Source organism: Vibrio sp. Makdt, from assembly GCF_027587015.1.
Lineage (GTDB): Bacteria > Pseudomonadota > Gammaproteobacteria > Enterobacterales > Vibrionaceae > Vibrio > Vibrio chagasii_B.
The window spans coordinates 1-57269 of the sequence record NZ_JAPPTH010000020.1 but is presented as its reverse complement, the minus strand read 5'-3'; the positions used below and the strand labels follow the sequence as shown (position 1 = coordinate 57269).

The 57269-nt window shown below is 43.6% G+C and carries 59 protein-coding genes (1 of these 59 running past the window's edge); 26 read left to right on the top strand and 33 right to left on the bottom strand.

The genetic code is table 11. The features are described 5' to 3' along the window. Together OH460_RS20660 and OH460_RS20655 are read right to left on the bottom strand one after the other, a co-directional pair. Positions 1 to 335, bottom strand: the start of a protein-coding gene (locus OH460_RS20660; protein WP_269999356.1) for a metallophosphoesterase family protein. It extends 388 nt beyond the left edge of the window; the window shows 335 of its 723 coding nt (coding positions 1-335); it begins with the start codon at positions 333 to 335; its stop codon lies beyond the left edge, outside the window. Positions 336 to 474: 139 nt separating this feature from the next. Next, positions 475 to 969 (bottom strand): YcxB family protein, encoded by a 495-nt coding sequence (locus OH460_RS20655; RefSeq protein WP_269999355.1) that lies wholly within the window; start codon positions 967 to 969, stop codon positions 475 to 477. A gap of 378 nt (positions 970 to 1347) precedes the next feature. Here OH460_RS20655 and OH460_RS20650 point away from each other — a divergent pair, with 378 nt between their 5' ends. Continuing rightward, positions 1348 to 2328, top strand: a complete 981-nt coding sequence (locus tag OH460_RS20650; protein WP_269999353.1) for a hypothetical protein — start codon at positions 1348 to 1350, stop codon at positions 2326 to 2328. 121 nt (positions 2329 to 2449) lie between these two features. Here OH460_RS20650 and OH460_RS20645 read toward each other — a convergent pair whose 3' ends face one another. Both OH460_RS20645 and OH460_RS20640 read right to left on the bottom strand, forming a co-directional pair. Then, a complete protein-coding gene (locus tag OH460_RS20645; RefSeq protein ID WP_269999351.1) occupies positions 2450 to 3553 on the bottom strand; it encodes a nickel/cobalt transporter in 1104 nt (367 codons plus the stop codon). A 104-nt stretch (positions 3554 to 3657) separates the two neighbouring features. Next, the gene (locus tag OH460_RS20640; RefSeq protein ID WP_269999349.1) at positions 3658 to 4380 is read right to left on the bottom strand and encodes a DUF1007 family protein; all 723 of its coding nucleotides are present in this window, start codon (positions 4378 to 4380) and stop codon (positions 3658 to 3660) included. A 245-nt stretch (positions 4381 to 4625) separates the two neighbouring features. Here OH460_RS20640 and OH460_RS20635 point away from each other — a divergent pair, with 245 nt between their 5' ends. Next, entirely contained in the window at positions 4626 to 5918 is a 1293-nt protein-coding gene (locus OH460_RS20635) for a sphingomyelin phosphodiesterase (RefSeq protein ID WP_269999347.1), read from the top strand. A 39-nt stretch (positions 5919 to 5957) separates the two neighbouring features. Here OH460_RS20635 and OH460_RS20630 read toward each other — a convergent pair whose 3' ends face one another. Further along, complete coding sequence (locus tag OH460_RS20630) at positions 5958 to 6455, bottom strand: GlcG/HbpS family heme-binding protein (RefSeq protein ID WP_269999345.1); 498 nt, start codon at positions 6453 to 6455, stop codon at positions 5958 to 5960. 213 nt (positions 6456 to 6668) lie between these two features. Here OH460_RS20630 and OH460_RS20625 point away from each other — a divergent pair, with 213 nt between their 5' ends. Both OH460_RS20625 and OH460_RS20620 read left to right on the top strand, forming a co-directional pair. Further along, positions 6669 to 7343 carry a response regulator transcription factor gene (locus OH460_RS20625; RefSeq protein ID WP_269999344.1) on the top strand — a complete coding sequence of 225 codons (675 nt, stop codon included), beginning with the start codon at positions 6669 to 6671 and terminating at the stop codon, positions 7341 to 7343. After that, complete coding sequence (locus tag OH460_RS20620) at positions 7327 to 8727, top strand: sensor histidine kinase (protein ID WP_269999343.1); 1401 nt, start codon at positions 7327 to 7329, stop codon at positions 8725 to 8727. Before OH460_RS20625 ends, OH460_RS20620 begins: the two co-directional genes overlap by 17 nt. Positions 8728 to 8758: 31 nt before the next feature. On the opposite strand, the gene OH460_RS20615 is transcribed toward OH460_RS20620, so the two are convergent. Then, entirely contained in the window at positions 8759 to 9583 is an 825-nt protein-coding gene (locus OH460_RS20615) for a DMT family transporter (protein WP_269999388.1), read from the bottom strand. Positions 9584 to 9822: 239 nt separating this feature from the next. Between OH460_RS20615 and OH460_RS20610 the strand changes: the two genes are divergently transcribed. Next, positions 9823 to 10269 carry a NifB/NifX family molybdenum-iron cluster-binding protein gene (locus tag OH460_RS20610; protein ID WP_269999342.1) on the top strand — a complete coding sequence of 149 codons (447 nt, stop codon included), beginning with the start codon at positions 9823 to 9825 and terminating at the stop codon, positions 10267 to 10269. Continuing rightward, the gene (nqrM, locus tag OH460_RS20605; RefSeq protein ID WP_269999341.1) at positions 10266 to 10463 is read left to right on the top strand and encodes a (Na+)-NQR maturation NqrM; all 198 of its coding nucleotides are present in this window, start codon (positions 10266 to 10268) and stop codon (positions 10461 to 10463) included. The genes OH460_RS20610 and nqrM overlap by 4 nt, the downstream gene beginning before the upstream one ends. Before the next feature lie 43 nt (positions 10464 to 10506). Here the strand turns inward: nqrM and OH460_RS20600 are convergent, their stop codons facing one another. After that, on the bottom strand, positions 10507 to 10785 hold the full coding sequence (locus tag OH460_RS20600; RefSeq protein WP_017096978.1) for a DUF134 domain-containing protein: 279 nt from the start codon (positions 10783 to 10785) through the stop codon (positions 10507 to 10509). Positions 10786 to 10829: 44 nt separating this feature from the next. On the opposite strand from OH460_RS20600, the gene OH460_RS20595 reads away from it, so the two are divergent. Continuing rightward, the gene (locus OH460_RS20595) at positions 10830 to 11261 is read left to right on the top strand and encodes a PaaI family thioesterase (protein ID WP_269999338.1); all 432 of its coding nucleotides are present in this window, start codon (positions 10830 to 10832) and stop codon (positions 11259 to 11261) included. 183 nt (positions 11262 to 11444) lie between these two features. Then, positions 11445 to 12536, top strand: coding sequence for a transporter substrate-binding domain-containing protein (locus OH460_RS20590; protein WP_269999337.1), 1092 nt, complete (start codon positions 11445 to 11447; stop codon positions 12534 to 12536). A gap of 28 nt (positions 12537 to 12564) precedes the next feature. On the opposite strand, the gene OH460_RS20585 is transcribed toward OH460_RS20590, so the two are convergent. From OH460_RS20585 to OH460_RS20540, 10 genes are all read right to left on the bottom strand, one after another. Continuing rightward, on the bottom strand, positions 12565 to 12780 hold the full coding sequence (locus tag OH460_RS20585; RefSeq protein WP_269999336.1) for a hypothetical protein: 216 nt from the start codon (positions 12778 to 12780) through the stop codon (positions 12565 to 12567). 206 nt (positions 12781 to 12986) lie between these two features. Further along, complete coding sequence (locus OH460_RS20580; RefSeq protein ID WP_269999335.1) at positions 12987 to 14333, bottom strand: hypothetical protein; 1347 nt, start codon at positions 14331 to 14333, stop codon at positions 12987 to 12989. Then, positions 14330 to 15127 (bottom strand): JmjC domain-containing protein, encoded by a 798-nt coding sequence (locus tag OH460_RS20575; RefSeq protein ID WP_269999333.1) that lies wholly within the window; start codon positions 15125 to 15127, stop codon positions 14330 to 14332. The genes OH460_RS20580 and OH460_RS20575 overlap by 4 nt, the downstream gene beginning before the upstream one ends. Beyond that, on the bottom strand, positions 15124 to 15969 hold the full coding sequence (locus OH460_RS20570; protein ID WP_269999331.1) for an aKG-HExxH-type peptide beta-hydroxylase: 846 nt from the start codon (positions 15967 to 15969) through the stop codon (positions 15124 to 15126). The genes OH460_RS20575 and OH460_RS20570 overlap by 4 nt, the downstream gene beginning before the upstream one ends. Before the next feature lie 52 nt (positions 15970 to 16021). After that, entirely contained in the window at positions 16022 to 16159 is a 138-nt protein-coding gene (locus OH460_RS20565) for a hypothetical protein (RefSeq protein ID WP_155647292.1), read from the bottom strand. A gap of 375 nt (positions 16160 to 16534) precedes the next feature. Further along, positions 16535 to 17449 carry a VirK/YbjX family protein gene (locus OH460_RS20560; protein ID WP_269999328.1) on the bottom strand — a complete coding sequence of 305 codons (915 nt, stop codon included), beginning with the start codon at positions 17447 to 17449 and terminating at the stop codon, positions 16535 to 16537. A gap of 274 nt (positions 17450 to 17723) precedes the next feature. Then, positions 17724 to 17864: a hypothetical protein gene (locus OH460_RS20555; protein ID WP_162884293.1), complete on the bottom strand. Its 141-nt coding sequence runs from the start codon at positions 17862 to 17864 to the stop codon at positions 17724 to 17726. A 39-nt stretch (positions 17865 to 17903) separates the two neighbouring features. Beyond that, the gene (locus tag OH460_RS20550) at positions 17904 to 18179 is read right to left on the bottom strand and encodes an HU family DNA-binding protein (RefSeq protein ID WP_004741779.1); all 276 of its coding nucleotides are present in this window, start codon (positions 18177 to 18179) and stop codon (positions 17904 to 17906) included. 353 nt (positions 18180 to 18532) lie between these two features. Further along, a complete protein-coding gene (locus OH460_RS20545) occupies positions 18533 to 19231 on the bottom strand; it encodes a VC0807 family protein (protein WP_004741780.1) in 699 nt (232 codons plus the stop codon). A gap of 250 nt (positions 19232 to 19481) precedes the next feature. Beyond that, positions 19482 to 20054, bottom strand: a complete 573-nt coding sequence (locus OH460_RS20540) for a YceI family protein (RefSeq protein WP_269999327.1) — start codon at positions 20052 to 20054, stop codon at positions 19482 to 19484. 276 nt (positions 20055 to 20330) lie between these two features. Between OH460_RS20540 and OH460_RS20535 the strand changes: the two genes are divergently transcribed. Then, positions 20331 to 21047 carry a DUF1826 domain-containing protein gene (locus OH460_RS20535; RefSeq protein WP_239936773.1) on the top strand — a complete coding sequence of 239 codons (717 nt, stop codon included), beginning with the start codon at positions 20331 to 20333 and terminating at the stop codon, positions 21045 to 21047. 70 nt (positions 21048 to 21117) lie between these two features. Here the strand turns inward: OH460_RS20535 and OH460_RS20530 are convergent, their stop codons facing one another. Both OH460_RS20530 and OH460_RS20525 read right to left on the bottom strand, forming a co-directional pair. Beyond that, positions 21118 to 21465 (bottom strand): VOC family protein, encoded by a 348-nt coding sequence (locus OH460_RS20530; RefSeq protein WP_239939643.1) that lies wholly within the window; start codon positions 21463 to 21465, stop codon positions 21118 to 21120. Between the two features lie 78 nt (positions 21466 to 21543). Further along, positions 21544 to 22245 (bottom strand): helix-turn-helix transcriptional regulator, encoded by a 702-nt coding sequence (locus OH460_RS20525; RefSeq protein ID WP_269999326.1) that lies wholly within the window; start codon positions 22243 to 22245, stop codon positions 21544 to 21546. A 167-nt stretch (positions 22246 to 22412) separates the two neighbouring features. Between OH460_RS20525 and OH460_RS20520 the strand changes: the two genes are divergently transcribed. The 3 genes from OH460_RS20520 to OH460_RS20510 all read left to right on the top strand — a co-directional run bounded on the left by OH460_RS20520 (position 22413) and on the right by OH460_RS20510 (position 26042). Then, entirely contained in the window at positions 22413 to 22847 is a 435-nt protein-coding gene (locus OH460_RS20520) for a RidA family protein (RefSeq protein ID WP_008217422.1), read from the top strand. A gap of 66 nt (positions 22848 to 22913) precedes the next feature. Next, positions 22914 to 23783, top strand: coding sequence for a DMT family transporter (locus tag OH460_RS20515; protein ID WP_269999325.1), 870 nt, complete (start codon positions 22914 to 22916; stop codon positions 23781 to 23783). 372 nt (positions 23784 to 24155) lie between these two features. Continuing rightward, positions 24156 to 26042: a methyl-accepting chemotaxis protein gene (locus OH460_RS20510; protein ID WP_239962373.1), complete on the top strand. Its 1887-nt coding sequence runs from the start codon at positions 24156 to 24158 to the stop codon at positions 26040 to 26042. 136 nt (positions 26043 to 26178) lie between these two features. Here the strand turns inward: OH460_RS20510 and OH460_RS20505 are convergent, their stop codons facing one another. Continuing rightward, a complete protein-coding gene (locus OH460_RS20505; RefSeq protein ID WP_269999324.1) occupies positions 26179 to 27030 on the bottom strand; it encodes an alpha/beta fold hydrolase in 852 nt (283 codons plus the stop codon). Positions 27031 to 27131: 101 nt separating this feature from the next. On the opposite strand from OH460_RS20505, the gene OH460_RS20500 reads away from it, so the two are divergent. Further along, positions 27132 to 28025, top strand: coding sequence for a LysR family transcriptional regulator (locus tag OH460_RS20500; protein ID WP_269999323.1), 894 nt, complete (start codon positions 27132 to 27134; stop codon positions 28023 to 28025). Between the two features lie 27 nt (positions 28026 to 28052). Here the strand turns inward: OH460_RS20500 and OH460_RS20495 are convergent, their stop codons facing one another. After that, positions 28053 to 28454, bottom strand: coding sequence for an ACT domain-containing protein (locus OH460_RS20495; RefSeq protein WP_061031528.1), 402 nt, complete (start codon positions 28452 to 28454; stop codon positions 28053 to 28055). A gap of 475 nt (positions 28455 to 28929) precedes the next feature. Between OH460_RS20495 and OH460_RS20490 the strand changes: the two genes are divergently transcribed. From OH460_RS20490 to OH460_RS20470, 5 genes are all read left to right on the top strand, one after another. Beyond that, positions 28930 to 30522 (top strand): S8 family peptidase, encoded by a 1593-nt coding sequence (locus OH460_RS20490; RefSeq protein WP_239936781.1) that lies wholly within the window; start codon positions 28930 to 28932, stop codon positions 30520 to 30522. A 469-nt stretch (positions 30523 to 30991) separates the two neighbouring features. Further along, positions 30992 to 31807, top strand: coding sequence for a TauD/TfdA dioxygenase family protein (locus tag OH460_RS20485; protein WP_171730598.1), 816 nt, complete (start codon positions 30992 to 30994; stop codon positions 31805 to 31807). A gap of 311 nt (positions 31808 to 32118) precedes the next feature. Then, positions 32119 to 33897 carry an ABC-F family ATP-binding cassette domain-containing protein gene (locus tag OH460_RS20480; protein WP_269999322.1) on the top strand — a complete coding sequence of 593 codons (1779 nt, stop codon included), beginning with the start codon at positions 32119 to 32121 and terminating at the stop codon, positions 33895 to 33897. Between the two features lie 208 nt (positions 33898 to 34105). Beyond that, positions 34106 to 34969: an AraC family transcriptional regulator gene (locus tag OH460_RS20475; protein ID WP_061031524.1), complete on the top strand. Its 864-nt coding sequence runs from the start codon at positions 34106 to 34108 to the stop codon at positions 34967 to 34969. Positions 34970 to 35202: 233 nt separating this feature from the next. Then, complete coding sequence (locus OH460_RS20470) at positions 35203 to 37251, top strand: ATP-binding response regulator (RefSeq protein WP_171730600.1); 2049 nt, start codon at positions 35203 to 35205, stop codon at positions 37249 to 37251. Positions 37252 to 37403: 152 nt separating this feature from the next. On the opposite strand, the gene cqsA is transcribed toward OH460_RS20470, so the two are convergent. Further along, entirely contained in the window at positions 37404 to 38585 is a 1182-nt protein-coding gene (gene cqsA, locus OH460_RS20465; protein ID WP_269999321.1) for an alpha-hydroxyketone-type quorum-sensing autoinducer synthase, read from the bottom strand. A 242-nt stretch (positions 38586 to 38827) separates the two neighbouring features. After that, the gene (locus OH460_RS20460) at positions 38828 to 40216 is read right to left on the bottom strand and encodes an aminotransferase-like domain-containing protein (protein ID WP_269999320.1); all 1389 of its coding nucleotides are present in this window, start codon (positions 40214 to 40216) and stop codon (positions 38828 to 38830) included. 104 nt (positions 40217 to 40320) lie between these two features. Between OH460_RS20460 and OH460_RS20455 the strand changes: the two genes are divergently transcribed. Both OH460_RS20455 and OH460_RS20450 read left to right on the top strand, forming a co-directional pair. Continuing rightward, positions 40321 to 41235 carry an EamA family transporter gene (locus OH460_RS20455; protein WP_269999319.1) on the top strand — a complete coding sequence of 305 codons (915 nt, stop codon included), beginning with the start codon at positions 40321 to 40323 and terminating at the stop codon, positions 41233 to 41235. Positions 41236 to 41501: 266 nt separating this feature from the next. Beyond that, on the top strand, positions 41502 to 42374 hold the full coding sequence (locus tag OH460_RS20450; RefSeq protein WP_171730603.1) for an aspartoacylase: 873 nt from the start codon (positions 41502 to 41504) through the stop codon (positions 42372 to 42374). Between the two features lie 86 nt (positions 42375 to 42460). On the opposite strand, the gene OH460_RS20445 is transcribed toward OH460_RS20450, so the two are convergent. From OH460_RS20445 to OH460_RS20430, 4 genes are all read right to left on the bottom strand, one after another. Continuing rightward, positions 42461 to 43471, bottom strand: a complete 1011-nt coding sequence (locus tag OH460_RS20445; RefSeq protein WP_269999318.1) for a CobW family GTP-binding protein — start codon at positions 43469 to 43471, stop codon at positions 42461 to 42463. Then, complete coding sequence (locus OH460_RS20440; protein WP_186170746.1) at positions 43461 to 44021, bottom strand: carbonate dehydratase; 561 nt, start codon at positions 44019 to 44021, stop codon at positions 43461 to 43463. Before OH460_RS20440 ends, OH460_RS20445 begins: the two co-directional genes overlap by 11 nt. Before the next feature lie 36 nt (positions 44022 to 44057). Next, positions 44058 to 45440 carry a dihydroorotase gene (locus OH460_RS20435; RefSeq protein WP_269999317.1) on the bottom strand — a complete coding sequence of 461 codons (1383 nt, stop codon included), beginning with the start codon at positions 45438 to 45440 and terminating at the stop codon, positions 44058 to 44060. Between the two features lie 68 nt (positions 45441 to 45508). Beyond that, positions 45509 to 45982 carry a Fur family transcriptional regulator gene (locus OH460_RS20430; RefSeq protein WP_061031516.1) on the bottom strand — a complete coding sequence of 158 codons (474 nt, stop codon included), beginning with the start codon at positions 45980 to 45982 and terminating at the stop codon, positions 45509 to 45511. Between the two features lie 584 nt (positions 45983 to 46566). On the opposite strand from OH460_RS20430, the gene ihfA reads away from it, so the two are divergent. From ihfA to OH460_RS20405, 5 genes are all read left to right on the top strand, one after another. Beyond that, positions 46567 to 46863: an integration host factor subunit alpha gene (gene ihfA, locus OH460_RS20425; RefSeq protein WP_004734853.1), complete on the top strand. Its 297-nt coding sequence runs from the start codon at positions 46567 to 46569 to the stop codon at positions 46861 to 46863. 269 nt (positions 46864 to 47132) lie between these two features. Then, on the top strand, positions 47133 to 47438 hold the full coding sequence (locus OH460_RS20420; protein ID WP_105057835.1) for a c-type cytochrome: 306 nt from the start codon (positions 47133 to 47135) through the stop codon (positions 47436 to 47438). Further along, positions 47435 to 48661 (top strand): sulfite oxidase, encoded by a 1227-nt coding sequence (locus OH460_RS20415; protein ID WP_239936795.1) that lies wholly within the window; start codon positions 47435 to 47437, stop codon positions 48659 to 48661. The genes OH460_RS20420 and OH460_RS20415 overlap by 4 nt, the downstream gene beginning before the upstream one ends. 8 nt (positions 48662 to 48669) lie before the next feature. After that, a complete protein-coding gene (locus OH460_RS20410) occupies positions 48670 to 49101 on the top strand; it encodes a cytochrome C (protein ID WP_155647291.1) in 432 nt (143 codons plus the stop codon). Further along, positions 49101 to 49532 (top strand): c-type cytochrome, encoded by a 432-nt coding sequence (locus OH460_RS20405; RefSeq protein ID WP_269999316.1) that lies wholly within the window; start codon positions 49101 to 49103, stop codon positions 49530 to 49532. Before OH460_RS20410 ends, OH460_RS20405 begins: the two co-directional genes overlap by 1 nt. 98 nt (positions 49533 to 49630) lie before the next feature. Here OH460_RS20405 and OH460_RS20400 read toward each other — a convergent pair whose 3' ends face one another. After that, the gene (locus tag OH460_RS20400; protein WP_061031512.1) at positions 49631 to 50410 is read right to left on the bottom strand and encodes a RelA/SpoT domain-containing protein; all 780 of its coding nucleotides are present in this window, start codon (positions 50408 to 50410) and stop codon (positions 49631 to 49633) included. A 323-nt stretch (positions 50411 to 50733) separates the two neighbouring features. Between OH460_RS20400 and OH460_RS20395 the strand changes: the two genes are divergently transcribed. Further along, positions 50734 to 51387: a thiopurine S-methyltransferase gene (locus tag OH460_RS20395; protein ID WP_061031511.1), complete on the top strand. Its 654-nt coding sequence runs from the start codon at positions 50734 to 50736 to the stop codon at positions 51385 to 51387. 92 nt (positions 51388 to 51479) lie between these two features. Here OH460_RS20395 and purT read toward each other — a convergent pair whose 3' ends face one another. From purT to sbcB, 5 genes are all read right to left on the bottom strand, one after another. Continuing rightward, positions 51480 to 52655: a formate-dependent phosphoribosylglycinamide formyltransferase gene (gene purT, locus OH460_RS20390; protein ID WP_061031510.1), complete on the bottom strand. Its 1176-nt coding sequence runs from the start codon at positions 52653 to 52655 to the stop codon at positions 51480 to 51482. Between the two features lie 167 nt (positions 52656 to 52822). Next, positions 52823 to 53710 (bottom strand): cytidine deaminase, encoded by an 888-nt coding sequence (gene cdd, locus OH460_RS20385; RefSeq protein ID WP_061031509.1) that lies wholly within the window; start codon positions 53708 to 53710, stop codon positions 52823 to 52825. Between the two features lie 276 nt (positions 53711 to 53986). Further along, the gene (locus OH460_RS20380; RefSeq protein WP_008217479.1) at positions 53987 to 54664 is read right to left on the bottom strand and encodes an LrgB family protein; all 678 of its coding nucleotides are present in this window, start codon (positions 54662 to 54664) and stop codon (positions 53987 to 53989) included. Positions 54665 to 54666: 2 nt separating this feature from the next. Next, a complete protein-coding gene (locus tag OH460_RS20375) occupies positions 54667 to 55038 on the bottom strand; it encodes a CidA/LrgA family protein (protein ID WP_008217481.1) in 372 nt (123 codons plus the stop codon). A gap of 24 nt (positions 55039 to 55062) precedes the next feature. After that, positions 55063 to 56487, bottom strand: coding sequence for an exodeoxyribonuclease I (sbcB, locus tag OH460_RS20370; protein WP_116870435.1), 1425 nt, complete (start codon positions 56485 to 56487; stop codon positions 55063 to 55065). Between the last annotated feature and the right edge of the window lie 782 nt (positions 56488 to 57269).

Below are 57269 nucleotides of genomic sequence, written 5' to 3'. Positions count from 1 at the left end.
TTGGGTTTGAAACTCGAATCGAGGAACACAAACTCTCGCCCACAAACGTTGGCTCTATCGGTCACACAGATCGTCGAACCTTTAAGTTCTGCACGCATTAAGCGAGAGTCATCATGGTTGCCTGCAATCGCATAAATAGATTTGTTGGTAAGGTGTCGAACGAACGTTTCTAAGTGAGTATAGTCACCGGGTTTGGGGTTACAGCAAATGTCACCTGTCAGGAAAATAGCTTCGCATTCTTGATCGTTATTGACGTATTCAAGCGCTCGACGTAGGTTTTCATAACTGGATTCATCTGAGAGGTGGCAATCACTGATTTGGTAAATGGTGTTCATTATTGGCGTCCGGTCATTTCAAGATAATAAAGAGTGGTCTGATCTAGGTTAACGCGTAAAGTGCAGTACGATGTGAATTATCTTTTCAAAGCCAGATATTATAAAGACCTCAACTCTGAGAGGTCTTTATAAACTTACGTTAGTTAGCTTTTGATGCTTTATGTTGTTCAACCATGAAAGTAATCGCATCGTCACTTAAGCACGACTTACTCACGTATTGGCGCTGCTTCCCAATATGAATGATAAAGCCGAGGTCAGTTTCCTCAAGCTCGTCGATCTGGCTCCACTTAATTGTGTTGGTGGTCTTATAGTTTTTGTAACTTACGCCATCTAAGTCACCTTTAAACACTACTTTGCTGCCAGCGCCTGAGCTGATTCTTTGTCGCCACAACCACCAGGTTCGTTTGCAATACACGCTGAACGCTTCAATGACACTCAATACAATGAAGAACCAGCCAACGTAGCCGCTTGGTAATAGTTCAAATTCAAGTAGAACCCAACCAAAAAGAAGGAACAAAAACGCCTTCAAATACGCTTTTGGGAATTGAGTTGGGACGCTCGTTTGATCATAACACTCAGCAAAGAAAGCTTTGTCGAGGGTGTACTCTGTGGTGAAACCGGGTTCTTTAGACATGTATGGCTACTTTAAGGTTCTCTGTAAATGGACTTTCAGTGGGTAGGTGTCCCACGCTGCAACTTCGCAACTTGATTATTGTATCGCTTCTCACTGCTTTTATTTAAAGATTTTGGCTCTGTTTTGTAAATCGATGATACTGCGAGATTCAGTTTTGGCTTTACTCGTAAGTTGGTTAAATGGTGCTGGGTGATGAATGTTAGAGAGCTCGCATGTTTGAGAGGGCATTGATTTACTTAACATTGCGTTGGATTTACATTTATTTACAACTAGGTCACTACAATGCACGGGTTGTGAGAAAACCAGCGTTGAAAGTTGTTCCTATTTCAACGTGACAACTACACTTAATCCACCTATCTGCTATCGGATCTTTTATTTATGTTCACTAAGAATCAAATTCTTGCACTCTCATCTGTTATTTTAGTCACGACAGGCTGTTCTCCATCATCTGAAATCCCGCTTAGCAATACAGCCAGTGATTACAATGGTACAGCGAGTATTACTCAAGGGCGCGCGAAGACTGTTGTATCCAACTTGTTCGAATGTGAAAACGGACGTAGCCGAGTGGCAGGTATTGGGGAGATTACTGATTCTGATGGTAAAGTTTGGATTGTACCTGCGGAAAACCATTTCACTACTGCCGAGAAAGCTGTCGACCTATATGAAGAGTGCGCCAACATTACCCCTAACGGTATTGCCGAGGTTGATGAAGCTGCAGTTCCCGTTGCCGTCATAGATTCTGACGGAGAAGAGGTGACAGGCTATATTTTTGCTGACAATTACTTTGAGCTTTATATCAACGGTCAACTTGTCGCAGTGGATACCGTGCCATTCACGCCATTTAACTCAAGCATAGTGAAGTTTAAAGTTAACAAACCTTATACGATTGCCGTCAAGGTGATTGATTGGGAAGAGAATTTGGGCTTAGGGACAGAAGACAACCGAGGTAAAGCATTTCACCCTGGCGATGGCGGCTTCATAGCAAGCTTTAGCGATGGCACTGTAACGAATTCAGACTGGCAAGCTCAAACCTTCTATACCTCTCCAATTTATGATCTCACTTGTCTGAGTGAAGTTGGTGGTAAGCGATTGTCTGATACCTGTACTACTGAAGGCACAGGTGATGGGGAAAATGCTTACGCTGCTCATTGGGCAACGCCGGACAACTGGATGAACCAGGCGTTTGATTCATCTTCGTGGCCTCAGGCGACACAGTATTCTGAAGATGAAATTGGCGTAAACAATAAAAAGTCTTACATGAATTTCATTGAAAAATTCAGTGGCGCAGGCGCTAGCTTTATTTGGTCAACGAATGTGGTGTTGGATAATGAAGTTTTACTGCGATACGAAGTGAAATAAGCATAAGGCTTTGTGGGTTAGTTTCGCTCTCATGAGAGAGTAGCTGAGTGATATGAAAAGGGGTGTGACTATCGTTCACACCCCTTTTGTTCGGTCTGTATAAAGCTCTAAGCTTAGAGGCTTACATAGTAAACACTGGCGACATACCGCTGTCTTGACCACTCATTAGCAATAAGCCAATTAAGATAAGTAAAACACCACCAAACAGTTGTAAGTAATGACCTGCAGCTTTCAGTGACGCACTGTTATTCTTGTTACCTGCAGCCAAATAGCGTTTTACCAAGTTTTTGCCTGTTAGTGTCATGATTGCAATCGTCGAGGTCGTGAATGCGGTACCTATCGCCATGGCAAAGGCACTGACAACACCCATCCAATATAAGCCAACCATGTTTGCGAAAAGCAGAACCATAATCGCACCTGTACATGGCCTTACGCCAATCGTAACGATGATTCCTGCATATTCACGAAGTGTTGAAGCTTTGTTTATAGCGTCTGCATCGGCAACATGCTGGTGGCCGCATCCACAATCCGTATGAGAATGATCTGTGTGAGCGTGTTCTGCAGTTTGTAATGCGTTAGATGGGGTCAACATCATTGAACCAGCAGCTACTGATGAGCGAAGCGCCATTGGTGATTGGACTGAAATTGGCGAAGACGTATCGGCAGCTAAGGTGGTGATCGCTTTCACTTTCAATTTCAATTTTGGTGCACGCATTGTGGTGTAGATGTTTTTAAGAGCCTTCCAACAGATCAATGCACCCACTACCGCGACTAACGCGAAACTCAACGAGACAAACATATTGGCTTTGTCATTCACCATTCGCATAGAAGCGCTAAAGCCCCATAGCAACACGCTTACTAATAATATTGCGACTAATGCTTGTAAAAATGCAGAAACAATCGTTAGCACTAAACTGGCTTTTGCTTTTGTTGGGTGAGTAGCTAAGTATGTTGAGACGATGACTTTGCCGTGTCCTGGTCCAAGTGAGTGAAGCATGCCGTAGATAAAGCTGAACCCGATAAGGTAGCTACCTGCGCCCCAAGGGTTAGACTTCGCATCATAGAGGAGGTCGGCAAGCTCTGAATTAACTTCTCTTTGCCATTGAATGCTGGATATCACCAATGACGGCCACATAACCCACAGTTGGTATGCACCGACGGCAACGAGTGTGAAGGCAAGGACACCTGTAAGGTAGTATTTTGTTTGAATTTGATTTTTCTGCATTAAATGCACCTTTATCAGAAATCTTTTTCTTGATGATTAGAGAGACTTAACGAGCACAGACGTTTACTTGTCGAAACGCCTAATCGTAAAAATAAACGCCTTGGTTAAGCACCAGGAACCGCGGCACAATGAAGCTCGACCGACTGAGTGAATAGCTGGCCTAATGTGTTGTCTGGGTCGGCATCGGCAGGTAAAGACATCGCATAACTCATTTGCTCAGGCGTTGGATTCGGCTCGATAATCTCTAACTTACATTGTCTTGCGAGCTCTGGAGATAACGTCACGTCTTCATTAGCGATCCATGACATATCGACAAAGTAGCTCGGATCAAAAATCAACATGCGAAGCGAATCACGTGTTACCGGTTTTGGCTTTGAAAGTGGTAGGTCGAACGTGAGAACCATTTTGGCTTCATCACGTTCGAATTTGGCATGTTCAGCAACCTGATATTTAATTGGCTCCTCACCATCGTAGAAATAGGTGAAGTAGTGCTCGTACATCATGTTTTCGATTACTGAGGCCGCAAGGTTCTTGAACGTCTCTTCCTCTTTTTCTGGAGAAACGTCTTCGCCATCCAGCATATACATAGAGGTCATGGCGTCAAAAGACCACTCCATTGAGAATCCGGTGATCATGCCATTCTCGCCCTCAATGTGAGTTTTCATTTCGATCCAAGAGTGGGGATGTGCATGTAGCTGAGGAGCAAAAGTCAGTATTGCTAACCAAAGTGGTAAATGCTTAACAGAGCGTAATTGCGTTGAGAAACGACATAGATATCGTGAGGAAAGGCAGCTGAGCACCTTGGTTAGATTAAATAGCTGTTTCATGAGACATAATAGTAAATTGACTTAATGTTATACTATAACAATTGCTAGTGCTGTTCACATCAAATTTGTGTCAATCATCAATTCACTTGTAACAATGTACAGCAAGTGTCGATCGTTATTTTTTATGAGTCCCCCATACTCAAAGTCATCAAATTACTCAGTGTTGAGTTATCTCTATTTTGTATTCGCTATGAAACTGAGCTCTAATAATTTTTGGAGTGCGACATACAAAAGAGTAGCCTGAAGTGAAGACCACCAAATTGATAAGTGCGACATTATTATGTTTGTTGTTTTTCTGTAGCGTTATCAAAGCAGAGACGAACATACGTATTTTGAATAACACCCGAGAGGATCTTAGCTTATTTATATCCGGAGACGAGCAAGTTATCACCTCAACCGGCGTTAATCATATTAGGCCCTATAGCTATGCTGAGGTTGCTAACCTGAGTCGGTATGGTGGTATAGAAGCAGGCAAAGACTACTACTTTTTTATACTTTTAGGCTACGAATATCTCACTCCATTAGTGAGGCTAAAAGGAACAGCGTGGGGGTCAGATATGTCTTTTACCCTTGTTGACCCTGAAACCACACATATCGGTGAATTATACAGTGATCGAGCAATTCACGGAGATAATAAAGGGGGTTACCGGTACTATTATAAGGCTGATTACACCGGGGGATATGATGATCTAACCTTTGTTATAAGTGAAGAACCAACGACGCCGCCAACTGATGCGAATAGCATCAATATACTGACTTACAATGTATGGCTGCTCCCTTATATTGGAGAGTATATGAATGATAGAGATATACGTATTGCTGAAGCGGTCAAGAATCATGACGTGGTTTTTATGCAAGAGGTGTTCAGGCGAGAAAATGAACTACGTTTAAATGCGGACATGCAGCGCCATTTTCAGTATGTCAGTCATAAACTCGATGGTGGTGGCAGTAATACCTACGATGGCGGTGTTATTACTTACAGTAAATATCCCATTGTTGAACAGGCGCAACATGTCTTTGATAACTGTCGGGGAACCGATTGTGCGGCAGATAAAGGTGTGCTCTATACCAAGATAATAAAAGACAGTCGCCCATATCATCTGTTTAACCTGCATCTTGGCTCTTGGAATTCCCGCGAACATCGAAATATACGAATGCTGCAGGTCGGTGAAATACTCGCCTTTGTGGAACGGTTAGGTTTACCGGAGGACGAGCCTGTTATCTTCGGTGGTGATTTCAATATCGCCAAGCACAAGTTTCCGCTCGATTTCACTCGAATGCTAAGAGTATTGGATTTGCAAGAGCCTTCTTTAAAGGGGGCATTGACCTATAGTTACGATCCGCTTGTGAATCAAAACCTATCCGATAGCGATAAATCAGCCCAAGAACGGCTTGATTATCTGCTGTATTCAAATAATGGCAGTGTGGTGGCGAGTTCCAGCAAAATTGAATTGTTACGCAGTTTTGACGATGACATGTGGGGTGTGTGGGATTTATCTGACCACCTTGCGGTAAGTGCACGTTTTGAAGTGCCCTGAAATGATAGGGCACTGTTCATATGGGCAATCATTATGTTTTTAGAAGAATTTCTTAATCGCTTTTTCAGCACATGCGACATCTAAGTGACCACCAGGAGCACCGCCCACACCAATCGCCCCAATCATTGCGTTGTTGAGTTGTACCGGAACACCACCCGCGAGAAATAACAGGTTGTCATCCATATTCTGTAAAGGTTGCATGATCGGCTTATCGGCGATGAGCTTCATCAAGTTACCTGAAGGCTGCTTCATGCTTGCCACTGTGAACGCTTTTTTGCGCGAGCTATCAAGGGTGTGAATACCTGCACCATCAGAACGCAGTTGAGCAATCACATTACCCGACAAATCAACAACAGTTGCAGAAACCTTGTAGCCATCTTCCTTGCATTGATTTACTGCTTCATGAGCAAGCTTGAATGCCGCTTCTGATGAGATTTGAGTGAAAGAGACCGTTTGTGTCTCTGCCGCCATTGCGTTGTTAGAAAGGCTAAGGAAACCAAGAGTTGCTGCTAGTACAGTTAGTTTTGTCATTTTCATGTTTACTCCATTAAGACATTCTTTTTCAGGTATAGGGTTTCGATGAGTGCTGGTCTGATATTGACAAGCCACTCTTAATCAACAGATTCATACTAACGAACGCATGATTACGAGGTGCTTTCTTGAACATTACAAAGTTGCAATGTTGCTTATATTCGAGAAAGGATATTGATAGAGTGTGTTTAGAGCACGCTAACTGATAAATGAAAGTAAATGAAAATACTATTGATTGAGGACGACATTCATATCGCGAAGTTTTTGGTGAATGGTTTTCATCAAGAAGGGATAACGGTGACCCACTCAACGGATGGTGTTGATGGATTACACGAGGCCGTGACTGAAGGATACGACGTGATTATTCTCGATATCATGTTACCTAAGAAAGACGGATTTGCAGTGCTTGCCGAGCTGCGAGGGCAGGGCTACGCGACGCCCGTCATCATATTAAGTGCTAAACACTCAGTAGAAGAGCGCGTGCAAGGATTACAGTCGGGTGCGGACGATTATTTGGTGAAGCCTTTTGCATTCCCTGAGCTACTCGCTCGTTGCCAAACCTTAGTGCGTAGAGGCAAGCAACCGACACCCCTGCCATTAGAACTGCATTATGGTCCGCTTAGCCTAGATCTTCTCAAGCACACGCTACAAAGAGATCAACAAACGATCACCATTAATCAGCGTGAGTTTATGTTGATGAAGTTACTGCTCGAAAACCCAGAATCTGTAATGTCGAAAACGGCGATTCTTGAGCATGTTTGGGGGCATCAGTTTGATCCGCAAACCAACGTGGTGGATGTGCTCGTGTGTCGACTACGCAGTAAAGTCGACAAGGGGTTTTCTAAGCCATTGATTCACACACTTCGAGGTGTTGGTTATGTCCTCAAGTCGTAGTATTGAACAGGCGCTTGCCAAAACGCAGAGACATTTATTGGTTCGCTTTATGTCGACCTTGCTACTCTGCTTGCTGCTGGTGGAACTGATTGTCGGAGCCATTTTCTTTTTCGATCTTTATCAAACGGAGAAGAAGATTCTTACGTCAATGTCGACTGAGTATCAACGTATTCTAACTTACGACTCTAGCGAACGTTTGATTCACGTTTTAGAGGCTAACCCTCATCGGTTACTTGAGAACAACATCGCCGCTTATCAGGTTGAGAAGGGCGTTTCATCTGAGGGAACATTCATTGCGGGAACTCAACACCAATCAGTAACAGAGCCTTTTTCCAGCTACCAAATTGATGACAACCGCTCGTGGCTAGAGAGCTTCATACTTAGCCCTTATATGTCTTTGGCAATTGAAGGGGAGCAATATGACTTCTGGTTGGTTTTGGACAACCGTTCGAGAGACTATATCGCTTACAATCAATGGCTAATGACCTTGTATGCCTTGCTTGCACTTGTGGCGGTTACTGCGGTGTTTACTCGTAGAATCATACACAGTGCGATGTCGCCCCTGATTACTTTTGGTGACCTGCTTGATAAGCTTAAAAAGGGGCAGTTAGAACTTCCCAGCACTAGCAAGAAAGAAACCAAATCTCAGCCACAGGAAGGTCTCAACGTCATCAGTTCCAGTGTTCACACTGCAGTTGCAAAGCTCCAGCATGTCACGACAACATTGAATACCACTGTAGATGCGATTGCTCATGATATTCGAACCCCTTTGTCTCGTATTACTTTGGCGTCTCAAACCGCATTACTGAGCAACGCCGATGAGCAAGCAATGAAAGATGCATTGGCAGATTGTTCTGAACACGCGATGCAGGCAAGTAACATGCTAACCGCTTTGATGAAGCTGAACGATGAAATGACTGGCAAGCGCAAACCACAGAAGGTGTCGACACAGGTAGCGGATGTAGTTGGTAATGTTGTGAGTTGGTATGAAGATGTGGCAGAAGATAAACAAATCGAGCTAATGCTTGAAGGTGACCTTGAGGCTGTTGTTCAGTCAGACCCTGACAAGTTGACTCAGGTGTTGGTTAATCTTGTTGATAACGCGATTAAGTACACCGAGCCTGAAGGAAGAGTGACGGTCAAAGTTGAGCAAACTACAGAGGGCAAGGTGGCGATAAGCGTTCAAGATACCGGTGTTGGGATAGAGCAGAAATATCTGGATCTGATTTTTGAAAGGCTTTATCGAGTCGACAGTAGCCGAAGTAACGTTGAGGGATATGGTATCGGGTTATCTTTGGCGCTTGCTATGGTCGAGAACCTCGAAGGCGCGTTGAACGTGAAATCTGAGTTAGGAGTGGGGAGCACCTTCACGCTTACGCTTTGATAATCGGGATTGCAGGTTATCGTTTTATTGGCTATGAAGGACGGCGGCCTTTGTAAGTAACGAGTAGGTTACCGATCAGCATCACCACACCACCAATGATTAGCGCGAAGGTCAGTGGTTCGTCATAAAGTACAATTCCGACTACTGCGATAACAGGGAGCCTGAAAAAGTCGAGTATCATCACCAGAGTCACTTCTGCGTTCTTCATGGCTTTGGTCAAACAATAATGAGCGGAGAGTGCAGATAGGGCGACTAGCAACAACCAAGCTGATTCAAGTGTTGAAGGCGTTTTCCATACTTGCCAAGACAGAATCAAGCCGATAGGTAGTTGGATTAAACACATGTAAAACAGGATGGTCAGCGGAGCCTCTGTGCTGGCTAATGATTTGGTCGACGTATGCGCGACCGCGTAACAAAACGCTGCACACAACACGACAATAGCACCAGCATTCATGACATCTTGAGTGGGTTGAACAATGATGACGACGCCGAGTAACCCTAATGCGATAGCCAGTATTTTCTTTATTGTGAGGCTTTCCCCCAGAAAGAGACTTGCCAGTAATGCTGTCCAAAGTGGGACAGTGAATTCAAGCGCGAACACTTCCGAAAGGGGAAGTAATCCAATTCCAACAAACCAGCCAAACTGCCCTCCAAAGTGAAAGACATTACGCAGGCTATGTAAGCGGAGTCGCTGTGTTGAAAACAGCCCCTTTTGCTTGGCCGCGATGATCAGAAATGACACGACACATAATCCAATGACACTTCGTACTAACAACACTTGATAAGTACTGATGTTACCGCTGAGCTCTCTTGCTCCGATGGCCATCAAACTGAATGACATCAGAGTGCCTATCATCCAAAGAATCGTTGATGAGATAGTGATTTCCTTATCGTGCGTATCAGGTGTCCATATTGAATGATTGTGCAGAGTATAACCGCTGCATTCAATTGAAACCTGTTGTTTAATCGGATTTTGCATACTTACTATTAAGATCGCTACAAACGGTAAATCTAATTTTTCACACGATAGTTATTGGCATATGCTAATAAGTGGGCGTATTCTGAACTCCTGATCATCAATAACAGGAAGTTACCATGTTATACGCAGTACCTTGCCGCGCCCTTCATGTCGGCAACCATTTTGCTCGTTCTCCTCAGATAGCTATTGTCGATGAGCGACAACACATAAAGCATCTTATCCCTTTGGTTGAGTCTGATAGCCCGTGCAATAAGAAGAAACAATGGATGTGTGTCGTTAAATCTTACGATGTGCAGGCTGTGGTAGTTCGACACATTGGCAAGAAGATGTTGGCGCACTTGTTCAACAACGATATTCGTGTTTTTTCGTCAAAAGGAAAGGCGGAAGTGGCGACTTTGGACTTCAACAATCTGCAAGAAGTCACCGATCTTGATTACGGTCGAGAATCACGAAATAGCGGATGCAGCAAGAAAATGTGTGGCGAGAAAGGACACAAGAAAGAAACGTCGATTCTCACGCCCCAGTTGAACCGGTTCAGTGTTATTCGAGGTGTCCGAAAATGACATTTTTACTCACACTGGTGGCCTTTGTTGGAATGGTTGTGTTAATGGCAATTGGCGTGATTTTTTCACGTAAGCCAATCAAAGGCAGTTGTGGAGGACTCGCGCAGTTAGACATTGAGCGCGAGTGCAATTGCAAGGATGTGTGCGAAGGGAAAAGCCGAAAGCTGTATCAGATTACTGAGCCATCACATTAATGTTCTTTGAGAGCCTGTCGACAAGCAAAGTTAAAGCTTCGGACTATGAGCCTTGAATCACTAATGCATGGCCGTTGACGATGCACTTAGCGACTTTGGTTCGTGCTCGTTTAATTATGTTGCCGAACGTTTGGCGAGACACCTGCATCTGTTCTGCGGCTTCAAGTTGGCTTAGACCTTCTTGATCCGCTAAGCGCAAGGCTTCCAATTCTTCTAACAGCAGTTCTTCCTTATGAAGCTCATCCATAGGAACACCATTGGGCTTGAAACAAGAGTAAGCCGCACGGGTACATAACTGGCGATGTTTTTTTGGTCGAGCCATATCAATCTCTAGAAATCTAAGGGTAAAAAGGAGTAAGGGAAAGTATGAAGGTTTTCATTCCTCACAACCATAGCCGTTGCCAAGTGTGCAGCCAAGGTTTTTTCGCAGACGGCCCCATTTGTTTTGAAGCCGTTGGCGTGCATGAAGCTTTAACCAAGAAGGAAGTTCTAGTTAAATATGAAGCTTTTGCCAAGATTGTACCAACAGATAAAGTTGAGGGCTACGATGGCATCATGCAGGGCGGTATTGTCACCACATTACACGATAGCGCGATGCTGCATTGCTTGTTCCAAAACAGCATCAATGCGATGACAGTGAGTTTAACGTCTCGCTTTCATCATCCAATCTTCATTGGTCAAGAGTTAGAAGTTCGCGCACATTGGGTCAAAAGCAGACGCAACATTCACTTCTTAGAAAGCAAAATCACTCAGAATGGGAAGCTGTGTTCATCGGCACAAAGTCAGTTTATGTCTTAGGTTTACAGCCCAATGTTTTGCAGAATAATTAGGGTTCTCTATAGTTAAAGTAACAACTATTAAAGCTAGGGCAGCATTGAATTTATCATAAACTTTTTCACTTATGAGGACGCTAAGGTGTGTTCGTTAGGCGAGCCTTTGCACTCGATTCAATTCATCGCTGCCTTTTTTGGAGGGCTGCTGATGCAAAAATTCTTCAAATCGACACTTCGATACTGTGCTCTTTCAATCGTTTTACTTTTTCCATTCTTCAGCACTTCTGCTTCATCTGCTCCGCTTAAAGTTGGCGTTTACCCTTGTCCTCCTTTCGTTATTGGCTCGATGGATAATGAGTGGGATGGCCTCAGTATTGAGCTGTGGGAGAAGATCGCCAAGGATATGGATGTTGCGTTTACGATAGAAAATCACCCCCTCGATGACTTACTCAGGTCGATAGAGACGGGGCAAATCGATATTGGTGTCTCTTGCATCTCAATCACGCCAGAACGTGAACTGTTCGCTGATTTCTCGCACTCATTCTATGAAACCCATCTTGCTATCGCAGTGAAGAAGAAAGGCTATCTGGAGACGTTACACTCGATATTCTTGAACCCTGCGTTATGGTTGATCATCGGTGTGGTGGTAATCATCGCAGGTGTCATTGGCGCATTTTTCTATATGCTCGAGCACGGTGAAAACCAGAAGCTCTATTCGATGAAAAGCCGAACTGGACGCTGGCTAGAGAGTTTTATTCTCGGATTACTTTTCATTACTCGAGGTCCATTCAATTACTTTGAGTTTAAGAGCTTAACAGGGCGAATCGCGACGGTGTTCATTGGTGTATTCAGCATGCTTTTTATTGCCAGTATTACCGCTGTGTTAGCGAGTAAACTTACACTTAGCCAAGGGTCTTCTCAGATCAAAGGTATTAATGATCTAGCGAATGTCGCAGTAGGTGCTAAGGTCGCGACTACGTCCTCTCTGTTATTGACGAGCTTCGGTATCAGACACGAGAATTATATCGATATGCCAAGGCTATTGGCTGCTTTAGAGGAAGGAGAGGTAGACGCCATTGTAGCTGATGATGTGGTGCTCAAATATATGATAGGTAACGGTAGAATGCGCGGCCAATTTGAAGATTTAGAGGTGTTACCGTATCAGCTAGAGAAACAGAACTACGGTTTTATCATTACTGAGAATAACCCTTACGAAGAAGAGATTAACCGCGCTCTGTTGCAAATTCGAGAGTCTCGCAAGTGGCGTAAAATCCTAGTCGAGTATTTTGCGGACAATTAACCGAGACAGCGAAACAAAGCATGAGGCATTAGCTATCAGTCTGCTCTGATTCCAACGCTGAAACTTTACGCTTTTTGAAATATTTAACACCTGTCCAAACGACATAAGCGGCAACAAAAACAATTAACGCAGAGCGGAGTAGGATAGGCGCGTCATGCTCTAATTGCTTAACATGGGGTGCGATACTGGCGAACAATCGGCTGGTAAAAAGCATCCCCATTACAAACATAACCACTTTATTCATCTGACTCGCCACTCAATTAGACACGTTACACAGAATACGTTCTCGGTTGGTTGGGCTATCAATAAGGCCAAGAACGATTCTGCTCGGAAATAAAAGCATGCGCTTCTAGTATGGCATCGTCAACGCGATATCAACCAAAACTCAGTAAGCTAACATTTCGTTTTTGGAGGTGCTCTACTTTAATGTTATCCGTTACTAGGCTTAATTTATTGACGAACCTGGAGAATCAAACGAGACTTTGAGTCAGATTCGATCTTCTCTTCTAATTCGGCTCTTTTCTTTTTATCCAAAAAAGCGTCCCATTCATCAAGTAATAGCGTCTCTTGCGTGTTGTTGAGTAACCAATCTAGGCATTTCTTGGTGTACTCTCCGTCGGAAATATCTTCTTTATTTAGCTCCGACTCCCAAGGCCAGCATACGCGGTACGAGGGGTTGAAATACAGAGCGCCGGAACTTCGTTGATAGTCTTTAAGGTAAGTGGTTTTTCCAGAACCGTTCGAACCAATAACAGAGAGATAGCCGTTACGATAGCTCTGAAGTTCATTTGCGCTGACTGGTTTATTGGTTTGATTATCTTTGAGCTCAATAGTAGGCGTATCTATTTTAAATGGTGCTTTGGTGTCATTAAATTTGGTGAGTAGCCTAAGCTGCCCTTTTATATTAGGTAGCAGGATAATTATCGATACTAATTCGTTTGCCGAAGCAAGCAGATGGTAGATACGAGTCAGGTTTACCACAATCCCCAGTTTAATCGCTGCATCTGTTTGAGGTGAAAACAGCAAAAACACGACTAAAGAAGTGGTGGGTAAGAGCGAAAATAAAGAAGTGATTAGCATCGCAGCGTATTTACTGCGAGCCTCTTTCATTCGAGATGAAAGATACGCCTCGGTACTCAGTCGTGTATCACTCTGAAAACTGTCACGATTAATAGACGAGCCGTGATGATAGTTTTCATGGATGGCCGATAATTTCTTGGTAAGGATTGAGCCTTGAGTATTTCGAGTCTCCGATAGCCCCTCCATTCTTTTGGATATGTAGATCTTGTAGGCAGCAATAAAGAATGCGCTGACCAGGATTGAGAGAGCAAATCGATAGTCTAAAACCACACTAATCACTAATAAGCTCAAGCTGAAGTTTAGTAGTGCAGAGATAGAATGAAATGAATAACCAATAACGCTAATGATGGTCTCTTTACCTTGAGAGACCAGAATACCTTTGATGTTATCGGTGTCAGTTTTGTTGGTGCACGAACCGTAGATCGTTGTGGCAGCAGACCAAAAGTCACTTAGTGCAGAGCACAACCAAGCCTCCCGAGACATGTCACTGAAATATGACACACAGTAAGGCAGCACCATACACGTCAAGTAAACAGCGGCCCACAGTTTGAAATCAACACTGTCGAAGCCAACATTATTGACTTCGTAGATAATTTGAACGGATGCGTAAACAGAGATTGCGATAGATAGCTGGTGTATACCCGCAAAGGAGATTGCCAACCAAGAGTGCTTATTGAACAGGCTTAGCGCAATAGATCTTACTGATTCAAACTTCATACAGGGAATATCCGTTTAGTGCTGTAATTTCGAAAGGCGTGTGCTTTGTTCTTTCTGTATCTAAGGAAATTAGCGTGTAACGACTCGATCTCCTCCTTAAGCGCTATATGGTCTTCCGCACTAATATTATCGAGCCTTGTCTGGTGTGTAGGTAAGCACGCCCACTTTAAAAAGTCCGATAGCGTAGGCGTAACAATACTGTAAGTCACATGGAACGATTTACGTGATTCCGAAACAGGGTTATGAGCAACTCCTTTAGGAACAAAGAGGAGATCACCTTCGCTGAGTACGATATCGTCTTGGTTCTCGCTAAATTGCCAGCGCTTCTGACCAGCCAGTTGTTTGACCAACACATGGTGGTCGTCTTTATGGTATCCAAATCCGCTGATTGAACCGTAAGAAACATACAAATTAGCTGATGATTCACAATGAAGAAGCTCGCTAAGTTGCCGAGTAGTCGATGAAAAGTAGCCTTTGAACTCATCAATAGAGTCCATAGCAAACGTACCTCCAACAAGAAACTGGTCGTGTAGCTTATCGTTTCTTATATAGAGATTGGTTTTCCCATGTTTATTCATGCCTTTGGTGGAGACTAATTCTGTTTGTTCGGTCCCATTGCGGAAAAACCTAGCTCTGTCACTCGTCATTCTTGCACCGGACAACAATGTCTCTATATGGTCGGTGATGGGGGCGCTGTCCCCGTCTAGTGCGCGCATCAGCTGGGTCTTGTTAGAAAGCCGGTTGTTAACCAATAGGGCACCGATGAAGGCCTGCTCCTTCTCAGAAAAACTCATATTTTCTCCAATTTTGCGTTGCACACTTCTAATATCTCTTTCCCTCTTGGTTTCAATAAGTGGGATTCTAAACAAGATTGGATTGACGTTAGTGTTTGCGCTAATAATTGTTCTGTTGGCGGGTGAGCACAAAATTCTTTTGGTACGATCGATAACTCGTGTCGAAATAAGAGTAACTCGGTTCCTACAACTGCACTGTGGTATGACTTATCGAGAGGGCGAGATTTATTTAAGACTGCAGAACGAGTCCAGTTCTCTTCCTTATACATATTTTCATACGAATAAAGGCCTCTAATCAGTTCTTCAATAAATAAGAGGTTATGTGTTAATTCATGAACGAGGAACTCGACTCGGTTATTTATACACCAATGTGTTTTAGGGTTTACCCAAATAACACCTGGCATACCAGAGGTGCTTCCGCCACTTGCTTGATCTGAGCGCATGAAAAATATGACATTAATAGCCAACTCGAAAACTTCATGGAGGTCAGGTGATAACTCTTTTAGATAGTCTAGAGAGAGTAAATAGTCGGCCATCTCTTCTGAAGTTACATTACATGTTGAGTTAGATATAATGTCCGACTGGGATAAGTCGTCGAGTTTTGACAAGTTATAACCTGTAGACAACTCACTACATAGGTTTGGCTCGTTTATCTTAAGTATCTGATTGTTTTCTGAGATGTTATCCAGACCTATCGGAATGAATTGAGATATTGTTTGTATATACGAATCTTTAAGGCGTTGCTTAGCATTCTCTTGAGTTAAACCATTGATGTCGTTTTTTCTTGAATAGAGATCTAGAAAATTCTTTTTAACCGTGTTTGAACCAAGTGAAAAATACATATTGTCCTCCTGTAACCTGCTAGCTAATATAAAGCTAGCAGGTTAGTTTTAGTTACTCTTGGTCTTCAAAAGCGATCATGTTTCGACGATCATTACCGTTGTTTGGTCCATCCCAATTTAATTCACATAGGTTTAGTTCTTCGCTTTCTGGACCATTAAAATCAGCCATGACGTTTTCAAAATTAATCATTTTACAATCTCCGTTATTGGTTTTAATTAATGAGCCTATTTTTGGCTCGGCGCTATTAATTGTATAAATAAGATCTTCTTGCAATATGAATTATCCGTAGATTTCTAGATATGCAACGTAATGCTCAAAAGTTATGGTTTTGTTGATATAATGTTATCAATACAATCTCACTAGGAGGTCAAAAAATCACCGCTTTGAACTTGCTTCTTATCCTGTTTTTCTCTCTAGATTTAAGGTAGGGCTTTGGAATTGTGCTAATTAGTGAGGAGGGAGATTATGGGGACGTGTTAAAAAGCCCCGTGAATACGAGGCTTTCTTTGTGTCACAAGTCACTTATTTGCGGATGTTAAGAAGGTGTGGCGAGTTTACACTCTCTCAACTTGCTTTCGCTAAATCTACGTTTAACGTAATAGGAGCCTGTAGGTGAGGGTTAATAGCGGCTCTGAGATCCTCTTCATATTGGTCCAGCCAAGCGTAACGTTGGCGGTATAGCTTTCGTTTTTGGCGTTTAAGCGGCTCAAGATCCTTTCTTGTTGCGCGTAAAGGCAACACGTAAAAGCACTTGTTATGTTGTGCTCCGTTATGCTCTTCCCAAAGCTCATCATATTTTAGAGTGAAATTTTTACTTTTCTTTCCATACCTAAGTAAATTGTACGCATGGCTTGCTTCGTTAACTGCATAAATATTTCTAATATCGAGGCCTACCGCCAATAATCGGAGTGTCTCGACTATGAATGATTTAGGTCTTAAACCGTAAATCGCTTTAGTAAATATACGGCTGAACCCGTTACCATTAGCACCACCTTGAACACCACCGATATAGATATCATTGTTAAAGACAGAGAAGGATAGGGTATACATCTTATTCAATTGTGAGTCAGTCAGAGATAGGGTGAGTTCACCTTCTTTCCTTGAATTACGTTCGAAACTGAGGTTTAAGAGGTAAGTTAGCCCATCAATTTCTAACTCCATGATATTTAGCGTGTCATTGTATATTTTGAGTCGAGCTGGCTTGTTGAAGGTATCTTCAAACCAGTCGTAATGCTTTGATAAAATCTCGATTTTTTGCTTTCTATTAAAGCCATTACATAGATAAGGTGTGACAAACTTAGATAGAAAGTTCGGATGCTTTTTGAATAAGAGCTTTCTCTCATCAGAATCGAAGTTCTCATTCATTTTTTTCATATCTGAGTAGTAAAACAGTGCTCTAATTGTAAACTTAGCTATTGCTTTGTACTTGCCCTTGTTTTTATGGGCATTAGCTTCAATTCCCATACGAACTACATTCATAATCACCTCAAAAGAAGAAGCATTCCCCGAACACATCCGCGTCGGGTTTTACGTTCTTTACACTCTTAAACATCAAGGCTGCGATGATAATGAAAAGTGAAATTTAGGTATGTATGGGTATGTATGACAATGTAATAGGAACAATTACTTAGTGTGTGGAATTTGCGAAGAGTAAAACGGCTAGATCTCAGATATTTTGATGGTTAATAAAAATGCCACTGCAAAGGTGCAGTGGCATTGTTTATCTATCGCTTGTTATCAACGCAGGGCTAAATTAAAGCTCTAACAGTTTGGCCAGTTCACGCTCTTCTAGAAGCTCTTCAATACGTTGTCGAGTTTTAGGTGCTTGGTTTTCTGTTGATTTACCTGCTTTTTTAACGCGACTGCTTTTGGCTTTTTCCTTTGGCGTAGTCATCGTCATTTTCCTTAAAGTTCTGCGTTTTAGGGCGCTAGCTTAAAGGTTGCACGCCTCTTTTAGCGCTTTACCTGCTTTGAATGCTGGTGTTTTAGATGCAGCGATTTGAATTTCTTCGCCTGTACGTGGGTTACGACCCGTGCGAGCGGCACGAGTGTTTACTTTGAAGCTACCAAATCCAAGGATCGCTACTTCATCACCGTTAGCAAGCGTTGTTGAAATACCTTCTACAAGTGCATTTAGCGCGTTACCCGCTTGTTCTTTTGAAATGTCTGCAGATGTAGCGATGTGTTCAACTAATTGAGATTTGTTCATATTCTTGATTCCTTAGTGAGTAAGGCTGGTGTCTACCTTTGGCACCTAGCTTGAGTGATCTTATCAACACCAAGTACGATATTGTCAGTGATTGGGTAGGGCTTTGTTAAGTAACCAACAAGATCGTTTAGAAAAGCATCAATTGACAGTCTAATACAAGTTGTTGATTTTTAGCGTTTTAAATACGAATAGTAAAAGAGCTATCAGGAATTTTAGAGTTTGAGGGAGTGGGTGAGTCATCATCGTGCCAATTATCTGCAACCTGAGTTATTCGTTTTACTTGATGATAGATAAAGCAAAGCCCAGCGAATTGCTGGGCTTAAGGTATTCAGGTTGAGCTGCTCTGAGTGAGCTTATTTATTGGTAACAAAAATTTGCTCTGTTTCTAGTGAGGTCATGTCACGAACTTGGCGCCAGATGTAGTAAAAAATACCTAACATCATAAGCAGGCTTGGAATCGCAATTGCAGGGTAGCTGTATAGAGTCAATTTACCGAGTTCTTCATTGAACGCCGCAGTACCAGCAGGGCTAGTAACAATCCAAGTCGCCAGGAAATAGTTCATCGCAGAAGAGAATGCGAACGTGCTAGCGAACATGTAGTTTGACGTCATTAGGCAACGATCAAACTTAGCTTGGTTTCCAAATTGCTTTAAACGCTCTTCAATTAGAGCTATGTTCAGCAATGCAGGCGTGAAAATCACTTTTTGGATGAATGGGTAGCGAGTAAAGGTAGAGCCAAGTACCGCTAGGCCAATTAAGCCAGGGATTAAGGCTTCTTTTAGAGCTAACCAACGCGTGTCTAGCTCGAAGAAACCAATGCCACCAGTTAGTAACACGCTGACAAAGCCAAGTGCAGCGATGAAGTTAAATTTCTTGTTGCGGATTAACTCCATGCCACCGTAAGCAATAGGGAAGGCGAGTGCGACAAGCAGTGCTAAGCCAGTTCCGAGGTGCTCTTCTCCGCTGAACTTCATTAGGATAAATGATGGAAGAAGGACGTTAAATACGACTTCAAAAAGAGGACTCGATTTTTTGTTTTCAGTGTTACTCATAATATCTAAATACATTGTGTTATGGATTTATTCTCAGGGATTGTTGTTTACCTCGACTGAGATGTAAAGCCTAAAGGGGTCATGCTATGTAACGACATGTGACACCGACGACATTAACGCCGCTTCCGAGTGGTAGATTGGAAGTTCGAGGAGGAGTGTGTGAGGTTTGGAGTTACGCCCACTCATCAGGTAACGTTGTGATTACCTGATGAGTGTTAGGGCTCGTGTTAACTCACTCTGTAATCGACCTTTATTTATCGAACATTAAGTTGAAGTTGAGTGGCACCTTATCGGAAAGCGCTAATCCGCCTACCGTTGCTGAAAGTTTGTTTAAGTTGTCGGTCGAAATACCAAAATCTGCGCCATTGACGATGACCGTGGATGTTGAATTCACCATGACAAAACCGTCAGAGGGTACGACCATAACAGGGAAGTCGATGCTTTTGGTCACGCCGTGCAGAGTAACTTCCGCTGCTATCGTCGTATTATTTGGTTCACCTGTTAACAGAGAAGGCTCAACGGATCCTGAGATCTTAACTTCAGGAAAGTTCATTGACTCAAAATACAGCTCGTTGAGTCTTTGATCACGAATGGCCACGCCTGTGCTAATACTTTTCAGGTCCAATACGATTGAAAATTGCCCTTCTTCGGTAAGCCCGCCGGACGAAGGCTTGATGGAAGCGGGTTCAACGACGAACTGCTTCTTAATGGTTGCGAATGTGACATTCGACAGCTTCGGATCTAATGTGTAGCCGCTTTCTGCAAAAGACTGCGCTGATATGACGGTGCAAAGAAGCCCGATTGTTGTAAGTAGTTTTTTCATAAGTTGTCACCACATAATGGATTGCCAGTTGAACCAAATAGCGCTGTTCGTATTCTGAACAACTTCGAGAAGTATAGGAGCAAGCTCAGCTCACCACCTTACTCATGCGCTAAATTCGGTAGGGGGTACTCATCTCATATTGGTACTTATGGAACCATGATCTCCTGAGTTGTTTCAATGTATACTGTTATGTTATAACGTTTCTTTAATTTGTTCTTTTGGCAAACATAGATATTGCCTCTAGAGAATACGAGCGCGCAGCAAGGAGATGAGATCATGAATGCCGTTTTAGCTGAACCTTTGACAACGAGTTGTAATCAATCGTCAAGTATTGATGGAGTGCTGACTCACAAAGGGCAGGAGGGCCGAAATCCATCTTGTAGTGCTGCTCCATCCCCGACCGTGTTGGCTGACATTTATCAAGATGATATCAATGTCGCGATATGGCAGCGTAACTTTGATGAGAGTTTTGTATCTGAAATCAATGAATTTATTGCGGCTAACCCAAATTTTAGTAAGTCTGTTAGCGTGTCACCTGCAAACGCTTTTGACAAATTGGAATTTGCTACAGACGGAACGGCTTCAAAAGCCCTGCTAGAAAATATGGCTGAGCTGGTGGACATGTTCTGTTGCTTGTTTGAGCTTGAAGAAGTTGGTCTCCGTTTGGCTGTACTGAACAAGGCAATGTGCCCTCGCTTTCATTTTGACCAAGTACCTTGCCGACTGGTGACAACCTATCATGGTATTGCGACTCAATGGTTAGAGAATGGTGCGGTTGACCGCTCTAAACTCGGTCGTGGAAGTAATGGCCAGCCAGATTCAGCATCTGGCCTCTACAATGACGAGTCTGACATCCAGCAAATGGCCGTTGGTGATGTGGCGTTATTGAAAGGAGAGCGTTGGAGCGGTAATGAAAACAGAGGCCTTGTCCACCGTTCGCCTGTCACTTCATCTGAAGAACCTCGATTGTTACTGACGATAGACTTCGGTTAGTTCTTTTTGGCTGATGAGCTAGATGAGATGAGATGAGCAAGCAACTAGAGTGTCGCTTGCTCTTTTTCATTTAGGCGAAGATTCGAATGCGGTGGCCGTCTGGGTCAATCGCGACAAAGTTGATACCAAACACGGACTCTTCTGGTGCTTGTTCAAACTGGATTCCTTTCGCTTTCCATTCTTTATAGAGGTTTTCCAGAGCTTGCTTACCTGTCATTGCTATCGATAGCTCAGTGCCGCCACCAGTTGGCGTTAGAGCGTCAGATTGCTTGAGGGTGATCTTCACATTGCTTGCAAAAGTTAAGGCTGCAAATGTCGGAGATAGCAGTGTTGGCTCACAATCAAAGGCTTTGGAATAAAAATCCATGCTGCGGTGAATGTCAGTGACATAAAGGACAAATGAATCGATGGTAAACATGACTGCTCCTAGTTAGGTTATCTGGTGTGGTGCTTCTTTGGACCACAGGAATATATCTCTAACTAGTGACAGTTTTTGTCAGTAGCGAACCACTTTGTCTGTAATCCCTTCCATGCTTTGCCACTCTTTGAGTAAGCTATTCCGTGACTTTGAATACTTTTCTTCCAGTATGGTCAATTCGTTAATCCTATCCAACCTGAAGTTTCGATAAGCACTGCGTGTTTCACACCAAGCGACCAATACATAACAGTTTTCAAATACGCCGATCAGCATAGGCCATACGACCCTAGAACTGACTTTTGCCTTGGCGTCTGTATATTGAATTTGAGCTTTGTTTTGTTGCTTAATCGCTAACTTTATCTCCGACAGTTCAAAACCTAAATCTTCAACCCCAATGATTGAAGCAACACGAATGATATCTTCACTGCGTTTAGCCTGATGATCTGAAGGGAGCACGGCCGAGATCTTGGCAATCGCATTTCTAGCCGATTCACTGAACTCTCCATTAGCTTGCTTAGCGACCCATTCCGCTCCGAGTCGCAACGCTTCTAGCTCTTCCGAGGTGAACATCATTGGTGGCAGAGTAAAGGTAGGTTTGAGCTGGTAGCCCACACCAGCTTCTCCATCGATTTCCGCGCCTTGTGCTTGTAGTGTTGCAATATCACGATAGATGGTACGTGTACTGACATTCAGTTCTTGAGCAAGGTGATCGGCAGGCACGGGATATTTGTGACAGCGCAATAATTGAAGCAAATCAAAGAGGCGTTGGCTTCGAGACATAAGAAAACTCTATGGACATAACGACTTATAAGATTAATCGAATGATAAGGTGAACGCTAGGTTACCCCCATAGATAACTGATTTAATGAAAATTGTTTGTTGACTTAAAGTTAAGTTGAAGTTTTACACTCCCTAACGTTAAAAACACAGCTTAATAGGTCAAAAGAATGTCACGTAAAAGATTGAAATTTTATAATCCTGAAAAACTTTTTAACCCAACTTCTTTTGGTTTTTGCCATACGGTGAAGACCTCCGCGAACGGAGAGTTTGTTTTTATTTCAGGGCAAAGCGGTGGTGAAGGGCTAGAACATGAATTGGTGGAAGACTTTCGTCGTCAAGTCCAGGTTGTATTATCTAACCTTGATATTGCTTTGAAGGCTCATGAGATGGATTTTAGCGATGTCGTAAAGATTACCGTTCTAATCGTTGAGCATGATTCAGATAAACTGCATATCTGGAGTGAAGAAATGCTCAAACGTTGGTCTGAAGAGCGCTTACCCGCGAGTACACTGATTCCAGTACCTAGACTTGCGTTAGATGAAATGCTAATTGAAGTCGATGCTGTGGCCTTTAAATCTGAAATATCGAGTAGTAATAAATAAGGCAACCTTTTCAGCACATCTCATTTTTACTTTTCATCAGATTAATTCCTCTGGGCAATATTAAACATGCTAAAAAATTATTTAACGTTAATCGCTATCGGGCTAATTTGGGGTTCCCAATTTGTTTTTCAAGAAATCTCACTTCAAGGGTTCTCTCCAGTCTGGGTTGGGACACTTAGAGCAGTGCTAGGTGCAATGACACTTATTGTTATATGTAACCTTATAAGAGTTAAAAGCATTAGCAATCAGTGGGGGCTTTTTGCTCTTATAGGGCTATTAGAAGCTGCGATCCCTTTTATTCTTGTGCCTTGGGCACAGCAGAGCTTATCCAGTTCAATTGCGGCGATACTGATGGGCACACTCCCTTTTTATGCGTTATTGCTAGCACCTGTTTTTATAAAAGATGCAAGAATAACCAAGGGGAACGCTGTAAGTGTCATCGTCGGCTTTAGTGGGTTATTAGTCTTATTCTCCCCAGAGCTATTATTGACTACTGGTGATATCAATTTAATAAGTGCCACTGCCATTATGGTTGCAGCGGTGTGTTTCGCTATTGCATTACTATTACTTAATCGAGTGAGAGGTGAGCATCCATTGATTGTTGCACGAAATGTACTTTGTATGGCGAGCATTCAACTGATGTTAATTGCGTTTTTGACTTCGCCAATCGTCAGCGTTAAGCCTACCGCTTCATCAGTGTTTTCGTTGGTTTACTTAGGAGTGATGTGTGCAGGTATTGTTTATTATCTTTATATGATGAGCATACAAAACGCCGGGCCAGTATTTACTTCAATGACGAACTATCTTGTACCCGCTGTGGGTGTGTTCATCGGAGTATTACTTGCGAATGAGTCTGTTCACCCCACAACATGGTTAGCGTTGGTTATCATTTTATCAGCACTGTTTATCAATCAAAAGCTAGCCAAAAACCATTAGCGGCTGTTTAGCAATATGGAGATTCATTTCTTTTAAAGTGAACAATAAATGGCATAGGTCACGTCTCTTTATAGATAGAAATTAAAGGTCTCGTAACGACGAGGCCTTTTGGGTTGGCTTGTGATTGATAACGAATCAACACGCGCGGCATTTATTCTCGACATAATAACGAGGAAGTGGAATAGAACCTTATCCAATGATATTCGACCTTTTGGTTTGATCTGGATCTATTTTTCGGCTCACATATACCTTAAATACAATATCTTAGGGCATTTTATAATTTATTTTAATGTGTAAAATATATCAGCTTGCTTTAAGCGTGGGAACGGTTCTGTTTCTGCGGGCTATTTATATAAAAATTATAGGTTTCCTATGTTAAAGAAACTCTCACTTAAGAATAAGCTGGCGATCTCTGCCAGCCTTGCCATCATCCTGGGGGGGATTTTGGTTGAAGTACTTTCATTTCGTGCTTCATTGCAGCGATTGGATACAGAGGTTGAACAGCGCTTAGAAGGTGCATCGGCTTCTTACAATCAATATGTATCGGATTGGATCTTATCCAAAGAGCGTGCGCTTACTTCTCTGTCTCAAGAGTCCCGAAAGGAAAGTTTGGTTACTCACCTGAAACAGGTTCGCGATTCTGGCTCTTTTGATAATGTCTTCCTAGCGTATCCTGATGGCTCACAAGAGAATGCCAACGGGGTAGTGCTACCACCGGGGAATGATGATCCTCGTTTGTGGGGCTGGTATACCAATGCGGTTGCCAATCCAAGTAAGGTTTTCATGGACAACCCTACGGTTGCAGCGGCAACAGGAGCGAATGTAGTGTCACTGGGCACCGCAATGCAATTGCATGGCCAACAGGTGGTATTGGGGGCGGATGTTGAAATTACCGACATTCTGAACAGCCTTGAGCAAGTAATTCTTCCAGGTGAAGGTTACATGTTTATCGCGACCAACAAGGGCACGGTTTACACGCACGCAGACACTAAGCTACTGAACAAAGATATCAGCTCACTTGGTTTGAACTTTTCAGATGTGCAAAAGGCGTTGGTAAGCGGTAAGGACATTTCCATTGAGTTGAACGGGACTGATTATGTGCTGTACGCACGCACGATTGATGGAACCAATCTAATTACGATTAGCGTGGTGAATCATGACTCTTTGGTCGCGCCACTCTTTGATGCTGTTATCGGTCAGGTGTTGGTGACATTGCTGGTGGTTGTGGTTTGTACTGTACTATTTAACTTACTTTGCACCATTCTATTCCGTCCACTGAATCATGTGTCTCAAGCTCTGGCGCAAATTGCGAACGGCAGTGGTGACTTAACTCAACGCATTCATGTTGATAATCAAGATGAAGTGGGCGAGCTTGCTCAGAACTTCAATACGTTTGTCGGCAGCTTGCAGCAGCTAATCGGCCATATCCGTAGTCAATCTGAGCAGTTGAACAGCCAATCTGAACAGAGCGCACAACGTGCAAACCTTTCGGTGAATGAGCTAAACCATCAACAGCAAGAAATCACGATGGTCGCTACGGCCGTGACTGAAATGGCGAGTGCAACGCAAGAGATCGCATCGCATGCAGAGCAAACGGCAAAAGCCGCGCAAGACTCAGCGACGAGCACCAACAGCGGTCACGCATTAGTTGTCGACACTAAAGGTTCCATCAATAACCTAGCGAATGAAGTGAACGAAGCGGGTAGTGTGATCAGCGATCTGAATAAACACGCTCAAGAAATCTCAACTGTATTAGCCACCATTCAAGGCATTGCGGAGCAAACGAACTTGCTTGCTTTGAATGCCGCTATTGAAGCCGCTCGTGCCGGTGAGCAAGGTCGTGGTTTTGCCGTAGTAGCCGATGAAGTTCGTGTGCTTTCTCAGCGCACTCACTCTTCAACGGAAGAGATTAAGGCAACGATCGATGTTCTACAGCGCACTACAGCGCAAGCCGTTGAACTGATGGAGACGAGCTCTAAGCTAGCAATACATTCAGTAGAAGATGCGGATCGAGCTTCTCTCGCGCTAGAAGAGATAAACACGTCGGTTGCCTTGATTAGCGACATGGCGACTCAAATTGCGACTGCAGCAGAAGAGCAAACCCATGTAACGGGTGAGATCACTCAGAATATTACGACCATTAAAGATGTGACTGACCACTTGGTGGTAGGTGCTCAGGACAGTTTAACTGAGTCGAATGAACTTAAGAGCCAAGCCGCTGGTTTAAGTGACAAAGTGGCGACTTTTAAGCTTGCTTAAGCATTTAATGGACTGATGCCTGATCAGCCTGTTTGCGTTAAGCAATAAGCCAAAGCGACGTACATTGCGTCGCTTTTTTTGTGCTTGCTAGTTGCAGTCTTCTGATTCTCGAATGTCTGTTAGACAGGTCGTTGGTTTAACCTAGTAGGTGATGACACATTAGCTCAACAAACTCCTTGGGTGTTTCGAACATCGGAGTATGAGATACACCTTTAAGCGCCACTAGTTCAAGCGAGCCAAATGTCTCTTTTAAAGGCAACCACATATCCAAAGGTGCGATGCTGAAATCAAGCTCACCAATGGCGACTGTAACATCCAGTTGGTTAGCATGGGGTAGCGTAGCGAGGTTTATTTTGCCAAAGGCATCACCCCAGAGCGAATCCAGTAGCGCCGTATTGGTTGTAACTTGCTCCCAAAGGGGGAGCTCATTAAAGCTAGGATCTGCCCAACGCATCGGGCCTAGTCTATGACACAAGTGCGCAAACTTCCTATGTGGTTCTCTGTTTATATCGTGTTCAAGCTTTCCAAGGCTTTGCTCCAAAAGGCGCTTTCGCTCGTGTGAGGCATTGTTCTCCCAGTAAAGAAATTGCTTAGCTTTCATCGCCTCCGACAGGTTTGGCGGAGCACCTACTACCATTACTTTATTAATCTGAATATCGGTCAAACTCGCGAAATGGAGTGCCATGTACGCGTGTCCGGAATGCCCCAGAATACTGGTTTTACGAATATTGAAATGATCGCAGGTAGCTTCAATATCCTTGGAAATAATGTCTAGAGTGATGGTGTTGTTATGCTTGTCGTTTAAGGTTTGAGCAAAGCCTCGATGATCTAGGTACAGACAAGTAAAGTGATCGTGAAGCCTTGTTGGAATCACTCTTTTGTAATAATCAACACTGCCAATAATCAATAATTTCGGTCCTTTACCATGCTGCTCTACTTTGAGTTGGTATCCATCGCGCTCAAAAATTTTCGATTTGATTGCTGTCATAATTTGTTCTCCTTAGCGAATTTTCTGTACCTTATCGTGATAAATAATCCTGAAAAATAGGCTAATATTAGATTCAGTATTAGCAGTTTTGGGATAATGAATTGGAAAGGATCGATAACGCTTGGTTGAACTCATTTATTTGTGTCTTTGAACAGAGTAGCTTTGTAAAGGCATCAGAACGCTTGCTAATTCCTAGCTCAACGGTAAGTAGACATGTTCAACAGCTTGAAGCTGAGCTTGGCAATAAATTGTTCTACCGGACAACCAGAAAGGTGACGCCAACTTCGGCCGGTGAAATGCTTTACAACGAAATCCGAGAGCCTCTTCGTCAATTGAGCCAAACATTGCAAAACGTCAGCATTTCAACGGAGTCAATGAAAGGCAGTATTCGCGTGAGCTCACCAGACATCCCTTTCATTGGTGATGTGCTCGCTGATTTTGCTCTTAGCTACCCCAATGTTTCTCTGTTTTGCGAACACAGTACGTCGATAGAAAGCGCGTTAAACAGCGATCCTGATATCGTTATTAGTTTTGAGCGAGGCTTGCTTGATGATCGTGACTGGGTTTCACGGCCATTGTGTCAATGGGAGAGTTCGGTTTTAGCTTCGCCATCTTGTCTGGCGGAATATGGCTCACCGACCACAGTTGAGGAGCTGTCCGCAATGCCTTGTATTTCAAGTTACAAAGCTTTTGCTGGTAACCCCTGGATATTTAGTGGGCCAGAAGGCTTGAAGAGTGTGGCTATCAAGTCAGACATCAATGTTGATGGCGGGTTTATCGCTAAAGCTATAGCTGTCAAAGGGTTAGGTTTTGTAGCGTTACCAAGAGAATTCTGTCGAGATGAGTTGGACCGGGGCTCGTTGGTCGAACAACGGTTAGACCTTGAATTAGCCCCACTAACGATTTACATCCATTATCGGTCAATGAGCTATCACACGCATCTCACCAAGCTCTTGGTCAGCTTTATCCGTGAACAAGCGAACTCATCTACTTAGAGCGCTTATGTTACTAGTTCGCTTCTGCTAGTTTGCTTCTGAGAATTCTCGAAGTGCGCTCATGGCTTGATCAGCTTTGTGCTTTTGGACGAAGATATGATCGTGATAATAGCCTGCAATCACATTGGCACTGATGCCGTACGAGCCAAGTTTAGTCGCAAAGGCGGCTGTTAACCCGACGGCTTCTAGGCTCGAGTGTACCGATAAAGTGATCATGCTAAATACACCGTCGAAACTTAACTGCGCTTGAGTCGCCACTTCTTCTGTCAGCACCAAAGTTAACCCTTCTTTTTCTCGAAAGGTCGCCATCGGATTGAGGTGGACATAGTCGGCTAGTCCTCCATCTACCGTACAAAAAACATAATCACCTTCAATGAGCTCAGGTGACATGGACTTTAACAGAATGTCTAAATCGGTAATGGCGGTCATCGTTTTCCCTGTGTAATCGCGTTGGTTTATGGTGTTGGGTAATGTAGCCAAGATAGAGATAAGCTGCCTGCGAGTACAATTAATAATATTTATTCACTATAAGCAGGACTAATCACCTTTAATTTTGATGCTGTATTTTTGAGTTTTTGCGGGATTTTTGGTGTGTAATATGTCAATAGTGAAGATGATACCTCTCACATACACCATTTTTAACCAACCATTCGACTTTTGTTAAAATTAGAGCTTTTGATCAAATTATATAAAATGTGATTGCATAAGCTTTTCAAAATAGTTTGCCCCCACTCGAAGTTCCTAGTGAGATGAATATAAATTAATAAGCAATCTCATTCGTATTGTCTTAGGTTGAATTTGTAACACTGTTGCTTCACGTATTGAGCGTATAACGCTAGCTGTCTGCATTTTCGTGTTTGTCGTAGGTAACAACCAACAAACCTAAAATATCAAGGAACAAGCTATGTTAAAGAAAGTATTAAGTTGTTGTATTGCAGCCACATTTGGTATCTATTCTGCATCAAGTTTGGCTCAAGGTTCGGCTTTAAATTCAACTGAAAACTTACAACAACCTATTGCTCCACTGATGTTGGCTTCATCAGATGATGCGATCACTGATCGTTATATTGTTGTATTGAAACAACCGCAGATGCTAATGAATGACGCGGCTGGATTACAGCAGTTCACTCAACAAACGGTAGGCCAGATGGCCAATTCGTTTTCAATCAAAACAGACGATGTTTTTGATAGCTCCATTATTGGCTTTGTGGCAAATCTAGACGCAGTTCAATTAAAGCAACTCAGACGTGATTCTCGCGTTGAATATATAGAACAAGATCAAATACTCAGTATCGATCCTGTTGTTTCAAATGAAGCCGTTCAAAGTAACGCGATTTGGGGGCTAGACCGAATTGATCAAAGAAGTCTTCCTTTGGACCGAAACTATAATGCCAATTTTGATGGCTCTGGCGTAACAGCATACGTGATTGATACGGGCGTTAATAATAATCATGAGGAATTCGGCGGGCGCTCGGTTTCTGGCTATGATTTCGTGGATAATGATGCTGATTCGAGTGACTGTAATGGGCATGGTACCCACGTTGCAGGAACGATTGGCGGTAGCCAGTACGGTGTGGCTAAAAATGTCGATATTGTTGGGGTAAGAGTACTTAGTTGTTCGGGTTCAGGAACCACATCTGGCGTAATATCTGGTGTGGACTGGGTTGCTCAAAATGCATCAGGGCCTTCAGTCGCCAACATGAGCTTAGGTGGCGGTCGTTCAACCGCATTGGATAGCGCGGTACAAGGCGCAATTCAATCCGGCGTGAGCTTTATGTTGGCAGCGGGTAACTCAAATGCCGATGCGTGTAATACATCACCAGCTCGTGTACCAAGTGGTGTGACGGTGGGCTCCACAACCAGCTCTGATTCGCGTTCAAGCTTCTCGAACTGGGGCAGCTGTGTTGATCTATTCGCACCGGGATCTCAAATTAAGTCTGCTTGGTATGATGGCGGCTATAAAACGATTAGCGGAACTTCCATGGCGACGCCACATGTTGCGGGCGTTGCAGCCTTGTACTTACAGGAAAACAATGGCTTAACACCGCTTCAACTCGCAGGGTTACTGAACTCAAGAGCCTCGGAGAATAAGGTTTCTGACACAAGAGGAACCACCAATAAACTGCTGTATAGTTTGACTGATAGTGGCTGTGAACCGGATTGCGGTGGTCCAACACCTGGACCAGATCCAGATGGAAAACTAGTCTCTGGCGTGCCGGTTAATGGACTGAGTGGCAGCCGAGGGCAAAAGGATTACTTCTACATGGACTTAGAGCAGGGTCAACAGCTGACAGTGGTCACCATTGGTGGCACAGGCGATGCGGATCTGTATCTACGTTTCGGGGATAAACCAACGCTTAGTACGTGGGACTGCCGACCTTACCGATCGGGCAACAGCGAGACTTGTACGGTGAATGTCACCCAAAGCGGCAGATATCACGTGATGTTGAATGCATACTCGGCGTACAGTGGTTTGACGCTTCAAGCAAACTTTTAACTTTTGGTTTGAACAATGGTTTCAAAAAGTTACTCACTAGTTTAGTCAGTTCAGAAGACTGATAACCAAAGCCCACCCTGTTGTGGGCTTTGTTTTTGGTTTGTAGGAGGCAACAAAAGGATATGGCGTTGCTTGCTTTGGTTGATAAGCAGGAATTGGCGGTACTTCGACGAACTTTCGGTTACGTCTCAGAAAAGCTCGAAGTTTGTATGCTAGATTTAATAGTGATACACAACTGGAGATATCGATGATCTGGCTTTCGGTGAAAGTACTACAGATTGGACTTGTCTACGGATACAGGAAGTATCAACAAACAAAAAGAGCTCCAGTGTAGGGGCTCTTTTCTTTTGTTTTTCGAATAAACGCGTTTTATGTTGCGTGGTAAGGAAAGAAAAATCGGTTCTGTCCGGTTTAATAACGAGTAGCTAAATGACTTCCCCTTAATATCTCTTAACCGATAAGCGAAAGTATGTTGAAAATTGAACCCATTACACCTCACATTGGCGCTCGTATTCATGGATTAAGTCTTTCGGATTGCAGTGAGAGTGAACTCGATGATGTGTACAAAGCACTTGTTACTTATCAAGTCATTTTCTTGGATGAACAAAGCCTCTCTCCAGAACAACACTTAGCACTTGCAAAACGGTTTGGAGATCTCGAACCCGCTCATCCTTTCTTTCCGCGTGTAGAACAAGTTCCGCAAGTCAGTGTGATAGAAACTACTCGAGGTAATGCGCCAATGGAGAGTTATTGGCATACCGACTTAACTTGGCGGGAGCTGCCATCTAAAGCCTCTCTATTACATGCTCAACATGTACCGGATGTCGGTGGCGACACGATTTGGTGTTCAATGACCGCAGTGTTTGATTCATTAGATGAAAGCATGAAAGACAAGCTAAGGGGCTTATCGGCAACGCATTCGTTAGTCGCATTTGAGGGTATTGAATCGGACCAAATCGAGCTAGATTGGCATAAGTCGCTGCTGAAAACTGCGCAAGAAAACCCGCCTGTGGTACATCCCTTAGTGCAAGTTCATCCAGAAACGGGCAAAGAGACGTTATATATCAACGAGCAATTTACCCGTTACATCAATGAGCTTGAGCGTGAAGAAAGTGATTCATTACTTAGCCAGCTGTTTGAAATTGCACGACGACCAGAATATCAAGTGCGTTTTAAATGGAACAAGGGCTCAATGGCGATATGGGACAACAGGGTCACTCAGCATTATGCCGTTATTGATTATGGTGATACTCCACGAAAAATGCACCGGGTAACAGTCACCTAACGTTGTAAATCAAGCCCAAGACGAAGCGACTAAATATTTTGACTCATCGATTAATGTGATTTACTTTTAGCGCTAATGTTCAACTCAAGACAAATACAAGGAGGATTTTTATGAAAGTGTGTGAATTTAACTTCGCGCATATTTTTTGGTACGACCAAAACTCAAGTTTTAACACTATCGTGCTGCGATAACCAAAACTTGAGCGAAGCATTTCAATATAACCTTCAATAGAGTTTCTTCACTCTAGTTTACTTGGTTGTTGTCAGCGAATGACGACAGCGCTTTGTTGCGCTTGAAACTTGAGTAAACAAATGACTACATTAATATCTACATCATCCATTTCTTACGATCTAACATCATGCCGCCTATTTGATGGGCTTTCCTTTACCATTAAAAAAGGTGACCGCATTGGCCTTATAGGCAGTAATGGCTGTGGCAAAAGTACTTTATTACGTCTGTTAAACAAAGATTTACCAGACTTTGTGGGGAATGTTTCCTTTGCTTCGAATGCCGTAGTTGCTTTGATTGAGCAACACCTACCCAAGCGACTGTTGAGTCTCTCAATGCTTGATGCTGTGACCGATAACCTTCCTTTAAACATGCAGCAAACAGAACAATGGCGTGCGCAAATTACTCTTTCTAATTTAGGGTTTGATGAAAGCTATTGGAACCAGCCAATAGGCACTTTAAGTGGCGGTCAATACGCGCGAGTGTTAGTCGCGAGAGCATTGATTCTTGAGCCAGATGTCCTGTTGCTAGATGAACCAAGTAACCACTTAGATCTACCGACGTTACTTTGGTTAGAGCAGTTTCTGAGAGACTGGAGAGGGACGTTTGTCATGGTTTCGCATGATCAACGATTACTCGACCACGTCACTGATTCTACTTGGGTGTTACGTGACAAAAGGATACTTAGCTTTAGCCAAAGGTGCACCGAAGCTCGAAAAGCATTGGAAGATAAAGATCGAACGGATGCTGAAAGGCAACAAGCAGAAAAGAAAGAGATCGATCGCATCGAAAAGAGCGCTCATCGTTTAGCGATTTGGGGGCGTGACTTTGACAATGAAGGTCTGTCACGAAAAGCAAAAAGCATGGAAAAGCGAGCCGAAGGGTTACGCTCGACCATGACTCGTTTAGACTCCGTTGAACCATGGACACTAAGTTTGTCCGGTGAATCCATGAAGGCCAATCGACTACTTGAATTGTCGGAGGTGCCAATTACCGCCGCTGACGACCAAGCGCCACTGTTTGAAGTGCTGTTCCAACAGATAAAGAGCGGTGACCGTGTTGCTGTGTTAGGCAAAAATGGGTCGGGTAAGTCATCGCTTCTGAAAGTACTGTGGGCGAATTATCAGGCGTCTCAACTTGGAGATAATGATTATTTTCACCCCAATGCCGAAGTCGGGTATTACGATCAAAGCTTGCACCAATTACGTGATGACCATTCACTACTGGATTCACTTTACTCATTTTATCCTGTGTCTCAGGAAGCTAGGAAAATGGCTTTGATTAGCGCGGGTTTTTCCTACGAAAGGCACGAGAAAAAGATCGCTGAGCTGAGTGGTGGAGAGCGTTCACGACTGCTGTTCGTTGGGCTATCGCTAGCGAAGTATCACTTCCTGTTGTTGGATGAGCCCACTAACCACCTTGATATTGAAGGTAAGGAAGAGCTTGCGAATTGCTTAACTCAATTCGACGGGGGACTACTGTTGGTCAGCCATGATCGAGAGTTGATCGAAAAATCATGCAATAGATTCTGGTACATCAATGACGGTCAACTTATGGAAATGACTTACTTAGATGCGGTGTATGAGGCGATGTCTGTCAGCCATCAAGGTCATAACGTGGAACCTTGCTCTGCGACGATTCAGTCTAACTCTAAAGCCTGTGTCGATTCAGGTTCTGAGCTGCTTAAAACAGATGATCAGCAGTCGCAAAATGATGAAGAGGGCCTTTTAGAAAGGCTATTCGAGCTCGAAGAATTACTCAGTAAGGACCAAGCTCGTAAAGCAAAGCATCAGAAGCCTGATCTGCAAGTGAAATGGCAGCAAGAAATAGTTCGGATTAATGCGATGTTGGAACTGAACTAGCCCAGTTTGTAATGCAGTAGGCATCACAATGCTCAATATCTATTGTTGAGTAGGATTAGGCTCTTTAGTGCTGTATTGGCTAAAGAGCCTTTTGTTATCACTTAATATAGAATTAAACACAACAGTTAAGTCAGTCTCGCAATCTCAATCAGGCGAACTTAACGCCTCGTCGGTATTATCTCTTCGAATTCTTTATTGGGTAACAAAAATGAATGTAGCGAAACATCATGAACGACGAATACGAAATGTGTGTGACTTCATTGATAGACATTTGGATGAGTCATTAACTTTGGAACAGCTGAGCTCAGTGGCGGCGAGTTCAAAGTACCACTTTCACCGGATCTTTAAGTCGTTTATGGGGATTAGCACTATTCAGTATGTGTTGTTTGCTCGGTTAAAGCGCGCTTCTTTTCGTTTAGCTTTTGAGCCCGAGTACAGTGTCACCGATATTGCATTGGAGGCTCACTTTGAGAGTCTTGAAGCCTTCTCTCGAGCATTTTCGAGGCACTTTGAGCAGACACCTTCTCAATTTAGAAAACAACCCAACTGGCCATATTGGCGTTCAAAGTATGAGTTTAACTCACCAAAGAGTGGAGAAAAGATAATGGATGTGAAAGTCGTCGATTTTTACGAAACAGAGGTTGCACTGATTGAGCATAAAGGAAGCCCAAAGCTGGTTTACAATACTGCTGCTAAATTTATTGATTGGAGGAAGTCGACGGGTTTTTCTCCGGTAAAAACCAGTGACACATTTGGTGTGGCTTATTCTGACCCTTCAGATACCCCTGAAGATGACTATCGTTTCGATATTTGCGGAAGTCATAACGGGGATGTGCCAGAAAATATGTTTGGTGTTAAGAAGGGGACTATTCCGGGTGGTCGCTGTGCGGTTGCTGTTCATAAGGGCAACCATGATTTAATCGCTGACACGGTCAGCTACTTATATCGTGAGTGGTTACCTAAGAGTGGCGAATCTTTGAGGGATTTTCCGTGCTTTTTCCAGTACGTGAATCTAGTCCATGAGGTGGATGAATGTGATTTGCTCACTAACATCTACCTGCCGATACGCTAGCTTTATGTGTGACAGATAACACGTAATGAAATCAATATTAGGCCTCGTATCAACGAGGTCTTCATGTGTTTGGCAACTGGGCTGAAACAGATTAAATGCAAAAGCGCGTATATATTTGATTCAAACCTCACTGCTCGGAGGTGATGTGTAATATAATCGTTCGGTTATAATAAAAACAAAAACTCAATTATGAAATGAGTAAACGTCTGGGCTTAGAGAATAAAGAATTTCGTATGAACGCTATTCGTAAAGTTTATCAATATGCTGAACCGAATCTAACCCTCGTAGGTTGGATGGGTTTTGTCGGTTTCCCTGTTTACTTTGTTGTGTGGGAGTATCTGTTCCCGCAGCCTTATGAAAATCTGACTCTCCGCCTATTATGCTCGGTGTTGTTCTTCGGTATCATTTTCCGTAAACACGTTCCCTTCGAATGGCGAAAGTATCTACCTGCGTATTATCAAGTCGCGATTACGCTCTGTCTGCCGTGTTTCTTCTTCTACATGTTGCTAATGAACAATTGGTCCAATGTTTGGGTCATGTCTTTCATGTCGGCAATATTCCTTCATATTCTTTTGGTTCACGTCACAAGAGTGATGTTTGCACAAACCTTTGCCGGAATAGGGATTGCGACGTTGTGTGCTTGGGTGGCACAAGGCTTCTATCTTGAGATAAACATGAACTGGACGCATGTGCCGATTTTCTTGTTTATCTATCTATTCGGTAACCTGTTCTATTTCCGCAATCAGGTGGAACACGAGAATAAGGTATCCCTGGCAAAATCTTTTGGTGCTGGTATTGCACACGAAATGAGAAACCCTCTTAGTGGCTTGTTAACTTCTATTGATGTTATTCAATCGATACTGCCAAACCCAAAGAGTGGGGACATCAAAGAGCCATATGCGCTAAGCGTCGAAGAGTTAAAACAGCTGCGTGACGTCGGTGATGAGGCCATGGAAATCATCCATTCAGGCAACGAAACTATTGATCTGCTTTTAACGTCAATTGATGAGAATCGTGTATCTCGTTCTACCTTCAAAAAGCACTCCGCGCAATCAGTGATTGAGGACTCAATCGACAGCTTTAACTACAAGCGCGCTGCAGACAAATCAGCCATATCTTTGGATGTGCAAAACGACTTTGACTTCTTAGGGAGTGATACCTTACTGAAGTACGTGATGTACAACCTATTCAAAAATGCTTTCCATCATCGTAGCCCTGAAGATTTTCATATCCATGTCACCATGAGCAGTGATGACGTGACCAATCAAATTGTAGTGACGGATAACGGATCTGGGATTTCGAGTGATGCTATCCGTCGCATCTTCCAAGATTTCTATACGACAGGTAAATCAGGCAACTACGGGTTAGGCCTACCATTTTGTCAGAAGGTGATGCGCTCGTTTGGTGGTGAGATCAAATGCCAATCAGAGGTGGAACAGTGGACTCAGTTCACGATGACATTCCCATCCTTGACGTCAAATTCCGTCAATGAAATTAAGAGTGAATTGAGGAAATTGAAGTCGGTACTGATGGTGAGTGATCAAACCGTGTTGACCAAAAAACTGACTGAGATGTCTCGATTTATGGGATTTGATCTTACGACTTTGGATGTGGCGTCAGCACTTAAAAACAAAGAGTATCAGTTCGAATTTGATTTAGTATTCGTCGACATGGAGAGTTTGGATTTGAGGGCAAGCAGCCTTGATAAGCTCGAGTCTTTGTTGTCGTTTACAGAAGCGCGAATTGTTTACTTGTATGAACATCATCCTATTCAACGGGTGAGGAATATTTCATTTGAACCGATTTGGGTCGAAACTCAAGTATGGCTGCTGAATACCAAAGCAACGATTGACCGTTTATTGTTTGACTCGAATTACGTGATGCCCTCGGTGGCCGCTAAGCCGATTGAAAATGCAAATAAGCGTACCATTATGGTAGTGGACGATAACGAGTCTCTGCGTCGTTTCACGGCGATGTTACTGGAAAAGCAGGGTTTTGATGTCGTACAGAAAGAAGATGGTCAGCAAGCATTGGATGCGCTGGATTCAGACGATGTAGACTTGATCCTGATGGATATCGAAATGCCTATCATGGACGGTGTAGAAGCTTCTCGACTGATTAGAAGTGCGAATAAGCCTTACTCTTCGGTACCGATCATTGCACATACAGGAGACAGCTCGCCAGTCACGCTAGAGAAAATGGAGTCATCAGGAATGTCGGACTTTATTGTGAAACCAGCAGACAAGAACCGATTATTCGACAAGATTGCTCATTGGATATAGTGGTTCTAAACACAAGTGTGTTTGAGGTTTGAAGTAGAGCGAGTCAATTTAATGAAGAGCTCAGCGATAAGCTGGGCTCTTTTAGTTTTGCGACATGATAGTGTCCATTCCGTCCTGCCGTTTAGTTGGTGATTAAATTAATGTGCCCCGAGTTAAACGAACTCTAGTTCTGGATGATGATATGCCTGGTGACAAACCGTGAGCACATGATCGACATCACTTGGTGTCATATCTGCATTCACAGAGAAGCGGATGATGTTTTTGTTCTTGCCAGTTGCAGGACGGCAGAAAACCGCACCGAACACATCCCGTTCCTCTAAGAAATCACGCACACGTTCAGTATTTCTCTCACTACCACACTCTAAAGCGATTATCTGAGATTCACTGCGGATGTTAAAGCCAATCTGTTTAAGGCCTGTAGTGAGTGCTTTAGCGTGTTTGAATAAAGCTTCTCGTTTATCGTCCGAATCTTTAATGACAGCCAAGGTTTTCTCTAAGCGAGCGACCTCTTGTGGTAATACGGTCGAGCTAAAAATCGCAGGGTAGGCGACAAAGGGCAGTGTCTCAGACAATTGTTTGGGGCCTAGGATCGCGCCGGCACGGTACGCAAAAGTTTTGGCCAAGCTTACAGTAATGAAATCGACTTGGTTAGTGAGCCCAAGAGCTTCAACGAGGCCAGCACCTTTGGTGCCATGAGTCCCCAGAGAATGCGATTCATCAACCACGAGTGCACAATCAAACTCTTGCGCCATTTCGTAGATGTCGCGGAGTGGGGCAATCGTGCCAATGGTGCTATAGACCGAATCTACAACAATGACACCAGAACCATAGCGTTCAAGCTGCTTGCGCAGGTGGTTGATATTATTGTGCATAAACGGATGCGCACTCGCACCTGCGGCTCGAATACCTTCCCATAAAGACATGTGGGCAAAGAAATCAATATACACAGGGGTTTGTGGTGGGCAAATGGTTTGCAGTAAGCCGATGTTCGCCGCCCAACCAGACTGAGACAGCAAGCAGCTTTCCATTCCTACATAGCTCGCTAACTCATTTTCAAAAGCGGGTTTTGAATCCTCGTCTTGCAAAAAAATAGCTGACATGACGACATTGTCATCATGTTCAGCAATCGCTTGCTGGTGGGCTTGTTGAATCTGTTTGTTGTGCGATAGCGCAAGGTAATCATTGCTTTGCATCACAACTGAATTGCGCCTAGGACGTTTACCCAGAACTAAGTGTGTTTGGCTTTCGTTCTGGGTAATGAGATCTTCAATGTAATGGTTTAAGCGTTCTTCAATAAAGGAAGGTAGTGGTTTATTTTTGGTTTTATCACTCATAATTATTCTCTTCATATACAGGATAACGCCAGCGCTGACGGGTGTATATTGACGACAAAAAATGAGGTGTCATTAGCTAAGTTGCATAAATGGGCACACCCTTGCAAACTCAATATTTATGGGTTTTAAGGTGAGTGGATTTCCTTACGGTAACGAGCTTTAGTCTGGTTAAAATCGAATAATAAATGCCTTTTTTATAATAAATAACGATGAAAAACTAAAGTTCAAAGCTTGGGTGGAAGCTATTTGCTGACACATTGTCGGATAAGTTTAATCAAGTCATCTAGCTGTTGTTTGGCCGCTCCCTCTAGCGAATAACCAATGTTGATGCGTAAGCAGTTGCTATAGAGATCAAGAGTACTGAATAGGTGTCCAAGTCGAATATCAATCTTTTTCTCGGTAACGGCTTGAGCAAAAATTGGTTGATTCAGATTTGGAATCTGTAGCCAAAGTACCATGCCACCTTGTGGGTTACTGATCTTTACATCTGGAGGCAGGTGTTGGGTTAAATAGTTGAGGTATTGCTGGCGCAACGATAGGATTTGAGAGCATCTTCTTCGAACGTGTTTTGCGTATTGACCAGATTCAATAAAGTCAGCGACAGCGAGTTGAGCGGGTAGAGCAACGCCGTAGCTTGCAGCAGAAAACTGTGCCTTGTACTCATTGATATACCTTCCCGGTAAGCACCATCCTAAGCGGTAACTCGGTGATAAACTCTTAGAGACAGAACCACACCATAAAACATAACCACCTTTGTCATAGTATTTGGCAGGCAGTGGAGTGTGCGAAGAATAAGAGAGTTCCAGGTAGACATCATCTTCAATGATCGGCACTCGATATTCATTCGCCAATGCTGCCAATTTCTGCTTTTGACTGGCAGACATATTGATCCCTTGAGGGTTCATATGCGAGGTACAGAAGATAGCGGCATCGACCCGCTTGCTTTTCAGATGTGTTTCTAACTGTTGTAGGTCTACACCGTCATCTAAAGAAGGGATCTCAATGATCTTTCGCGACATCTTGCCAAGTAATTCCAGTATACCGTTGAAGCATGGTGAACTGATGGCAATGGTGTCACCCTCTTTGGTGCATGATTCAAGAGCGGCCTTAATCGCCGACATACAGCCAGCGGTAATGACCATCTCGTCGGGCGTAAAGTGCACATCAAGCTTGGCAAAGTGAGTGGACAATGCTTGTCGTAATATCGGCTCGCCTTGAGTATCAGGGTAATGGTTGAGTCTGTTCCCCATGCGTTTTATAGATCGGCGGAAACTACGCTCTAGCTCAACGACCGATTGCTCATCATTGGTGGTGCTAGAGACACCTAAAGGACCATTGATTGAGTTGTGAGTCGATGAAGTTTGCTTAACTCTGGAAACCTTACTCTCAAACTGTGCCCACTCAGGCGTTGAGTGAGCAGGCTTATGAGGAGAAACAAAATACCCAGCTTGTGGGCGAGAGTGAATCCAACCCTGTGATTCTAACTCTTGGTAACAGCTCACTACAGTCGACATGCTGACGGCTTGTTGCTTAGCCAATTGACGAAGCGAAGGCATGCGCCCACCTTCAGGCCTTTTCCCACTTTCAATCTCATTAATAAACTGATTGGCAAGTTTTCTGTAAATGCTCATGGTCACGACCGTGGTTAACTGTACTGGTTTTTATTGTAAAAATTGTATCTGTACCGCTTTTGCTGTTCAAGGGATACTTTTTTAAAACAAAAGAGGGGGACAGTATGAAAAGAAATGATTTGTTGTTAGCGGTATTGGTGATGGCAATTTGGGGATTCAATTTCTCAATGATCAAAATGGGTGTGACCAACGTGCATCCATTGTTGGCAACGGCTGCGCGTTTTTCGCTAGCGGTAATACCAGTGATATTTTTTGTCGCAAGACCGAATGTCGCGTGGCGCTATTTAGTGGGTTACGGCTTCGTGTTTGGTGTAGGTATTTGGGGGATGGCTTCATGGTCAATCACTGCAGGGCTCTCATCCGGGTTGTCGTCGGTATTGCTTTCTACCAACGTATTAATCGGTATGGCTGTTGGCGTATGGGTTTTCAAAGAGAGTGCGTCGGTTCGTAAGTTAATAGGTGCGATGTTAGCCATGTGTGCACTTGCAGTCTTAGTCTCTGCGGCCAAGGGGAATGTGACCGTCAATGGCGTTATCTTGATTATGATTGCAGCGTGCAGCTGGACGCTAATGGGAGTGATTGTTAAAGCATCCAAAACTAAGCAGGCGTTTGCGTTTAATGTGTGGGGGATACTGTTTGCACCAGTTCCGTTGGTATTGTTTGCCGTGATGTTACATGGGGATCAAATCATCTGGCAGGGGATTGAACAGTGGGATTGGAACACAACGATTGCGGTGTTGTTTCAGGCTTACCCGACCACATTGTTTGGTTACTGGGTGTGGAACAAGTTGTTAATCCAATATCCGTTAAGTACAACGGCACCGTTAACCTTACTAGTACCAATATTTGCTTTGATTAGCGGTTACTTTATGTACGACGAAGTATTGTCGCTCGCTCAAGTGGTTGCATCGGCGTTGTTTTTAGTCGGGATTGGTTTGATCGTGAAACCAGCAAAGGCAGCGATCACCAAAACACGAGGCGACAGAGAGGCGGAAGGAAAACTCGCTAAGCAATCATGAGGTCGTTTGCAGTAAAGAAGCACGATGTAAACTAATCATTGAAGCTACAGTGTTGATTAAGGAACTAAGGCCTCGCAATCGCGGGGCTTTTTCATGTGAAGGTTTCGAGGTGAAATATCGTTGCGGTTTAGCGTTCTCGTGGTTCCTTTGAATTATCTGATGCTTGCTCGTTAAGTCTTCTGGAGAAATAGGTATATTGTTGTTATGTTATACCATAACGGTAACGCAAGGGTGACTTGCACTTTCGATACTTGGAAATCAATTACATGGATAACATCAATCAAGTCTTACTGGTTGCCGGAACTCACGGTAACGAGCTTTCTGGAATCTACTTAAACAAACTGATCAAAGAGCGCATGTATGCCGCCAATCGTTCGACATTCTCTACGAATTCAGTTATCGCAAACCCTAAAGCGGTAGAGCAGAACGTAAGGTACCTAGACACGGATTTAAATCGTGAGTTTTCTCAGCTCAACAATGACGACACGCTAGGTTTAGCCGAGCATACCGTAGCTCGCCAGTTTGCAGAGCGATACGCAAGCAAAGAGCAGCAACTCATTATCGACCTACACAACACGACCAGCAATATGGGGGCGACATTAATCTTGCTTTCCAATGATGCTTTCTATCAAAAAATGGGCGCGTATGTGAAACAGCGAATGCCAGAAGCTAATATTCTGTTTGAAGATAGAAAGCCTTGGGATGAGCAGCCATACCTTTGTACCGCCGGGAAGTGCGGTGTGATGATTGAAGTGGGCGCTCAGGCACATGGTTCGCTTAAATTCGACACGCTTAAACTGATGAAGCAGATGCTGACCATGGTTCTTGATTACGTTGAGAAGCACAACCTCAACCAAGTACAAGCGTTAGAAGACTACGATGCTTTCTTCTATGTTGAAGAGGTGAATGTTCCGCTTGGCCCAGACGGTATGCGTGTTGCTACTGTGCACCCAGCGATCTGTGGTCGAGACTTCGAGGTAGTGAAGCAAGGGGAGCCGATACTGGCGACTTTCTTTGGATATGATATTTATTGGGAACGTGAACAAGACATATACCCGCACTTTATCAACGAGAGTGCCTACGCTAAAGCTAACATTGCGATGGCATTAGCAGAGAAACGATTGGTGTCGGTAAACTAACTTAGTGATGTTTACTCCAATGTCTAAAAAGCCCTATGAGTGTCTTAATTCATAGGGCTTTAGTTTTAATCATCGATTGAGCGAATTTAGTTAACAAGACAATCTAGAAGCTGGCTTTCCAGATCACTCTCTATGTCCTGACCAATTACTTCAATTCTGGTTTCACTGCACTCATCGAGTTCTGATTCGGTCAAACCATCCTCTGTTAAGTTGTAGCCAAAGATACCATTTGGAGTGATGAACACGGCCTTCATACGTTCAACTTTCAAGCCGACTAGAAAGTGTCGTAAACGCTGGTGGTCAAACAGTTTATCGGCTGCAAATCGCCAGCCAATACTCTCGAAGCCTTCACCTTGGTTGGTTGCTTTGAGCATGCCACTTTCTGGCATCGGTAGTTCAGACGCAAGTGGCTTATCTTGTTTGTGAGCATGGTGGTGATGGTGCCCATGAGCTTGGTGATGATAAAAACTACTGCTTCCATTAAACTCGTCGTATGGGATCTTACCGTGATGAGCAAATATGAGTTTGGTGTCTGGGTGGCAAACCTGTGCGACGTATTCAGCCAGTTTCTCTTCATCACCACTTTTGTAGAGATCGACTTTATTACCCACGATGGTATCGGCAATGGTGATTTGCTGATTGAAGCTATCGTGTTCAGAGTAGCGTGCGTCAGATAGCTTACGTGCGTCGACCAAAGTCACGTTCTTCTGTAGTGACAACACCTTACGGTAGTGTTCTGAAGAAAGAACCTCTAGCACTTCTTTAGGGTGACCAAGACCTGTAGGTTCTATCAACAAGCGATCAGGTTTTGCCTCAGACAGCAGTTGATTCAGTGCGATTTGCATCGGCAAACCAGCCGCGCAACACATACAGCCACCAGGCACTTCACGGATAAACACATGTTGTTTGTTGTCGTTTCCTTGGATCAAACTGCCATCAACGCCAATTTCTCCAAATTCGTTCACCAAAATAGCCCAGTTTTCATCTGCGGGTTTGTTCTTCATTAGGTTGAGAATCGCGGTAGTTTTACCAACGCCGAGAAAGCCAGTAATGATATTGGTTGGAATACCCAAGAGAGGCTTTTTATCAGAGCTCATTGGCAATTCTCCTATAACCTTGAACAAGGGTATGGTTTGCCGAAACAACGGACTCTGAAAACGCAGAATACTCAGGTGGTACCTTTGAGATATTGTTTAAATCAAACCCTGAACCGATGTTGGTCATCGGTGGTACATGGAAGTTCTCAGGTAAGTCGTGTCCGTCTACTACACAGTTATGGCGAATTACACAACCTTTGCCAATCACCGCATTAAAGACGACAGAGTTGAAGCCAATAAATACGTCGTCACATACATGACAAGGACCATGAATGATTGATCGGTGAGCAATGGACGAGCGTTCACCAATAGTGACGGCAGCGCCAGCTTTTGAATGAATAACCACACCATCTTGAATATTCGTGTCTCGCTTAATCACGATGGCTTCCATATCGCCGTGTTCATTAACCTCATCGGCACGTATCACGGCATAAGGACCAATGAACACGTTGTCTTCAATGATCACCTTGCCACAAATAATGGCTGTTGGATCAATGAAGGCGGTTTCCGATACGTTTGGCATATGGCCGTTAGGGTTTCTTCTTAACATATTGATTTCTTTTGATTGATGGTAATAACTGCTGAACTAGCGCTCGAATGACAGCCTCATTGCTGGAGTGACCATGTCACCCGGTATGTCTTTTGATGTATCAGCGGTAGGCGTATTTTGGTTATCAGGGGATTCTGGATTGCTATACACCTTGGCACCATTGACCCAGGTGTGCTTGATCTGAGCAGAGAATTCGTGCCCTGCGAAAGGTGACCACCCACATTGATATAAGCTGTTGTCATTACTAACTAAGGTTGTTGTTAGTGGATCGACTAACACTAAATCGGCGAAGTAGCCTTCACGAATATAACCGCGCTCTTGTATCGCATAACGAATGGATGGGTTATGTGCTGTTTTCTCTACGACTTGCTCTACGGTCATGATTCCGGCATGTACGTGGTCAAACAGAGTCAAGAGGGCATGTTGTACAAGGGGTAAACCGGCAGGCGCTTGCTCATAAGGAACTTGTTTTTCTTCCCATGTGTGAGGAGCATGGTCTGTGGCGATGATGTCTATTTGATTGGTGCTAAGGGCGGCAAGTAATGCATCTCTATCACTTGGAAATTTGATGGCTGGGTTGCATTTGATTTGGTTCTCTAATCTTGGGTAATCCTCATTACTGAACCAAAGGTGATGAACACACGCTTCAGCGGTTATGCGCTTGCCTTCGATTGGCCCTTTATCAAATAGTGCCAACTCTTTCTCTGTAGTGATATGCAATACATGAAGCTGGCTATTGTGCTTTTTAGCGAGCTCAACAGCATAAGAAGAAGAGGCGTAGCAGGCTCTGTCATCTCTTAGGATAGGGTGGTCTTCAATCGTGAAAACTGCTTTCTCTTTTCTTAATTGCTCTTGGTTTTTAGCGATAACAGGCCCGCTTTCACAATGGGTGACAATCAGGACGGGAGAATCACGGAATATGGCATCGAGTGCTTGAGGCTCTTCAACCAACAGGTTACCCGTTGAAGCACCCATAAATACCTTTACGCCACAGTGTTTGGTCGGGTCGAGCTGCTTGATTTGCTCTAGGTTATCTTCAGTTGCACCTAGGTAAAAAGAGTAGTTAGCCAGTGAACTCTGTGCTGCGATATCAAATTTTTTCTCTAAGGCTTCAATGGTCGTAGTAGCAGGGTTTACGTTTGGCATTTCCATGTAGCTTGTAATACCACCAGCGACAGCGGCACGAGACTCTGTAGCGATTGAGCCTTTGTGGGTTAACCCGGGCTCGCGAAAATGGACTTGATCGTCAATCATCCCCGGGATGAGGTAGCAACCTTTTGCTTCAATGACTTCACAATTTGAATTGGGCTGTATATTGCTTGCAACCTTTTCAATTCGTTGGTCGACAATTAATACATCTGTCTCGGTAACGGTACCTTCATTGACCACGTAGGCATTCTTAATGAGCGTTGCAGGCATAGCGTTTCAATCTCTCCTTGTTGATTAGGCTAATACGGTTGGAATCTAGTTATTCGATGTAGGTATTCTTAGCAGAGCGTATTTACTTCGGGCTTAGCACACTCATCACAAACACAGCTGATCTCTATCTGAGGGCTTGTGACGGTGAATCCTTGTTGTTTCGCGTGAGATTTAAGATCGCGAATAATAGAAGGGTTGATGGTTTGTTCACTTATCTTGTCGCACTTAGAACAAATCAAAAACTGTGGGATGCCATGTTCGTGCTCACAAAGGATGTGATCACAAAGTATGTATTTATTTGATACCTTGATCTTGTGTGCTAGGTGATGTTGTTCTAAAAAATCCAAGACTCGGTAGACCGACATCGCTTGAACATGTTGATCAAAATGCTCTTTGCAATAGTCAACTAACTCGTAGGCAGACAGCGCTTTATCGGCATGGGCTAACGCGCGCAGTATCAGCAGCCTTTTGGCGGTAAACTGTTTTCCATTGTCTCTACATCCTTGCTTGACGTGCTTAATGATCGCTTCAATATCTTTCATTTTAAGTACTAAAATCCATCCTGTTTGATATGTTATAACATATCAATCGCAAGCTGTGAAATGTACTTTGTTAAGTGGCACCATTGAATTATAGGGTTGAACGCCCTCGGACTAGGGGGGAATTGCAATAAGAGTCAGCACGCAATCAGAGATTACATTGACCAACTCGAATTAAATGCTGAAATGATACAAATCTCATATTTAATACTGCTTATTAAGTAATCTTTGTTGACCTTGATATCAAATCAAGTAGCTGATTTTATTGGGTATAGGAGAAAAGTCTCAGAAATTAATATTTAGATAACTAAAGTTTTAAATTCTAATTTATCAATAGTAGTTGGAATATAGTTCTATTTGGAAACTGTTAAGCAGATGTTTTTTAGCCATATATATGAAATTAAGAGCGTGTTATGTTTCTGATTTGAAAGAATAATCTTACAGTTCAAATAAAAAAGTTGGCGAAAATCAGAAGCTTGGCATACACTTTCCTTGTAAATGACCTTATCTCATTGATTGAATAGGGTAAATGCTTTGGCGCTACTGGCGATAGTAGCAATGATTAACATAGCTTTGAGGAAAGTTTTATGGCACTCACGAAGGCCGATTTGGCTGAGAACCTGTTTGAGACACTCGGATACAGCAAGCGGGATGCCAAGGAAACGGTTGAAGTGTTTTTCGAAGAAGTTCGTAAAGCGCTTGAAAATGGCGAACAGGTAAAACTGTCTGGTTTTGGTAATTTTGATCTTCGCGAGAAAAACGAGCGACCTGGTCGTAACCCGAAAACTGGTGAAGACATTCCAATTTCTGCTCGACGTGTTGTTACTTTTAGACCGGGACAAAAACTAAAGGCCCGTGTCGAAAATATTAAAATCGAGAAGTAGCCAAGCAATTGACCACGCCTAGCGTGGTCTTTTTGTTTTTGTCACCGTATTTATTCTTGCCTTCCGTTTTCATTCTTTTATCTTCTCGTATCTCGTATCTCGTATCTCGTATCTCGTATCTCGTATCTCGTACAATTTCTAATCAGCGTTCAGTTCTCCTTAACGGTAGTTAATTCTAATTGAATTTAAATACACCGCTCTATTTGCTGTAATGCGTCCACTTTATGACCGATCAAACTGATTTTTTGATCCAGATCTTAGGAGGGTGTGTGCGAAAAGCCGCTTTAGCTTGGGTATTGCTTTTATTTCCCGCGATAGGCCAAGCAGCCGATTACCAACAAATTGCCAATATGTGCGTCGCTTGCCATGGCAGTACTCAAGACACTTCTTTTCCTTCTATTCCGAACCTGAAATGGCAGAACAAGCCTTACGTGGTTGAACAGCTCACGGCTTTTAAGAGTGGAGAACGTTCCGATAAAACCATGTCTAAAGTCGCCCAGCTTTTGTCTGAGCAAGATATTGAGCAGCTTGCCACTTACTTTTACACACTGAATCACAAAGGATCGCAACAATGAGTTTAGATAGAAGACAGTTCCTGAAAGCTGCGTTAACTGCAACCGCGGCGTCTGCGTTGCCGGTCTCTTGGGTGTTTGCTGCTAATCGCCCGGAAGGTTTAGAGGCCCTGGATATCAATGCGTTAACGTGGGCAAAAGCAGAAGATTTGCCGGATTACTATACCGTTTTAAATACTAACCCTTTGAATGCTTATCCGCCAGAAAGCATGCTCGCACCCGCTGTTACGCCCGCTGATGTTCCATTTGTTCGATGGAATGGTTTAATGCCGGATTTCAATAAAATGGATCCGGATACTTGGACGTTTGAAGTGAAAGGGGAGTCTGTAAAACAGAGTAAAACTTACACAATAGCGGAACTCAAATCTAAGTTTAAACACCATACTCAAAGCCTAGTATTGGAGTGTGGCGGCAACAGCCGTAATAACTTCTACCCAAGCACTAAAGGCAATCAGTGGAACAATGCAGGCGTGTACTGCGCGCAGTGGACAGGTGTGTTGCTCAGTGATGTGCTAAAAGACTGTGGTATCAAAGATGACGCGGTTTATGTGGGCAACCATGGCTTTGATAAGCACCTAAGTGGTAAAGGTGAAGCGATCTCTCGCGGCGTACCGATTGAAGCCGCAATGACTGACAATGCCTTGATTGCATGGGAAATGAATGGCGAACCTATTCCATATCTTCACGGTTTTCCGTTGAGAACGGTATTTGGAGGTCGCCCAGCTTCTGTCTCTCAAAAGTGCACCACGGGCATCAGTATCCGAAATAAAGTTCATGATGGCCATAAAATGGCAGCACCCGCTTATCAAGTGCCTAAGCACCCAATCGCGCCTGGTGAAAAAGTAGAAAACAAGGATTTTAGAATCATTGAAGAGATGATTGTGAAGTCGCTAATTACCTCGCCAAAGAGTGGCACTGAGTTTGCGCTTGGTAAAAAGGTCAAAGTGAGCGGGCACGCGTGGGCTGGGCTGAGAACCGTCGAGAAGCTCCAAATCAGTTATGACTACGGTACCACTTGGCACGATGCCAAGCTGAATAAACCGGTAAACAAGGGCGCGTGGCAGCAATGGGAAGCCGATCTAGAACTTCCTATGACAGGTTATTATGAGATCTGGGCGAAGGCGACCGATAGCGAAGGCGATAGCCAGCCAGTGGTTCAACCGCAATGGAATCCAAAAGGGTATCTGTTTAATGGTTGTCATAGAGTCGCGGTAAGAGTTTCGTGAGGAAAGTCATGTGTGATAATTCTAGTCAGAGCAACAAGCTCTCTTATCGTAAAGGAATTATGAGAGCGGCACTGGTCTGTAGCTTGTTAACCTCAATGCTTGTTCATGCCGATGAAGTGCCGGATAACCCGAAGGCTTTCTATGGGGTAGATAAGAGTTCAGGTTTAATCATGGCTCCGGGATGGGAGTTAGTGAAAGGCCAATGTAATGCGTGCCACACGAGTCTTATTGTGGCGCAGAACAGTGGTACTCGAGAGCAATGGCGTGAAACGATTCAATGGATGGTAGACACTCAGGGACTATGGGACTTGTCTGATACATGGGACCCGGTACTGGATTATCTGAGTACCTATTACCAAGACAAAGGGATCGACATGAACAAGTATCGACGAAAACCTATTGATAGCGCTCTGATGCCGCCTATGCCGGGAGAGCAATAATGAATCTAACTAAGTTCACGCTGCTATTGGTAACGTCGACTGTTGCTATGATCTCACTCTCTGCATGCACTGACGAAAACGATGAAACGGTGGGAAAGGTTTCGCAAAAACTGACAATACAAAGTGACACAACAGAACCGTACATACCAAGCTTGATGGCAGGTGAAAAGCTCGTTAATAACTTTTGTAGCCAGTGCCACGGCGATAAAATCATCCCTTTCGTACAGTCTTATCCGAATATTAAGGGGCAGAAATCCAGCTACATCCTTAAACAATTGCGTGACTTTAAAAGTGATGCACGTCAGGACTTATACATGCAGTCAGTCGTGAAGTCTCTATCTGATAAGGATTTACAGGATGTCGCTGCTTTTTATAGCACCTTAAAGCCATTGGACTTGTATGAACGCTCCCAGGAGTATTACCACCAATAGCATTCGCTTGTGATTCACAAGAGAAACACTGAAATTAAAAAAGGGCTGCGAGAGCAGCCCTTGTTCGTTTTTGTTTTGTAGTAGCGGTAAGGTTGGTGTTATGCCGCTTTAATATGAGTCGTAATGTATGGTTGCCATGCTTGTTGGTATAGCTCTAAAGATTGGCGTCTTAGGCTATTGATTTGCGCCGCTTCAATGTCGTTGATTGGGCGCTTTTCGGCAATGGCATGGCGCTCAATACCTTGGATGATCTCGTATAGCTCATGTTCAGGGCCACTTTTCACATCCGCTATCGCTTTTAGGTGAAGTTGAACCTCAGCAATCATGTTGGTTTTTGGTAAGCGAACCAACAGGTTAAGGTCACGGTAGCCAGAATCTGCTGGTGACTTAAACTTGTTTTTCACTTTTACTACGTCCGCTTCACGGCTCAGTGCTTCGTACACTTCAACTAGGCTTTCTACATCATTAGCGATGATTGTTGCGCGAGCTAGATCGGTAATTCTTGTGTTATCACCATCCAGTTCCAATTCAATTTTCTCTTGAGCGCGAGCTTGAGATTTAACGCCAGCGAATAGGGCGTCTGAATTAGTGAGAAGAGCCGTACTTTTACAGATTGTCTCTAGCTCTGCTTGCGCTTGGTGAGCTTTGCTGTAAAGGATGTCGAAGTCGGTATAAGGCTGAGTTGGACGCGAGTCGAATGCCTTGATGCCATATAGGCCGCTTAGGCTGTGGCGGAATACGTTTGATGAAACTTGGTTTTGCGAAGACGCTGTGCGCGATTGATCAGTTGAACTCGTTGAAACAGGTGTTGCTGCGAATGCAGGCGCTCGGCTCAATACTAGAAGCATTAGGGCCGTCGTACGGAGAAATACACTCATTCAAACTCCAAAATACAAGGTTACAAAAACGGGTAGTTAAAAGGGGTAACCAGTAACGCATAAGAGTAAAAAAGCTTAACTAAACTCACTACATATTAAATGGGGCTAGTTAAGACAGAAACCAACTCTAACGTTTAATATTGCTTTAAAATGTGAACATATAGACAAATAATCCAAGCGTTTGTTCCGCAATTTTAAGAACTTTGAACCTAACCAGTTTCTGGTCTTATTCGAAACCAATTTGGCACTTTAAGCCAAGCTAAGGTTGCTCTTACTTCTCTATACTGTACCCTTGCATTATGACTGTTTAACATGAACGAAAGATGAATAATCCTGAATTTTGGCACAATAAATGGGCAGCCAACCAAATTGGTTTCCACCTTGAAGATGTAAACCCGCTTTTAGTTGAGTTTTGGAAAGCAACTGACCCTAGCTATGAGAAGAGTGTATTTGTTCCTTTGTGTGGCAAGAGTGAAGACCTGATTTGGCTAGCGTCTAAACATGAAGACGTTCAAGGTGTGGAATTGAGCCAGATTGCGGTTCGAGCTTTTTTCTCTGAGCATTTCTACACGCCAACCGTAACTCAAATTAACGGCCAACATGAACTTTATCAGTTTGATGAGTTGAGTGTTTACACTGGGGATTACTTCACTGCGCCAATTCAGCCGGTCGATATTATTTATGATCGTGCTTCTTTAGTTGCTTTACCTGCTGAGATGAGAGTGCAATATGTAGAACGCTTGAAGCAGTTATTGAAGCCTGGCGGCAAGATCCTGCTTGTAACGCTAGACTACGATCAAGATGAAATGACAGGCCCTCCGTTTAGCGTACCTAAACTAGAAATCGATCAGTTGTTTGCGGGTTACAAGATTACGTTATTGAATCAAGACATTGCAGACCACGAGCACCCTAAGATTGCTAAGAAAGGTTTGTCTCGATTCAGTGAGGAAGTGTACTTGATTGAGTCGGAAGTCTAAGCTCAGTTTGCTTTCGAAAAGATAACACCAATGAAAAGACGGGCGCATGGCCCGTCTTTTTGATCGTTAAGACTTTATGTGTGAAAGCCTAATTAGTAAATCACTTTAACTTTAGATGCGCTGGTGATTGCATCTTCAATAGCGGTTTCTGTGCTCTTACGGCGTGTTAGTGCAACACCAAGGCGACGACGACCATCGATGTCTGGCTTACCAAACAGGCGAACTTGTGTTTGTGGTGCATCTAGCGCTTCCGCAAGGCCTTCAAAACGGATGTTCGTTGATGTGCCTTGTCCAAGGATTACTGCAGACGCACATGGGCCATACTGAGTAATTGATTTAATTGGCATACCTGTAAATGCACGTACGTGCAGCGCGAATTCTGATGAGTCTTGAGACATCAAAGTCACTAAGCCAGTATCGTGTGGGCGAGGGGATACTTCGTTGAAGATCACATGGTCACCTTTAACGAACAACTCTACGCCAAAGATACCATGACCACCTAGTGCGTTAACCACTTGTTCAGCCGTGTATTGCGCGGCTTTAAGTGCGTTGTCTGACATCACTTGTGGCTGCCATGATTCGCGGTAATCACCATCTTCTTGGCGGTGGCCGATAGGAGCACAGAAGTGAACACCATCGACGGCGCGAACGGTTAGAAGAGTGATCTCATAATCAAAGTCGATGAAACCTTCAACGATTACACGCCCCGCACCAGTACGACCGCCTTCTTGTGCGTAGTCCCAAGACTTCTGGATATCTTCTTCGGTTTTGATAACGCTTTGGCCTTTGCCTGAAGAACTCATTACTGGTTTCACAACGCAAGGCATACCGACAAATTCAACCGCGGCAGCGAAATCTTCAAAGGTGTCTGCAAAGCGGTAAGGGGATGTGCTTAGCTTTAGTTCTTCTGCTGCTAGGCGGCGAATACCTTCACGGTTCATCGTTAGCTTAGTGGCGTTAGCTGTTGGAACGACATTCAAGCCTTGAGCTTCAAGCTCGACCAACTTGCTGGTGGCGATAGCCTCAATTTCAGGTACCACGTAATCTGGTTTTTCTAGTTCAATGATGGCTTGAAGTGCATCGCCATCTAACATGTCTAATACATGGCTGCGATGCGCAACTTGCATAGCCGGCGCATCTGCATAACGGTCACAAGCAATAACTTCTAAACCTAAACGTTGGCACTCGATAGCCACTTCTTTGCCAAGTTCACCTGAACCTAATAGAAGTACACGAGTAGCATTTTCACGAGTAGCAGTACCAAACATAGAAATTCCTTCCGATCTTTTGAACGATTGATTGAAAACGGGGTGATCATACTTATTTAAACGACAAAAGCAAACGTTTGCGTAAGTTGTGGTGTTAATTACAAGCATAAAAAAAGCAGCCCTATAAAAATGGGCTGCTTATTTAAAAGGTTGTTAATTAGATGTACTTAGATTGCTAAGTAAGTCACTGGAATGTCAGGATTAATCGCTTCTAATGTAGATTGCGTATCCGCTAGGTGACTGATACTACCCTCGGCGATTTCAACCAATGCAGCGCTTTCAATTTGTTCAAAATCGAAGCCCGCAAGTTTTAGTTGAATCAGCGCAACTTGTAGCGGTGGAAGGCTAGGGTTGAATGCTGCGTTTTCAGCGTAAGCACCAGTAAAGATCTCACCAGTTGTTAGCTGTAGTGACACACCACTTAAATTTTTGGTGTATGGCGCATGGCTGCGGTTAAGGGCTGCTAATGCTTCAACTACGATAGGAGTGGTCTCTTCCGTCGTGTACTTATGATCAAGTTCAGACATCAAGCCTGTTGTTACACCAAGATCAGAAGGTCCAAATGAATCAGGCAGGTACTCTTGTAGTGACATTTCATCACGCTGTGGAAGCTGAACTTTAAGCTCTTTCGCTGTAGTCAACTCATTCATAAATTGACGACAGTGACCACAAGGGCTGAAGTTAATTGTGATGTCCGAGATGCCTCGCTCGCCTTTCATCCAAGCGTGGCTGATTGCAGATTGCTCTGCGTGTACGGTTTGGCCAAGTTGCGCACCCGCGATTTCAAGGTTTGCACCAAAGTACAAAGTACCAGACAAACCACGCACGATCGCGCCAACGTAAAAGTCAGATAGCGGAGCGTATGAATACGCTGCAGCAAAAGGAAGTAGTGCGATGCGTAGTTCGTCATCCGCTAAGCCGCTTGCTTGACGCAGGCTAGAGAACTGTTCTGGAGACAATGTCGCGTCAAAGTTGTCTGCTAATACGATGTCACTTAAAAGCGCTTTCATTGATGATGGAGCACTTTCCAGCGCCAGGGTAATACGACTGTTCATGTTGAATCCTTAATTGACCTTAGGCTTTAAGTTTATGCAATGCTCAGGAATTTTCTGTGATGGTGATCACTATTGTATTGTTGTTGTTACATTGGTTTGCATAATTAGAGTGAGGTCACACTTGAAATCGATTGCAAGGACCATTTTTACAGCTGATATCGCACTTATTGTTCAAAATCGCCTGTTATTAGCTGAATAAATGGCAATAAAAAGCCCAAGCAAACACTGATATTGACAGGGTTAGGCTTGGGCTAAATCGGGCTTTGAGCGTCTAGGCTAGGAATAGAACCAGACCACCATGCCAAACACGCTAGGTGCGATGATTGAGGTGATAACGCCACAAAGTACTAAGGCCAGTGAACTGAAAGCCGCATCTTCTTGGTTCTTTTCAGCACAAGTCGCCGTACCTAACGCGTGAGAAACCGTGCCCATGGTTAAACCCCTGGCAATAGGGCTCTTAATGCCAATTAGATTGTAGATAGGGTAAGCAAAAATTGCCCCGAATAAACCAACGATAAGAACCAGTATTGCAGCAATAGCCGCTTCACCACCAAGATGGCTTGATACTTCCATTGCAATGGGGGTGGTGACTGATTTGCCCAATAGACTCGCAATCAAACTTAGGTCAGCTTTGAAAGCGACGGCAATCATTGCCGCTGTGGTCATCGACATCACACTACCCAGTGTGCATGCAAAGGTTATGATTCGCCAGTTAGCTCGAATTTGAGGTAGCTGCTCATATAAAGGATAAGCTAGGGCGACAACCGCTGGCTGAAGCATGTACGTAATCCAAGTATTGTCTGCGTAGTAGGTCTCGAACGGGACTTTAAAGAACGTCAGAATTGGAATGATGATGCCAATGCTTATTAAAAGCGGGTTGCATAGCGGGGAATTCACTTTCTGACTTACCCAACGAGCAAACAGAAACACCACAATAGTTAATAGAATCCACATGATTATTTACCTCTCGCCAGCAAGCGGTCTAAGAACCATGACAAAGATACCAATACGATGAGTGTGCCGCCCACCGCGCTTGCCATAATCGGCAGTGCGTTAGCGATAAGCATGTCAAAATGTTCCATGAGCCCGACACTGATCGGGACAAACAGCAAAATCATCAAACGAATAATTAGGCTGGCACCAGGTTGTACCCAGTGCGCAGGCACAATACCTATCACCATGGCAGTAAACAAAATCAACATGCCAAAAATACTGCCAGGGATTGAGGTGTCTAAGTATTGCTGTAACGCGTTGCCTGCAGTGAGAGCACCTATGATTAAGGTGAAGGAGATTAAGCAGTAAACGAGTTTGATCAATCTTTCTTTCAAGGTTTTACATCTCTCGATAATGGGTTAACTAGCTAGCTTTTCTACGTATTGATACACCGCTTTCAAGATAGCCATTTTCTTTTCGTCGCTTTCATGTTCATGTGCGAGGTTTTCTAGGTTGAGCATGTATTCTTCTAAGCGGCTTTCGTAAAACTCACGACAATGGTTTGCCCACTTAAGTTGTTCAGATTCGTCTAGCGTCCATGGGAAGTGGCGAGCGCGGTAACGGAACAGCAAAGGCTTAATACGTTCGTCACTGAAGGTGATATCCAACGCTGCTAAGTTATTTGGATCAGTCTCGCGGATGATGTTCATCGCGGTCTTATCTGCTGGAGAGAAGAAGCCATCGTAAAGTTGGGTATCTACATCGTCGCTCTTTTCGTATTCACGTTCCTGTGAATATAAGCCAATCAGTTTTTCGCGAATTTCTGGGTGTTCGCGTAGGATCGCTAGGTTCTTCAAACACTGCTGACGATCAATACCAATGGTTTCAGCATTTTCAGCGGTTAACGTTTTTGCTGGCGCTAAAATAGGGCACTTGTTGAGTTGAACGAGCTTAATAGGTACTGGCAGTTCATCTTCATTCAGGTCGCTGCGTTTGGTGTAAAGCCTTTCTCTAAGCTCATCAGTATCAAGTTCGAGTAGCGGGCTTGGGTCTTTTGCCAAGTCCACCACGATAACCGCGTTTTGATTGGTAGGGTGCCACGCCATAGGAACGATCCAGCTTGTGTAATTGCAGTCACGACCAAACATGCCTGACACATGCATCAAAGGTGTCATGTTTACGATGTCGACTAATTCGTTCAACTTACGTTTGTGACGCATGTTGTAGAGATAATCAAGCATCTTAGGTTGTGCGGCTTTCAGCTTTTTCGCGAGTTCAATTGTCGCAATAACATCGGCCATCGCATCATGCGCGTTTTCGTGTTCAATGCCATTTGCCACAGATAGGTGTTCCAGTTTGAAGCTCGGGAAACCTTCTTCATTCTCTGGCCAAACAATGCCTTCTGGGCGCAGGGCGTGTACGGCACGCATCACGTCTAATAGATCCCAACGAGAGTTACCGTTTTGCCAGCTCCAAGCATATGGGTCAATGAAGTTACGGTAACAGGTGTATCGCGTTACTTCGTCATCGAATCGAATACTGTTGTAACCAAGGCTTGTGGTGTTCGGTTTTGCAAGCTCAGCATGTATCTTGGCGATAAACTCAGGTTCCGGTAGGCCTTGAGACATGGCTTTTTGTGGAGTGATGCGAGTGATCAGTGCAGCTTCAGGTGCAGGTAGATAATCAGCAGGAGGTTGGCAGTAGATGACCAATGGCTCACCAATAATATTGAAATCTTGGTCGGTACGAACGCCGGCAAACTGACTTGGACGATCTTTTGCTGGGCTCACGCCCCATGTTTCGTAATCGAAAAAGAAGTAGGTTGGCTGATTATCTGAACTCATTGAATTTCCTGAACAGTCTACGGGCAATCGTGTACTGTGGCTGAAGGTTAGTTTTGTTCAGTATCTGATAGTATGCGGTACGCGTGCAACCCAGATCACAAATAAATTGCAGGAAAGTGCTGCATTCCTATTCAATCAGACTGCGATCGAGGACTTGGTATCTTAGATTGCTTATTTATTGGCAAGATCAACCAACAAAGTGGTGTGACAAAGCGCTCGGAGGGGACACCATTTTTTTTGGGGGGGGGAATCAGCTTTGGATAGCCAAAACATTCTGAGTCTATGAAGAGTGTGTTACTGCTTGTATCTGCCTTACATCAAGCTTTCAACGTCACGCGCTTTGCTGCACTAAACGATCCTGAGAGATGAAACTGAATAGGTCATTAGAGTAAATCGTAGAACCAGTCATAGATATGAAATTATTATCCTAAATGATGTTATTTTATAGTTTTAATGACCACAATAAATAATCATGTTAGATAATTTGACATGTCTTAAATTTAATACATCATAAATTGTAACGGTAAATAATTAACCTTTGATTTCTCAATATTTCAAATTTATTACAATGAGAGGATTAATCTAACTTGTTTCAATTTTGAGAATTTATTGCAACATGATGATCTATATATTTCGTTTTTTGGTGTGACTTCAAGTTTATCTAGGTCGGTATTTCTGGATATATTCCAATAATTAGGTTTTTACTTGATTAAATAAATGGTTAACTAACTAATTAGTATGTAAAACGAGTTTTATATATTATTGGATGGAATGCTCTAATA

Coding starts and splice junctions, on each gene's coding strand:
- OH460_RS20410 (WP_155647291.1), top strand. CDS start 48,670: ATGTGTGATAATTCTAGTCAGAGCAACAAGCTCTCTTATCGTAAAGGA.
- OH460_RS20455 (WP_269999319.1), top strand. CDS start 40,321: ATGAAAAGAAATGATTTGTTGTTAGCGGTATTGGTGATGGCAATTTGG.
- OH460_RS20565 (WP_155647292.1), bottom strand. CDS start 16,159: ATGATTAATTTTGAAAACGTCATGGCTGATTTTAATGGTCCAGAAAGC.
- OH460_RS20480 (WP_269999322.1), top strand. CDS start 32,119: ATGACTACATTAATATCTACATCATCCATTTCTTACGATCTAACATCA.
- OH460_RS20430 (WP_061031516.1), bottom strand. CDS start 45,982: ATGAAAGATATTGAAGCGATCATTAAGCACGTCAAGCAAGGATGTAGA.
- OH460_RS20645 (WP_269999351.1), bottom strand. CDS start 3,553: ATGCAGAAAAATCAAATTCAAACAAAATACTACCTTACAGGTGTCCTT.
- ihfA (WP_004734853.1), top strand. CDS start 46,567: ATGGCACTCACGAAGGCCGATTTGGCTGAGAACCTGTTTGAGACACTC.
- cqsA (WP_269999321.1), bottom strand. CDS start 38,585: ATGAGTGATAAAACCAAAAATAAACCACTACCTTCCTTTATTGAAGAA.
- OH460_RS20555 (WP_162884293.1), bottom strand. CDS start 17,864: ATGACTACGCCAAAGGAAAAAGCCAAAAGCAGTCGCGTTAAAAAAGCA.
- OH460_RS20525 (WP_269999326.1), bottom strand. CDS start 22,245: ATGTCTCGAAGCCAACGCCTCTTTGATTTGCTTCAATTATTGCGCTGT.
- OH460_RS20580 (WP_269999335.1), bottom strand. CDS start 14,333: ATGAAGTTTGAATCAGTAAGATCTATTGCGCTAAGCCTGTTCAATAAG.
- OH460_RS20395 (WP_061031511.1), top strand. CDS start 50,734: ATGAATAATCCTGAATTTTGGCACAATAAATGGGCAGCCAACCAAATT.
- OH460_RS20530 (WP_239939643.1), bottom strand. CDS start 21,465: ATGTTTACCATCGATTCATTTGTCCTTTATGTCACTGACATTCACCGC.
- OH460_RS20490 (WP_239936781.1), top strand. CDS start 28,930: ATGTTAAAGAAAGTATTAAGTTGTTGTATTGCAGCCACATTTGGTATC.
- OH460_RS20610 (WP_269999342.1), top strand. CDS start 9,823: ATGTTATACGCAGTACCTTGCCGCGCCCTTCATGTCGGCAACCATTTT.
- OH460_RS20515 (WP_269999325.1), top strand. CDS start 22,914: ATGCTAAAAAATTATTTAACGTTAATCGCTATCGGGCTAATTTGGGGT.
- OH460_RS20485 (WP_171730598.1), top strand. CDS start 30,992: ATGTTGAAAATTGAACCCATTACACCTCACATTGGCGCTCGTATTCAT.
- OH460_RS20620 (WP_269999343.1), top strand. CDS start 7,327: ATGTCCTCAAGTCGTAGTATTGAACAGGCGCTTGCCAAAACGCAGAGA.
- OH460_RS20460 (WP_269999320.1), bottom strand. CDS start 40,216: ATGAGCATTTACAGAAAACTTGCCAATCAGTTTATTAATGAGATTGAA.
- OH460_RS20400 (WP_061031512.1), bottom strand. CDS start 50,410: ATGAGTGTATTTCTCCGTACGACGGCCCTAATGCTTCTAGTATTGAGC.
- sbcB (WP_116870435.1), bottom strand. CDS start 56,487: ATGAGTTCAGATAATCAGCCAACCTACTTCTTTTTCGATTACGAAACA.
- OH460_RS20405 (WP_269999316.1), top strand. CDS start 49,101: ATGAATCTAACTAAGTTCACGCTGCTATTGGTAACGTCGACTGTTGCT.
- purT (WP_061031510.1), bottom strand. CDS start 52,655: ATGTTTGGTACTGCTACTCGTGAAAATGCTACTCGTGTACTTCTATTA.
- OH460_RS20540 (WP_269999327.1), bottom strand. CDS start 20,054: ATGAAAAAACTACTTACAACAATCGGGCTTCTTTGCACCGTCATATCA.
- OH460_RS20560 (WP_269999328.1), bottom strand. CDS start 17,449: ATGAATGTAGTTCGTATGGGAATTGAAGCTAATGCCCATAAAAACAAG.
- OH460_RS20510 (WP_239962373.1), top strand. CDS start 24,156: ATGTTAAAGAAACTCTCACTTAAGAATAAGCTGGCGATCTCTGCCAGC.
- OH460_RS20475 (WP_061031524.1), top strand. CDS start 34,106: ATGAATGTAGCGAAACATCATGAACGACGAATACGAAATGTGTGTGAC.
- OH460_RS20520 (WP_008217422.1), top strand. CDS start 22,413: ATGTCACGTAAAAGATTGAAATTTTATAATCCTGAAAAACTTTTTAAC.
- OH460_RS20655 (WP_269999355.1), bottom strand. CDS start 969: ATGTCTAAAGAACCCGGTTTCACCACAGAGTACACCCTCGACAAAGCT.
- OH460_RS20585 (WP_269999336.1), bottom strand. CDS start 12,780: ATGAATAAAGTGGTTATGTTTGTAATGGGGATGCTTTTTACCAGCCGA.
- OH460_RS20445 (WP_269999318.1), bottom strand. CDS start 43,471: ATGAGCTCTGATAAAAAGCCTCTCTTGGGTATTCCAACCAATATCATT.
- OH460_RS20450 (WP_171730603.1), top strand. CDS start 41,502: ATGGATAACATCAATCAAGTCTTACTGGTTGCCGGAACTCACGGTAAC.
- OH460_RS20625 (WP_269999344.1), top strand. CDS start 6,669: ATGAAAATACTATTGATTGAGGACGACATTCATATCGCGAAGTTTTTG.
- OH460_RS20550 (WP_004741779.1), bottom strand. CDS start 18,179: ATGAACAAATCTCAATTAGTTGAACACATCGCTACATCTGCAGACATT.
- OH460_RS20615 (WP_269999388.1), bottom strand. CDS start 9,583: ATGATAGGCACTCTGATGTCATTCAGTTTGATGGCCATCGGAGCAAGA.
- nqrM (WP_269999341.1), top strand. CDS start 10,266: ATGACATTTTTACTCACACTGGTGGCCTTTGTTGGAATGGTTGTGTTA.
- OH460_RS20545 (WP_004741780.1), bottom strand. CDS start 19,231: ATGAGTAACACTGAAAACAAAAAATCGAGTCCTCTTTTTGAAGTCGTA.
- OH460_RS20650 (WP_269999353.1), top strand. CDS start 1,348: ATGTTCACTAAGAATCAAATTCTTGCACTCTCATCTGTTATTTTAGTC.
- OH460_RS20505 (WP_269999324.1), bottom strand. CDS start 27,030: ATGACAGCAATCAAATCGAAAATTTTTGAGCGCGATGGATACCAACTC.
- OH460_RS20535 (WP_239936773.1), top strand. CDS start 20,331: ATGAATGCCGTTTTAGCTGAACCTTTGACAACGAGTTGTAATCAATCG.
- OH460_RS20590 (WP_269999337.1), top strand. CDS start 11,445: ATGCAAAAATTCTTCAAATCGACACTTCGATACTGTGCTCTTTCAATC.
- OH460_RS20380 (WP_008217479.1), bottom strand. CDS start 54,664: ATGTGGATTCTATTAACTATTGTGGTGTTTCTGTTTGCTCGTTGGGTA.
- OH460_RS20630 (WP_269999345.1), bottom strand. CDS start 6,455: ATGAAAATGACAAAACTAACTGTACTAGCAGCAACTCTTGGTTTCCTT.
- OH460_RS20575 (WP_269999333.1), bottom strand. CDS start 15,127: ATGAGTTTTTCTGAGAAGGAGCAGGCCTTCATCGGTGCCCTATTGGTT.
- OH460_RS20570 (WP_269999331.1), bottom strand. CDS start 15,969: ATGTATTTTTCACTTGGTTCAAACACGGTTAAAAAGAATTTTCTAGAT.
- OH460_RS20470 (WP_171730600.1), top strand. CDS start 35,203: ATGAACGCTATTCGTAAAGTTTATCAATATGCTGAACCGAATCTAACC.
- OH460_RS20435 (WP_269999317.1), bottom strand. CDS start 45,440: ATGCCTGCAACGCTCATTAAGAATGCCTACGTGGTCAATGAAGGTACC.
- OH460_RS20600 (WP_017096978.1), bottom strand. CDS start 10,785: ATGGCTCGACCAAAAAAACATCGCCAGTTATGTACCCGTGCGGCTTAC.
- OH460_RS20640 (WP_269999349.1), bottom strand. CDS start 4,380: ATGAAACAGCTATTTAATCTAACCAAGGTGCTCAGCTGCCTTTCCTCA.
- cdd (WP_061031509.1), bottom strand. CDS start 53,710: ATGAACAGTCGTATTACCCTGGCGCTGGAAAGTGCTCCATCATCAATG.
- OH460_RS20415 (WP_239936795.1), top strand. CDS start 47,435: ATGAGTTTAGATAGAAGACAGTTCCTGAAAGCTGCGTTAACTGCAACC.
- OH460_RS20495 (WP_061031528.1), bottom strand. CDS start 28,454: ATGACCGCCATTACCGATTTAGACATTCTGTTAAAGTCCATGTCACCT.
- OH460_RS20595 (WP_269999338.1), top strand. CDS start 10,830: ATGAAGGTTTTCATTCCTCACAACCATAGCCGTTGCCAAGTGTGCAGC.
- OH460_RS20440 (WP_186170746.1), bottom strand. CDS start 44,021: ATGTTAAGAAGAAACCCTAACGGCCATATGCCAAACGTATCGGAAACC.